Origin of the sequence: Clostridium yunnanense, assembly GCF_016595795.1 — a bacterium.
GTDB lineage: Bacteria > Bacillota > Clostridia > Clostridiales > Clostridiaceae > Clostridium_AR > Clostridium_AR yunnanense.
Genome location: NZ_JAENHN010000026.1, coordinates 57,672 through 113,299, shown reverse-complemented (window position 1 = coordinate 113,299; position 55,628 = coordinate 57,672). Strand labels below are relative to the sequence as shown.

55 protein-coding genes and 1 riboswitch (1 of these 56 only partly in view) are annotated in these 55,628 nt (G+C 31.4%); of the genes, 1 reads left to right on the top strand and 54 read right to left on the bottom strand.

Going from position 1 to position 55,628, the window contains the following annotated elements:
• Window positions 1-157: 157 nt before the first annotated feature.
• The 39 genes from JHL18_RS08560 to JHL18_RS08375 all read right to left on the bottom strand — a co-directional run bounded on the left by JHL18_RS08560 (window position 158) and on the right by JHL18_RS08375 (window position 40,985).
• Window positions 158-1,162 carry an ABC transporter substrate-binding protein gene (locus tag JHL18_RS08560; protein ID WP_200268161.1) on the bottom strand — a complete coding sequence of 335 codons (1,005 nt, stop codon included), beginning with the start codon at window positions 1,160-1,162 and terminating at the stop codon, window positions 158-160.
• Window positions 1,143-1,925: an ABC transporter permease gene (locus JHL18_RS08555; RefSeq protein WP_200268158.1), complete on the bottom strand. Its 783-nt coding sequence runs from the start codon at window positions 1,923-1,925 to the stop codon at window positions 1,143-1,145. Before JHL18_RS08555 ends, JHL18_RS08560 begins: the two co-directional genes overlap by 20 nt.
• Entirely contained in the window at window positions 1,925-2,689 is a 765-nt protein-coding gene (locus JHL18_RS08550) for an ABC transporter ATP-binding protein (RefSeq protein WP_200268156.1), read from the bottom strand. The genes JHL18_RS08555 and JHL18_RS08550 overlap by 1 nt, the downstream gene beginning before the upstream one ends.
• A gap of 332 nt (window positions 2,690-3,021) precedes the next feature.
• A riboswitch (TPP riboswitch) is annotated at window positions 3,022-3,121 on the bottom strand.
• Window positions 3,122-3,304: 183 nt separating this feature from the next.
• Window positions 3,305-3,565: a stage V sporulation protein S gene (locus tag JHL18_RS08545; protein ID WP_183277380.1), complete on the bottom strand. Its 261-nt coding sequence runs from the start codon at window positions 3,563-3,565 to the stop codon at window positions 3,305-3,307.
• A 194-nt stretch (window positions 3,566-3,759) separates the two neighbouring features.
• A complete protein-coding gene (gene rny, locus JHL18_RS08540) occupies window positions 3,760-5,304 on the bottom strand; it encodes a ribonuclease Y (protein ID WP_200268154.1) in 1,545 nt (514 codons plus the stop codon).
• 254 nt (window positions 5,305-5,558) lie between these two features.
• Window positions 5,559-6,641 carry a recombinase RecA gene (recA, locus tag JHL18_RS08535; protein WP_200268152.1) on the bottom strand — a complete coding sequence of 361 codons (1,083 nt, stop codon included), beginning with the start codon at window positions 6,639-6,641 and terminating at the stop codon, window positions 5,559-5,561.
• A gap of 240 nt (window positions 6,642-6,881) precedes the next feature.
• Complete coding sequence (locus JHL18_RS25720) at window positions 6,882-7,055, bottom strand: hypothetical protein (protein WP_207752994.1); 174 nt, start codon at window positions 7,053-7,055, stop codon at window positions 6,882-6,884.
• A 53-nt stretch (window positions 7,056-7,108) separates the two neighbouring features.
• Window positions 7,109-7,699 (bottom strand): CDP-diacylglycerol--glycerol-3-phosphate 3-phosphatidyltransferase, encoded by a 591-nt coding sequence (gene pgsA, locus JHL18_RS08530; RefSeq protein WP_200268150.1) that lies wholly within the window; start codon window positions 7,697-7,699, stop codon window positions 7,109-7,111.
• Window positions 7,686-9,026: a 30S ribosomal protein S12 methylthiotransferase RimO gene (gene rimO, locus JHL18_RS08525; RefSeq protein WP_200268148.1), complete on the bottom strand. Its 1,341-nt coding sequence runs from the start codon at window positions 9,024-9,026 to the stop codon at window positions 7,686-7,688. Before rimO ends, pgsA begins: the two co-directional genes overlap by 14 nt.
• An 80-nt stretch (window positions 9,027-9,106) precedes the next feature.
• Window positions 9,107-11,404, bottom strand: a complete 2,298-nt coding sequence (locus JHL18_RS08520; protein WP_200268146.1) for an FtsK/SpoIIIE family DNA translocase — start codon at window positions 11,402-11,404, stop codon at window positions 9,107-9,109.
• Between the two features lie 77 nt (window positions 11,405-11,481).
• Window positions 11,482-12,177 carry a ClpP family protease gene (locus JHL18_RS08515; protein WP_200268144.1) on the bottom strand — a complete coding sequence of 232 codons (696 nt, stop codon included), beginning with the start codon at window positions 12,175-12,177 and terminating at the stop codon, window positions 11,482-11,484.
• A 58-nt stretch (window positions 12,178-12,235) separates the two neighbouring features.
• Window positions 12,236-13,429, bottom strand: coding sequence for an aspartate kinase (dapG, locus tag JHL18_RS08510; protein ID WP_200268142.1), 1,194 nt, complete (start codon window positions 13,427-13,429; stop codon window positions 12,236-12,238).
• Between the two features lie 15 nt (window positions 13,430-13,444).
• Window positions 13,445-13,720: a YlmC/YmxH family sporulation protein gene (locus JHL18_RS08505; protein WP_200268140.1), complete on the bottom strand. Its 276-nt coding sequence runs from the start codon at window positions 13,718-13,720 to the stop codon at window positions 13,445-13,447.
• Between the two features lie 51 nt (window positions 13,721-13,771).
• A complete protein-coding gene (locus tag JHL18_RS08500; RefSeq protein ID WP_200268138.1) occupies window positions 13,772-15,067 on the bottom strand; it encodes a M16 family metallopeptidase in 1,296 nt (431 codons plus the stop codon).
• Window positions 15,068-15,120: 53 nt separating this feature from the next.
• Window positions 15,121-17,244 carry a polyribonucleotide nucleotidyltransferase gene (locus JHL18_RS08495; protein WP_200268136.1) on the bottom strand — a complete coding sequence of 708 codons (2,124 nt, stop codon included), beginning with the start codon at window positions 17,242-17,244 and terminating at the stop codon, window positions 15,121-15,123.
• A gap of 84 nt (window positions 17,245-17,328) precedes the next feature.
• Complete coding sequence (gene rpsO, locus JHL18_RS08490) at window positions 17,329-17,592, bottom strand: 30S ribosomal protein S15 (protein ID WP_183277391.1); 264 nt, start codon at window positions 17,590-17,592, stop codon at window positions 17,329-17,331.
• 120 nt (window positions 17,593-17,712) lie between these two features.
• Window positions 17,713-18,642, bottom strand: a complete 930-nt coding sequence (locus JHL18_RS08485; RefSeq protein WP_200268134.1) for a bifunctional riboflavin kinase/FAD synthetase — start codon at window positions 18,640-18,642, stop codon at window positions 17,713-17,715.
• Window positions 18,643-18,652: 10 nt separating this feature from the next.
• The gene (truB, locus tag JHL18_RS08480) at window positions 18,653-19,531 is read right to left on the bottom strand and encodes a tRNA pseudouridine(55) synthase TruB (RefSeq protein WP_200268109.1); all 879 of its coding nucleotides are present in this window, start codon (window positions 19,529-19,531) and stop codon (window positions 18,653-18,655) included.
• Window positions 19,532-19,533: 2 nt separating this feature from the next.
• Window positions 19,534-20,487, bottom strand: coding sequence for a DHH family phosphoesterase (locus tag JHL18_RS08475; protein WP_200268107.1), 954 nt, complete (start codon window positions 20,485-20,487; stop codon window positions 19,534-19,536).
• 1 nt (window position 20,488) lies between these two features.
• A complete protein-coding gene (rbfA, locus tag JHL18_RS08470) occupies window positions 20,489-20,839 on the bottom strand; it encodes a 30S ribosome-binding factor RbfA (RefSeq protein WP_200268105.1) in 351 nt (116 codons plus the stop codon).
• A gap of 14 nt (window positions 20,840-20,853) precedes the next feature.
• Window positions 20,854-22,947: a translation initiation factor IF-2 gene (gene infB, locus JHL18_RS08465; protein ID WP_200268102.1), complete on the bottom strand. Its 2,094-nt coding sequence runs from the start codon at window positions 22,945-22,947 to the stop codon at window positions 20,854-20,856.
• 32 nt (window positions 22,948-22,979) lie between these two features.
• Complete coding sequence (locus JHL18_RS08460) at window positions 22,980-23,285, bottom strand: ribosomal L7Ae/L30e/S12e/Gadd45 family protein (protein WP_200268100.1); 306 nt, start codon at window positions 23,283-23,285, stop codon at window positions 22,980-22,982.
• The gene (rnpM, locus tag JHL18_RS08455; protein WP_183277398.1) at window positions 23,278-23,544 is read right to left on the bottom strand and encodes an RNase P modulator RnpM; all 267 of its coding nucleotides are present in this window, start codon (window positions 23,542-23,544) and stop codon (window positions 23,278-23,280) included. Before rnpM ends, JHL18_RS08460 begins: the two co-directional genes overlap by 8 nt.
• Window positions 23,545-23,567: 23 nt before the next feature.
• Window positions 23,568-24,614, bottom strand: a complete 1,047-nt coding sequence (nusA, locus tag JHL18_RS08450) for a transcription termination factor NusA (RefSeq protein WP_200268098.1) — start codon at window positions 24,612-24,614, stop codon at window positions 23,568-23,570.
• 16 nt (window positions 24,615-24,630) lie between these two features.
• Window positions 24,631-25,092 (bottom strand): ribosome maturation factor RimP, encoded by a 462-nt coding sequence (gene rimP, locus JHL18_RS08445; RefSeq protein ID WP_200268096.1) that lies wholly within the window; start codon window positions 25,090-25,092, stop codon window positions 24,631-24,633.
• 459 nt (window positions 25,093-25,551) lie between these two features.
• A complete protein-coding gene (ispG, locus tag JHL18_RS08440) occupies window positions 25,552-26,601 on the bottom strand; it encodes a flavodoxin-dependent (E)-4-hydroxy-3-methylbut-2-enyl-diphosphate synthase (protein ID WP_200268094.1) in 1,050 nt (349 codons plus the stop codon).
• 11 nt (window positions 26,602-26,612) lie between these two features.
• On the bottom strand, window positions 26,613-27,623 hold the full coding sequence (rseP, locus tag JHL18_RS08435; protein ID WP_200268092.1) for an RIP metalloprotease RseP: 1,011 nt from the start codon (window positions 27,621-27,623) through the stop codon (window positions 26,613-26,615).
• A gap of 11 nt (window positions 27,624-27,634) precedes the next feature.
• On the bottom strand, window positions 27,635-28,789 hold the full coding sequence (gene dxr, locus JHL18_RS08430; RefSeq protein WP_200268090.1) for a 1-deoxy-D-xylulose-5-phosphate reductoisomerase: 1,155 nt from the start codon (window positions 28,787-28,789) through the stop codon (window positions 27,635-27,637).
• Window positions 28,786-29,757, bottom strand: a complete 972-nt coding sequence (locus tag JHL18_RS08425) for an AI-2E family transporter (RefSeq protein WP_200268089.1) — start codon at window positions 29,755-29,757, stop codon at window positions 28,786-28,788. Before JHL18_RS08425 ends, dxr begins: the two co-directional genes overlap by 4 nt.
• 381 nt (window positions 29,758-30,138) lie before the next feature.
• Complete coding sequence (locus tag JHL18_RS08420) at window positions 30,139-30,933, bottom strand: phosphatidate cytidylyltransferase (protein WP_200268087.1); 795 nt, start codon at window positions 30,931-30,933, stop codon at window positions 30,139-30,141.
• Between the two features lie 13 nt (window positions 30,934-30,946).
• On the bottom strand, window positions 30,947-31,711 hold the full coding sequence (locus JHL18_RS08415) for an isoprenyl transferase (protein ID WP_200268085.1): 765 nt from the start codon (window positions 31,709-31,711) through the stop codon (window positions 30,947-30,949).
• A gap of 121 nt (window positions 31,712-31,832) precedes the next feature.
• Window positions 31,833-32,390: a ribosome recycling factor gene (gene frr, locus JHL18_RS08410; RefSeq protein ID WP_200268083.1), complete on the bottom strand. Its 558-nt coding sequence runs from the start codon at window positions 32,388-32,390 to the stop codon at window positions 31,833-31,835.
• Between the two features lie 11 nt (window positions 32,391-32,401).
• The gene (gene pyrH / locus JHL18_RS08405) at window positions 32,402-33,112 is read right to left on the bottom strand and encodes a UMP kinase (protein WP_183277408.1); all 711 of its coding nucleotides are present in this window, start codon (window positions 33,110-33,112) and stop codon (window positions 32,402-32,404) included.
• A 73-nt stretch (window positions 33,113-33,185) separates the two neighbouring features.
• Window positions 33,186-34,100: a translation elongation factor Ts gene (gene tsf, locus JHL18_RS08400; RefSeq protein ID WP_200268081.1), complete on the bottom strand. Its 915-nt coding sequence runs from the start codon at window positions 34,098-34,100 to the stop codon at window positions 33,186-33,188.
• A 67-nt stretch (window positions 34,101-34,167) separates the two neighbouring features.
• On the bottom strand, window positions 34,168-34,869 hold the full coding sequence (rpsB, locus tag JHL18_RS08395) for a 30S ribosomal protein S2 (RefSeq protein ID WP_200268079.1): 702 nt from the start codon (window positions 34,867-34,869) through the stop codon (window positions 34,168-34,170).
• 391 nt (window positions 34,870-35,260) lie between these two features.
• Window positions 35,261-36,037 carry a GTP-sensing pleiotropic transcriptional regulator CodY gene (codY, locus tag JHL18_RS08390; RefSeq protein WP_200268077.1) on the bottom strand — a complete coding sequence of 259 codons (777 nt, stop codon included), beginning with the start codon at window positions 36,035-36,037 and terminating at the stop codon, window positions 35,261-35,263.
• A gap of 219 nt (window positions 36,038-36,256) precedes the next feature.
• Entirely contained in the window at window positions 36,257-38,341 is a 2,085-nt protein-coding gene (gene topA, locus JHL18_RS08385; protein ID WP_200268075.1) for a type I DNA topoisomerase, read from the bottom strand.
• Window positions 38,342-38,382: 41 nt separating this feature from the next.
• Entirely contained in the window at window positions 38,383-39,435 is a 1,053-nt protein-coding gene (gene dprA / locus JHL18_RS08380; protein ID WP_200268073.1) for a DNA-processing protein DprA, read from the bottom strand.
• A 14-nt stretch (window positions 39,436-39,449) separates the two neighbouring features.
• On the bottom strand, window positions 39,450-40,985 hold the full coding sequence (locus JHL18_RS08375) for a YifB family Mg chelatase-like AAA ATPase (protein ID WP_200268065.1): 1,536 nt from the start codon (window positions 40,983-40,985) through the stop codon (window positions 39,450-39,452).
• A 113-nt stretch (window positions 40,986-41,098) separates the two neighbouring features.
• On the opposite strand from JHL18_RS08375, the gene JHL18_RS08370 reads away from it, so the two are divergent.
• On the top strand, window positions 41,099-41,464 hold the full coding sequence (locus JHL18_RS08370) for a YraN family protein (protein ID WP_200268063.1): 366 nt from the start codon (window positions 41,099-41,101) through the stop codon (window positions 41,462-41,464).
• 55 nt (window positions 41,465-41,519) lie between these two features.
• On the opposite strand, the gene JHL18_RS08365 is transcribed toward JHL18_RS08370, so the two are convergent.
• From JHL18_RS08365 to plsX, 15 genes are all read right to left on the bottom strand, one after another.
• The gene (locus JHL18_RS08365; protein ID WP_200268169.1) at window positions 41,520-42,335 is read right to left on the bottom strand and encodes a ribonuclease HII; all 816 of its coding nucleotides are present in this window, start codon (window positions 42,333-42,335) and stop codon (window positions 41,520-41,522) included.
• 1 nt (window position 42,336) lies between these two features.
• Entirely contained in the window at window positions 42,337-43,203 is an 867-nt protein-coding gene (ylqF, locus tag JHL18_RS08360) for a ribosome biogenesis GTPase YlqF (protein ID WP_200268061.1), read from the bottom strand.
• Between the two features lie 393 nt (window positions 43,204-43,596).
• Window positions 43,597-43,941 carry a 50S ribosomal protein L19 gene (rplS, locus tag JHL18_RS08355; RefSeq protein WP_183277417.1) on the bottom strand — a complete coding sequence of 115 codons (345 nt, stop codon included), beginning with the start codon at window positions 43,939-43,941 and terminating at the stop codon, window positions 43,597-43,599.
• Between the two features lie 121 nt (window positions 43,942-44,062).
• Window positions 44,063-44,770: a tRNA (guanosine(37)-N1)-methyltransferase TrmD gene (gene trmD, locus JHL18_RS08350; RefSeq protein ID WP_200268059.1), complete on the bottom strand. Its 708-nt coding sequence runs from the start codon at window positions 44,768-44,770 to the stop codon at window positions 44,063-44,065.
• Window positions 44,760-45,257: a ribosome maturation factor RimM gene (rimM, locus tag JHL18_RS08345; RefSeq protein ID WP_200268056.1), complete on the bottom strand. Its 498-nt coding sequence runs from the start codon at window positions 45,255-45,257 to the stop codon at window positions 44,760-44,762. Before rimM ends, trmD begins: the two co-directional genes overlap by 11 nt.
• A 63-nt stretch (window positions 45,258-45,320) precedes the next feature.
• On the bottom strand, window positions 45,321-45,548 hold the full coding sequence (locus JHL18_RS08340; RefSeq protein ID WP_200268054.1) for a KH domain-containing protein: 228 nt from the start codon (window positions 45,546-45,548) through the stop codon (window positions 45,321-45,323).
• Window positions 45,549-45,599: 51 nt separating this feature from the next.
• The gene (gene rpsP, locus JHL18_RS08335; RefSeq protein WP_200268053.1) at window positions 45,600-45,848 is read right to left on the bottom strand and encodes a 30S ribosomal protein S16; all 249 of its coding nucleotides are present in this window, start codon (window positions 45,846-45,848) and stop codon (window positions 45,600-45,602) included.
• A 34-nt stretch (window positions 45,849-45,882) separates the two neighbouring features.
• Entirely contained in the window at window positions 45,883-47,238 is a 1,356-nt protein-coding gene (ffh, locus tag JHL18_RS08330) for a signal recognition particle protein (RefSeq protein ID WP_200268051.1), read from the bottom strand.
• A gap of 10 nt (window positions 47,239-47,248) precedes the next feature.
• Window positions 47,249-47,587 carry a putative DNA-binding protein gene (locus JHL18_RS08325; protein ID WP_183277423.1) on the bottom strand — a complete coding sequence of 113 codons (339 nt, stop codon included), beginning with the start codon at window positions 47,585-47,587 and terminating at the stop codon, window positions 47,249-47,251.
• 80 nt (window positions 47,588-47,667) lie between these two features.
• Window positions 47,668-48,579: a signal recognition particle-docking protein FtsY gene (gene ftsY, locus JHL18_RS08320; protein ID WP_200268049.1), complete on the bottom strand. Its 912-nt coding sequence runs from the start codon at window positions 48,577-48,579 to the stop codon at window positions 47,668-47,670.
• 9 nt (window positions 48,580-48,588) lie between these two features.
• The gene (gene smc, locus JHL18_RS08315) at window positions 48,589-52,146 is read right to left on the bottom strand and encodes a chromosome segregation protein SMC (RefSeq protein ID WP_200268047.1); all 3,558 of its coding nucleotides are present in this window, start codon (window positions 52,144-52,146) and stop codon (window positions 48,589-48,591) included.
• Window positions 52,147-52,410: 264 nt separating this feature from the next.
• Window positions 52,411-53,448 carry an elongator complex protein 3 gene (locus JHL18_RS08310; protein ID WP_200268045.1) on the bottom strand — a complete coding sequence of 346 codons (1,038 nt, stop codon included), beginning with the start codon at window positions 53,446-53,448 and terminating at the stop codon, window positions 52,411-52,413.
• The gene (rnc, locus tag JHL18_RS08305; protein WP_200268043.1) at window positions 53,441-54,139 is read right to left on the bottom strand and encodes a ribonuclease III; all 699 of its coding nucleotides are present in this window, start codon (window positions 54,137-54,139) and stop codon (window positions 53,441-53,443) included. The genes JHL18_RS08310 and rnc overlap by 8 nt, the downstream gene beginning before the upstream one ends.
• A gap of 143 nt (window positions 54,140-54,282) precedes the next feature.
• The gene (gene acpP, locus JHL18_RS08300; RefSeq protein WP_200268041.1) at window positions 54,283-54,513 is read right to left on the bottom strand and encodes an acyl carrier protein; all 231 of its coding nucleotides are present in this window, start codon (window positions 54,511-54,513) and stop codon (window positions 54,283-54,285) included.
• 111 nt (window positions 54,514-54,624) lie between these two features.
• On the bottom strand, window positions 54,625-55,628 hold the 3' portion of the coding sequence (plsX, locus tag JHL18_RS08295) for a phosphate acyltransferase PlsX (protein WP_200268039.1). It continues 4 nt past the right edge of the window; the window shows 1,004 of its 1,008 coding nt (coding positions 5-1,008); its start codon lies off the right edge, out of view; the stop codon is at window positions 54,625-54,627.

Sequence of the window (55,628 nt, the reverse complement as noted above, 5' to 3'; positions counted from 1 at the left end):
TTTATTTGCATGCATATTTTCCGATTACTTTCCTTATTTCGATTGCACTTCCAAAGCTAATTGCTAAAAAAGAAGCTATCACGTTGTGTAATAGCTTCTTTAATCACTCTTAACTTAATGACATTGGGCTATTGCCTAGGTACTTTACTGCATACTTTTATTGAATTAAACTTTTACTATCAACTTTTCCTTTAAGTAATTTCTTATCTTCTAACCATTTAACATTCTTATCCCAAACACTCACGTCTTGACTTAAGAATTTGCCACTTTCATTTTCCATAAGTGGAAGTAATGTGCTTAAACTCTTTTTCTCAATTTCTGAATCTAGTGGAAAATCTTTGTTTTGCGCTTTTAATATTAAATCTAAAGCTTTATCTGAATTGTTTTTTGTATAATCAAAACCTTTTTTAGCAGCTGCTAAGAATGCTTGTATTGTACTATTATTATTCTTAAGTCCATCTTCACTTGCAATAAATGCTAGTTCATAGCTGTTTGCTACTCCATAGTCTACTGGATTAAAAGTGATAAGTTCAATACCTTCTTTTTCTAAAAGTAACTTTTCGTGATTGATATATCCACCTATTATTGCATCAACTCTTTTTGTTTCCATTGCAGGCATTAAGTCGTAACCAACATCTACAAAATCTACCTTTGAAGCATCTGCGCCAGCAGCACTAACCATTGCCTTAACTGTTTCCTTATCAATATCAAAGGAAGCGTATCCAACCTTTTTACCTTCTAGATCTTTTAAAGTTTTAACTCCTGAATCCTTTCGTACCATAAGTTGATTTAATGGACTTCTAACTATTGCACCAACAGACTTAACTGGAATGTTTTCTCCCCTTGCTAAAATAACTTGTTTAGGGTAGCTTATAGCTAAATCAGCTTTATTTGCTGCCACTAATTTAATTCCATCATCTGTACCTGCAGGTGTAATTAATTTAACCTTTAATCCTGCTTCTTTAAAATAACCTTGTTCTTCTGCAGCATATAAGAATGTATGAACTGCATTAGGATACCAGTCTAAAAGTACACTAATTTCTTTTAAATCTTTAGAAGCACCTTTTTCTTCCTTGTTATCTGACTTTGTAGAGCATGCGCTTAATAAGAAACTGAACATTACTACAATAACTAATGAAATACTAAGCTTTTTTAATTTCATGATTATCCTCCTTCATTACTCTTCTGTATTTTAATAAAACTTTTTCTAGTGAAAACCCTGTTGAAAATAGTAGTAACCCTAGAAAAGATAGAACTAACACACCTGCGAACACTGAATCTGATTGTAGCATACCTGCTGTTCTCTTTACATATATACCAAGTCCCTTTTCTGCACCTAACCATTCTCCTATGGTAGCTCCTGCAACACTATAAGTTGCAGCTATCTTAAAGCTGCTTAAAAAGTTAGGAAGTACTGTGTTCATATGGAGTTTAAAGAATATTTGAAATCTGCTTCCACCTAGAGCTCTTAAGACATCCTCTAAATCCTTATCTACACCATTTAACCCATCTAAGGTGCTTATTACTATGGGGAAAAAGCAGAACAAAACTACTACAGCTACCTTTGACCATATGCTATATCCAAACCACATAACCATAATTGGAGATAAAGCTATTGTTGGGATTGTTTGAGAAAATATTATAACTGGATACAAGGTTTTCCCAACATTTCTCCAAAGATAAATTGAAAGGGCACAAGAAATACCTATAATTACAGATATCATAAGCCCAAGTATTGCTTCTCCTAAGGTTATAATAGAATGACCATATAATAGTTCTCTTTGGGTCCATAACGCCTTAAGAACCACAGATAGTCTAGGTATAATATATTTTGGTACTTTAAAATATGGGATTAAAAACTCCCATGCTAAAAGTAGAAGCATTAAGAATACTAAAGGGAATATATAGTCCTTGATCTTTTTCATCATGAAATCCCCCTATCGTTCTCTTCTAGCCCATCAAGAATATTTAGAATACTTCTTTTTAATCCTATAAACTCACTAGAAAGTGTAGTTTCATAACTTCTTGGCCTATCTATATTAACATCTATAGATTTTAAATTTTTATAAGGTATTTCAGTACAAATCAGTATCCTGTCTGATAATAGTAAAGCCTCATCTATATCGTGGGTTATCATAAATACCGTATTTTTTTCCTTCTGACAAAGCTCTAAAAGCCACGCCTGCATTTTTCTTCTAGTTAATGCATCTAAAGAAGAAAATGGTTCATCTAATAATAGTATTGAAGGTTTATTCACTATAGCTCTTAAAAAGGACGCTCTCTGCCTCATACCACCGGATAATTCATAAGGGGAGTACATTTCAGTGCCTTCAAGTCCAAAGCCTTTAAAATAGGTTGCAGCTATTTTCCTAGCTTCTTTTTTACTGTGTCCATTTAATTCAAGTCCAACTGCTGTATTGTCGAGTATATTCCTCCAAGGCATCAACGAATCCTTTTGTGGCATATAGCCTATTATATTCTTGTTTGCTTCCTTAACTACTTCAATACTACCTTTTTGTGGCTTAATCAACCCTAAAATCAGCCTAAAAAGAGTGCTTTTTCCTGTACCACTTGGCGCAATAATTGTAACAAATTCATTTTTATCTATGCTAATGGATAAATCATCAATTATTAACCTCTCTGAATCCTTATACTTAAACGATATATTATTAATTTCCAATGCTTTCATATAAATTATCCAACTTTCTTTTTTATAGCATTTATGAATGTACCACCTCGTAATAAAACTTAATAATTTTAAATTTTCTTACCAGAATTCGTAAGAGTTTTAAAATTATATTTTGGACCGAAGTGTTATATCTTTATATCAAAATATATATTACTATATAAATATTTTACAAATTAAAAAAATTTGTGCTAAACAGGCTTCCCAAACAGAGTATCATTTTAAAAACAAGTTTTTCGAAAACTGAAAAAACTCCTTTCAATCAGTATCTACATACCATCGAAAAGAGTTAATAATCTAATAATCGTAAATCCAATAATCTTAGATCTACCTGTCATATTGTCTTAAAACTTCCCTTCGCTGGCATTACCCAGTGCAGGTTCAAAGGGTCTGAAAAACTTCATCTCAGCCTTAATGGCCCCCCTAGCATTACAGATAAATTTTATAGTTTAAAATGATAATTGTCAATAGTTTCATGATATTTATATAAAGCTTTGGATGAATGCCCATTTAATTTTAGCACAACGATTTAACTGCGACCAAGGATTTAATCGTATACAAAAAGGAGCTCGTACACCTGACCTATTGTCCTTTGTGTAAAAGCTCCTCTTAATATTATTATCTTGGTTGTACTATTAATTTTATTGCTGTTCTTTCTTCACCATCAATCATTATATCTGTGAAAGCTGGTACACACACTATATCTTTTCCACTAGGAGCAACGAAGCCTCTAGCAATTGCTATAGCCTTAACAGCTTGATTTATTGCTCCTGCACCTACAGCTTGTATTTCTACGATATTTTTTTCTTTTATTATAGCAGCTAAAGCTCCTGCCACAGAGTTAGGATTAGATTTTGTTGATACTTTTAATACTTCCATTATTATATGACCTCCTAGAAATTATCGATATCGTTTACATAAAGTATAATAATTACCTACTTTATCTATATTCTATATAAACTCTGAAAAACCTCTTTTTTAAAAAAATATTTTTAAAAAATTTTACAAAGAATACAAAAGTTACAGAAAAGCATAAAAAAATACATTTTGCTTTCACAAAATGTATTTTATAATTACTTGGCATAGTCAACTGCACGGGTTTCTCTAATAACATTTATTTTAATTTGTCCTGGATATTCTAATTGTTCTTCTATGTTCTTTACAATATTCCTTGCCATTTCAATGGCCCCTGCATCATCAACTTGATCTGGTTTAACCATAATTCTAATCTCTCTTCCAGCTTGAATGGCATATGACTTTTCTACACCTTCGTATGAATTTGCAATTTCTTCGAGCTTTTCTAATCTCTTAATATAAGCTTCTAAGGTTTCTCTTCTTGCGCCTGGTCTTGCTGCCGAAATTGCATCAGCTGCTTGAACTAGTACTGCTTCAAGAGATAGCATTTCTACATCACCATGATGAGCTGCTATAGCATTAACTACTATTGGTGATTCATGATATCTTTTAGCTAAATCTCCACCTATTAAGGCATGAGGTCCTTCATACTCTTGATCTACAGCTTTACCAATATCATGTAACAAACCAGCTCTTCTTGCGAGTGTAACATCTAAACCTAGTTCAGATGCCATAAGTCCTGCTAAGTATGAAACCTCGATAGAATGTTTTAGAACATTTTGACCATAACTAGTTCTATACTTTAATCTACCTAGAAGTCTAATTAATTCAGGGTGTAGTCCGTGTACTCCGGTTTCGAAGGTAGCTTGTTCTCCTTCTTCCTTAATATCATTTTCTACATCCTTAGTTGCTCGTTCTACCATTTCTTCTATTCTAGCTGGGTGAATTCTACCATCTACAATTAATTTTTCTAGAGCGATACGCGCTACTTCTCTACGAATAGGATCAAAACTTGATAGTATTACTGCTTCTGGAGTATCATCAATAATTAAGTCAACTCCTGTTAGTGTTTCTAAAGTTCTAATGTTTCTACCTTCTCTACCTATAATTCTGCCCTTCATTTCGTCATTAGGTAAAGCCACAACGTGTACAGTAGATTCTGAAACATGATCAGCGGCACATCTTTGAATAGCAGTAGTGATTATTTCTCTTGCCTTCTTATCCGCTTCTTCTTTTGCTTTTGTTTCAACTTCTTTAATCATTATAGCAGCATCATGTTTTATTTCCTTACTTATTTCGTCTAGAAGAATTTGCCTTGCTTCTTCACTAGATAGAGTTGATATTCTTTCTAGCTCCTCGCGCTGCTTTGTGTATAAATTCTGTACACTATCCTCTAATTGTTGAACCTCTTGTATCTTTTTGTTGAGGCCCTCATCTTTTTTCTCTAAAGCATCACTTTTTTTGTCTAGAGATTCTTCTCTTTGTATTAATCTTCTCTCTAAACGTTGAATTTCATTTCTTCTTTCACGGGATTCTCTTTCAACATCACTTCTTAACTTATGAACTTCTTCCTTAGCTTCCAAAATTGATTCTTTTTTCAGTGCTTCTGCTTCTCTTTTTGCGTTATCCAAATTAGTTTCAGCTTCCTGTTCTAAGCTGGACATTCTACGTTTAAAAGTATTTTGAATTACTGAATACTCGATAATTCCTAGCACTATCAAAACTATTATACAAACTATAATTTCAATAATGTAACTTCCCATTATTAACACCTCCTTCGCACTATTTTAGCAATATATATTATAAGTAAATATGAAGGCGTAGTAAGGTGCATATTAAATTCTCACTGTAATTAAATGAATATGATAAACCAGTATTTGTTATTATTTTATATTAATTTTAAAATTATGTCAAGTTGATAGGTAAAAGCTTGTTAAAAACAATTTAACATCTTTATATATATTATTATTATCAATTGTTTGTAATTTATAACAAAAAAATAAATCGCAAATGCGATTTATTTTTGATCTCCATTTGATTTGTTTTGTTTTCCTTCTGCTTTAGTAGTAGCCGCCTCTGCTTTAGCAGATGTTTTTGCTACTGTAAGTGGCAAATCATATTTTGATCTTATTTTATTTTCTATTTCAAATGCTATTTCAGGATTTTCTTTAAGGAATTGTTTAGCATTTTCTCTTCCTTGTCCTAATCTCACATCACCATATGAGAACCAAGCACCACTTTTTTGTATGATCTCATCTTTTACACCAACGTCTACTAAGTTACCTGTTTTTGATATTCCTTCTGCATACATAATATCAAATTCAGCTTGTTTGAAAGGAGGTGCAACCTTATTTTTAACCACCTTGATTCTAGTTCTATTTCCAACAATACTTTCACCTTGTTTTATTGAGTCAATTCTTCTTATATCCATTCTAATTGAAGCATAGAACTTTAAAGCTCTACCACCTGTTGTAGTTTCTGGACTACCAAACATAACTCCAACTTTTTCTCTTAACTGATTAATGAATACAACTACGCACTTTGACTTGTTTATAGTACCAGCTAATTTTCTTAAAGCTTGAGACATAAGTCTAGCTTGTAGACCAACGTGAGAATCTCCCATTTCGCCTTCAATTTCAGCTCTAGGAACTAAAGCCGCAACAGAGTCGATAACTATAACATCTAACGCACCTGATCTGACTAAAGCTTCTGTAATTTCTAATGCTTGCTCACCAGTATCTGGTTGAGAAACAACAAGATTATCTATATCTACACCTAGAACTTTAGCATAGCTAGGATCTAAAGCGTGTTCAGCATCTATGTATGCAACTGCACCACCAACTCTTTGAGCTTCAGCTGCTATATTTAAAGCAACAGTAGTCTTACCAGAGCTTTCTGGTCCATATATTTCTATTATTCTTCCCCTAGGAACTCCACCAATTCCTAAAGCTATATCTAAGTCTAAACAACCTGTTGATATAACATCAAAATTTAGTGTACTATGTTCACCTAATTTCATTATTGAGCCTTTTCCAAATTGTTTTTCTATTTGGCCCATAGCAGATTCTATAGCTTTAAGCTTTTCCATATCAATACCCATTGATAAACACATCCTCTCTCTATCGAACATCTGTTCTATTTATATTATAAGATACTTTAATATATAAGTCAACACTAATGTACACTTAAAATTAAAGTAATACCTAGTAATTTTTTCTTTTAAAATTTCTGATGATATTTTATTTTAAATAACTCTACTATATGGATGTACCACTTCCTTATAAAATTAATATTTTCAAAATTTTCGCTAAGAACTCAGAGGAGTTTTGAAAATAAACATTTATAGGGTTCCAATTTCAATTATTAATTTATACATGCTAAAAATCATAGGCTCATGATTTTCGAACATGCATAACTTAAGTTTTCGTAATGGAACCCTATAGTTATGAAGTGGCACATTAATTAAAACAAGTATAAATTGACTAAAGTCAACATTAGTTAATTTAACTATCATACTCTCAATCATACAGTCTTTAAAATTATCGACTGTTTTTATGATTATTAAACCTATTTATCAGTATTTATTGCCCCTTTATTTTTTACAAAATAATCTACTCCCGATAAAATAGTTACTATTACAGCTATATATAACGCAATAGTCGGTACTATATCAAAGAAATTATTCATCCAACTATGTTTATATATTAGATTTGTTAAGTACTTGGAAGAGCCTATATTAACCTTTAATAATAATAAAATTATAGCAACAATTTGAATTACAGTTTTTATCTTTCCCCACCAACTAGCTGCAATAACTGTACCGTCAGAAGCTGCTATGGTTCTAAGACCAGATACAGCAAACTCTCTAGCAATAATTATAACTGCAGCCCAGCTTGGTATTACATGAAGCTCAACTAATGAAATAAGTGCAGATGTAACTAATAGTTTATCTGCTAGTGGATCCATAAGCTTTCCAAAACGAGTTATTTGATTTCTACTCCTTGCTATATATCCATCGAGTTTATCGGTTAATGAAGCTAATATAAAAATAAAAGTAGCTATAAAAGTACTATATGTTAAATCTCTAAATGCTATAAATACCAAAAAGAACGGTACCAAAAATATTCTAATCAAAGTTAGTTTATTAGCAAGATTCATTACAAACAACTCCCAACAAGTCATATTCAGCGGAATCAGTAATTTTAACTTTTATTATATCACCAATAGTTAATTTATCATTAGTATTATTAACGATTATAGTAGCATCTATTTCAGGAGACATCTCATAAGATCTTCCAATATAATTTTCTCCATCATATTCTTCAATTAGAACATCATAGACATTGCCAATCTTAGATTTATTAATAGCTTCTGAAACATCCATTTGAGTTAGCATTAATAACTCTTCTCTTTTTTCCTTTACTTCTTCGTCAACATGGTTTGGCATTGAAAATGCTGGTGTTCCTTCTTCTTTTGAATATTTAAACACACCAACTTTATCTAGTTTATAATCTTTCAAAAAGTTTTTAAGCTCGCTGAAATCTTCATCAGTCTCTCCAGGGAATCCTACAATCAATGAAGTTCTTAAAGTTATACCTTTAACTTTTTCTCTTAAAAGCTCTATTTTGTTAATGATAGCTTCTTTAGTTGTCTTTCTTCCCATGGCTTTTAAAATATTATCACTTATATGTTGTATAGGCAAATCTATATATTTACAAACCTTAGGATTTGAAGCAATTTCATCTATTAATTCATCATATATTTCTTCAGGATAGCAGTATAAAAGCCTAATCCACTCAATACCTTCTATCTTGCTTAACTCATTTAGTAATATATGAAGTCTGTTCTCTTCATATAAATCTATTCCATATCTTGTAGTATCTTGACCTATTAGTATAAGTTCTTTAACTCCAGCTGACGCTAATTTCTTTGCTTCTTCAAGTACACTTTCTAAAGCTCTGCTTCTATATTTACCTCTTATCTTTGGTATGATACAGTATGTGCAGAAATTATCGCATCCTTCTGATATTCTTATATAAGCTGTTGCTTTATCAGTTGTAATAACTCTTTCACCTTCATTTATATTTGTATTACTGTATTCAAGCTTTGTTATTTTTTCTTCTTCTTTTTCTATAAAAGCTCTTATAAACTCATCGATCTTATTATAATCATTAACTCCAAGCATTATATCAATTTCAGGCATTAGCTCTGTGAGTTCACTTCCATATCTTTGAGTTAAACATCCTGTGGCGATAAGCAACCTACAGTTATATTTGTTCTTATATTCTGCCATCTCTAATATTGTATCTATAGATTCTTGTTTAGCCTTTTCTATAAAGCCACAAGTATTAACAATAATTATATCTGCAGATTTAGGGTCGTTAGTTAATTCGTAACCAGACTTTAGCTTACCCAGCATAATTTCAGAATCAACCCTATTTTTGTCGCATCCTAGGCTTATCAAGCCCACCTTATATTTCGTCAACTTAATTCCTCCTGTGTTCAATACAATATATAATACAAATTAATTTTAAAACTGTTTCAACATTAAAACAAGTATTTTTTCTACATATTCTCAAGTTCTTCCTTTGATATAAGAACTTGTCTAGGCTTACTGCCATCTTTTGGTGAAATAATATTGTTTTCTTCTAACTGTTCCATTATTCTAGCTGCTCTATTAAATCCAACCCTCAGCTTCCTTTGAAGAAAAGAAGTAGACGCCTGACCAGTTTCAACTACTATTCTAATAGCTTCATCCAAAAGTTCATCTCCATCATCAGGATTTGATGTACTTGTTGAAGTAACCTCACTATTAATATGCTCTATTATTTCCGTTTCATAAGAAGTTTCTTCTGAGGAACCTTTTATAAAGTTAATTACTTGCTCAACTTCCTCTTCTGATATAAACGCTCCCTGAATTCTTACTGGTTTTGATGCTCCAACAGGATAGAATAACATATCCCCCTTACCTAGAAGCTTTTCTGCACCTGATGAATCTAATATAGTTCTTGAATCTATCTGGCTAGAAACCGCAAAGGATATTCTAGATGGTATGTTAGCTTTTATAACTCCAGTTATAACATCAACTGAAGGTCTTTGAGTTGCAATAACAAGATGCATACCAGCAGCTCTAGCCATCTGAGCTAATCTAGCTATATAATCTTCTACATCGTTAGGGCAAGCCATCATTAAGTCTGCAAGCTCATCTACTATTATAACAATCCAAGGTAATTTTTCAGTTATAATCCCTTTATCAAAAAGATTATTATATGATTCTATATTTCTAACTCCACTATCTGCAAACAGTTTATATCTTCTTGTCATTTCATTAACAGCCCAATTAAGAGCTGCCGCTGCCTTTTTAGGATCTGTTACTACCGGAATTAGAAGCTGAGGTATTCCGTTATATACATTAAGTTCAACTACCTTAGGGTCAACCATCAAAAGCTTAACCTCTGAAGGAGAATATTTATATAATATACTAATAATTAAAGTATTTATGCATACACTTTTCCCTGAACCAGTAGCACCAGCTATTAATAGATGAGGCATCTTACTTAAATCTGCAACAATAGCTTTTCCTGCAATATCTTTACCTAAGGCAAAAGCGAGATTAGTTTTAGTATTGATAAACTCATCAGAGTCTAATACTTCTCTAAGCATAACTGGAGTCAATTCTTTGTTCGGAACTTCTATTCCTACTGCTGCTTTACCTGGGATCGGTGCTTCTATTCTTACACCGTTAGCAGCTAGTCCTAAAGCAATATCATCTGATAAATTAACTATCTTGCTTACCTTCACCCCTGCACTTGGTTGAAGCTCAAATCTAGTAACAGATGGACCTTTAGTTACTTGTACAATTTTAGCATCAACACCAAAGCTATTAAGTGTCTCTTCAAGCTTAGTTGCATTTAAAAGTAGCTCCTTCTTATCTTCCTTTTTCAGCTTTAAAGCAGAATTTACATTTAGAAGTTCAGTGGAAGGAATTATATACTCTTTATCATCTGCTGAAAGCAATCTTTCTGTTAATTCCTTGTTTACTACTTCCTTAACTTCATTGTCTAATCCTTTTTTCTTATCAGAGGTAGTGGTAGTATTTGGTGTAGATATAGTATTATCTGTTATTTCTACTTTTGTTGGAGCACTCTCAGACATTACCTCTTCATGAACTGAAGCATTTTTCATAAAATCTAATATTTTGATTTTATTATTTATTCCATTGATAAATTCATTTTGGTCTGGATTCTTTTCCTCTATAACTAGAAAATCATCCTTTTTCTCTATCTGTTTAGGCTTCTCGTTATTCTTTACGCTCTTCTTCTGTAGAAAACCTAAATCCATATTTATAGAATCCAAAGAGAAATCAAATCCAATTATAAATACAATAATATATATAGCAATATTCACAATGAAAGTACCTATACTACCAATTAATTTATATATAGGTAAAGTTATAGTAAATCCAATAATTCCGCTATGAAAATAATTTTGAGAATATATAATTGCTTTTAATGAATTAAAAAAACTCGTCTTGTCATAGTAACTTTCTATAGACATTACTTGTATAAATATCAAAGTGTTTATTATTGCTACTGTTATAGCTATGAAACTTTTAGATAATTTTATAACTCCTTTTGAACTAATATATATTATTGATAAATATATCATATATATGGGCAATATATATGTCCCTACTCCTATTGATGATATAAAGAAACGTTTTGAAAAAAATGAAAGATATCCAGCTGCATTTGTATATATGCTTATAGCTAAAACTAGACTCACTGCTAGTAATATTATTCCTGTTATATCAGTATTTTTTTTCTTTTGATTTTTTTTGCTTGTAGATTTTTTCTTAGCCATTCTTTTCACCTCTCTTTACTACTTCTACAAATAGATTTAATTTCCTCCAAAAACCGTAAATAAACCATAGGAAGATCCTATGGTTTATTTACACTATCTATCATTGAATTCAGTTTAGCAAGTGCTTCTTTGATTCCACCTACTTCATCTATAAGTCCATATTCTACAGCTTCTTTTCCTACTAAAATAGTTCCCATATCATTTAATAGCTCATCAGTTTGAAGCATTAAGGTTTTTAGGGTTTCCTTGTTTATTTTAGAAGTTCTAATTATAAATTCATTTATACGTTCCTGCATTTTATTAAAATATTTAAAAGTCTGAGGAACCCCGAGTACTAATCCATTCATCCTTATTGGATGCAATATCATGGTAGCAGAAGGGGATATAAACGAATAATCAGATGCAGTAGCTAAAGGAACTCCGATAGAGTGTCCTCCGCCTATTACTAGCGATACTGTAGGCTTACTTAAACTTCTTAGCATCTCTGAAATGGCGAGTCCTGCTTCTACGTCACCACCAACAGTGTTTAAAATAGTTAATATACCTTCTACCTTTTCATTTTGTTCCATCTCTATCAATTGAGGTATTACATGCTCATACTTAGTAGTTTTAGTTTGTGGTGGCAAAACACCATGACCTTCAATCTGACCAATTATAGATAATATATGAATTCTTTGTTGTGTTTCTTGAGCAGAATTTAAATTTCCAAGTTCTTTTATTGCCTCGATTTTATCATCTTGTTTTGTTTCATCTTTTTTTAGTTCATCGTTCATAATCATTCCTCCTGTACTTTACTATTTTGCACAAGAGAACAATCTATTATTCAATGTATTACATAAAAGCTTTGTGAAGTACATTAATTGCTTTTTCTACATCGAAGGAATGTATTAAGCACCATATTGTAGTATGAGAATCAGCCGTTTGAAGAACCTCAATATTATTGTCATCTAAAGTTCTTATTATCTTAGCCATTACTCCAGGAATACCTTTCATTCTTGACCCAATTAAAGAAACCTTACTACAGTCTTTAACTAAACTGTATATAATATTTTCGCCTTTCAATACCGATTCTAATTTCAACAAATCTTCTGAGTCAATCGTAAATATTTTTTCTTTTGGAAATATATTAATTAAATCTAAGCTTATTTTATTTTCAGCTAAAGTATCTAATACTTTTCTATATTCAATTTTATCTTTATTTTCTAAATCAGTTACAGTTACTTGAATTCTACCTGACATATGAGTTATGCCAGTTAAGATACGTGGATCACTGTTATCACCCACATTGTCTATAACAGTACCTTTGCTTTTAGACATTGTATTTCTTATTACAAGAGGTATATTTCCTCTCATAGCAATCTCTACAGCTCTAGGATGAATAACCTTTGCACCTTGATCAGCAAACTGGAACACTTCATTATAACTTATTTTATCAATTAGATTTGCATCTTCTACTATTCTTGGATCAGCTGTCATTATCCCATCTACATCAGTAAATATTTCGATTTGCTCACTTTTTAAAGCTACACCTAATATTGATGCTGTAGTATCACTACCACCTCTTCCGAGAGTTGTAAAATTCCCTTCTCCATCAGTACCTTGAAATCCGCATACTACTGGTACTATTCCTTCGTTCAACAGGTGTATTATTCTCTTTGTATCTACATCTAATAAGCGCGCATTGGAAAAATCACTATTAGTTACAATACCAGCTTGTCCTCCAGTCAAAGGCATGGCCTTAATATTGTTCATATATAGTTCTTGGCAAAGAACTGTAGAACTAATTATTTCACCACAGCACATTAAAAGATCAGTTGCATGCTTGTTTGATTTTTTAAAATCACTATTTAAAAGTGAAAGAAGTGTATCTGTTGCATACGGTTCTCCCTTCCTTCCCATAGCAGAAACTACAACTACTGGCGAATAACCATTGTTTATTGCTTCTTTAACTTTTTCAATTACCTGTTCTCTTCTCTCAGATGTAGATACTGAAGTTCCACCAAACTTTTGTATGATGATTTTCAAAATATCACTCCTTTGTTAAAGCTTTGTTCTTTTAATCATTTCCTCTTCGACGTCAAGTATTATTGTTTTTGCACCTATTTTCTTTACATAATCCCAAGAAATCTCTAGAAATTCGTCTCCTCCAAATAGGCTAAACTTTGACATATTAACATTTATGATGAGAAATTTAAGTCTTCCCTCATCGTCTATAACTATATCATTGCTTGATAAAGAATTATACTTTTCGCCATCATTTACGTTTATGATTTCATAACGTTCCATTTCAGATAAATATTTTACATTGTCACTCATTGTAATACACCTCCTTAACATCAAAGTATGATACCAAGGAGGATTTTATGCTTATATATTTCCTTCACTGTTAGTGTATGCAACTACATCTTTTTGTGCTAGCGTGGACAAAGCATCTAAATTAATTTCTTTTCCAACAAAAGCACCATTAAGTATTCCAGGTTTAAAGCATTGTTCAAGCATGGTGTGAACAGTATCAAAATTAATTCTGTCTATTTTATTTATTATATCTTCAGGTTTATTTAATTTATTTAAAAATAATACAGATTTACCATTGCTAAACATTCTGCTACTAGTACTCTCTAGTCCTAAAACATAACCTGCTTTAATCTTTTCTTTGTTTATATTTAGTTGTTCTTTAGTGATTCCTTTAGAAATAAAAAGCTCTAATTCCTCATTTATAGCAAGCAGTGTTTCTTCTGCATATACGGGATTAAGTCCTACATAAATATTTAACATTCCAGTATTCTTATAAGAAAGAGGATATGAATAAACTGAATAGCATACACCCATTTCTTCACGAATCTTTTGGAATAGCAGTGAAGATGCACCTCCACCTAAAATATTATTTAGAACTATTAAATTATATCCGTTATCGTCTCCAATTGGAACTCCTTTAAGTCCTAAATTTATGTGAAGTTGTTCAATATCCTTATCAGAGCTTACGAAATTATTTTTAAGCTCTGGAGTAGAATAATCTGTTATTATCTCTCTTTCAGATTTCCAACCACCAAAATAATTTTCTACAAGTTTTATAAGCTCTTTATATTCAAATTTACCACAGATAGACAAAACTGAATTTTTAGGTGTATAGTGAGAGTTAACATAATTAGTTATAGTTTCTTTGTTGAAGGACCTTACAGTTTCAGGAGTTCCAAGAATCGGATATGCTAAAGAGTCCTCTTCAAAAGCTGCCTTTGCGTGTATATCTGACAATACATCCTCTGGAGTATCCTCGCCCATATTTATCTCTTCTACAACTACACCTTGTTCCTTTTGTATATCTTCTTCAGCAAAATTAGAATTAAACATCATATCAGACAATACTTCTAAGCATAATCTAGCATGAGTTGAAAGAGCTTTAAAGTAATAACAGGTAGACTCCTTGCTTGTATAAGCGTTTATTTGTCCACCCACATTTTCTATATCTTCAGCTATTTGTTTTGCATTTCTGTTTTTTGTACCTTTAAACATCATGTGTTCTATAAAGTGTGAGATACCATTATTATGTAAATCTTCATTTCTTGACCCATTTTCTACATGTAATCCTATGCTTATAGAGTCAACATGATCTATGTATTCTGTGACAACTCTTAAACCATTTGGTAATGTGTATAGGTTATACATAAAAATACCTCCTTAAAAAATAAAAAGGCAATTTTTAAGTTGCCCTTTCATCGTTATTCTTTTGATTTATCTTCTTTTGATTTGTCTTCCTGTGTTTCAGCAATCGCATCTTTTCTAGATAGGTTGATTCTACCTTGGTTATCTATATCGGTAACCTTAACAAGTATTTCATCTCCTACAGATACAATATCTTCAACTTTATTTACTCTAGCTACATCAAGTTTAGATATATGAACTAAACCTTCTTTGTTTGGTAATATTTCAACAAATGCACCAAATTGAGCGATTTTAACTACTTTACCTAAGTATATCTCTCCTGATTTTACTTCACGAGTAAGTCCATCTATTATCTTTAAGGCTTCATTAACTCCTGAATGATCTGAAGATGAAACAAATATCTTTCCGTCATCCTTAATGTCAATCTTAACACCAGTATCAGCTATAATCTTATTTATTATCTTTCCACCAGCACCGATTACATCTCTTATCTTATCAGGATCAATTTGTATTGTTGAAGTCTTAGGAGCATATAATGAAACTTCTTTTCTAGCATCTGGTATACATTCTTTAATCTTATCAAGTATGCCAAGTCTTGCTTTTCTTGCATCATATATAGCAGTTCTTATACAATACTCTGATAATCCAGCTATCTTTGTGTCAACTTGTATAGAAGTTATTCCTTTTTCAGTACCTGCTACCTTAAAGTCCATATCTCCAAAGAAGTCTTCTATTCCTTGTATATCAGTTAGAACTTCTTCTTCTGATAAATCTTCAGAAGTTATTAATCCCATTGCTATACCAGCAGCTGGTCTTTTAATTGGAACTCCTGCATCTAATAACGCTAAAGTTGATCCACAAACTGATGCTTGTGATGTAGAACCATTTGAGCTTAATACTTCAGATACAAGTCTTATAGTGTATGGAAATTCTTCTTCTGATGGTATAAGTGGTTCAAGAGCTCTTTCAGCTAATGCACCATGACCAATTTCTCTTCTACCTGGTCCTCTTAAAGGTCTAACTTCACCAACACTGTATGATGGGAAGTTGTAGTGATGCATATATCTCTTAGATACTTCTTCACCAATTCCATCTAGAATTTGAACATCTCCTATAGCACCTAAAGTTGCTACAGTCATAACTTGTGTAAGTCCTCTTGTAAATATACCTGTTCCATGAGTTCTTGGTAAAACTCCTACTTCACAGTTTATTGGTCTAACTTCGTCAAAAGCTCTTCCATCAGGACGTCTTCTTTCATGTAAAAGCATATCTCTTACGATTTCTTTTTGAATTCTGTATACAACGTCATTAACGTCAGACATGTTATCTGGATATATATCAGCAAAGTGTTGTACTACACTCTTCTTAACTTCATCCATTTCTTCATTTCTTTCATTCTTATCGATAATATACATAGCTTTTTTAATAATTTCAAAGGAATATTCGCGAACTGTTTTTTCTAGTTCTGCATCAACCTTGTATATTAAAGGTTCCTTTTTCTCTTTTCCAAAAGCTTTCATTGCTTCTTCTTGGAAAGCAACTATATCTTTACATGCTTCAAATCCAAAAGTAATAGCATTTATCATAGTTTCTTCTGGTATCTCGTGACCACCAGCTTCAATCATCATAACTCTATCTTTTGTAGCACATACTGTTAAAGCAAGTATCATTTCTTCTCTTTGTTTTGATGTTGGATTTAATATAAATTCATCACCGATTAAACCTACTTGTACTGCGGCTACTGGAGTGGTGAATGGGATACTTGATAGACAAAGAGCAGTGGATGCTGCATTTATCGCAAGAATTTCTGGAAGGTTATCATTTTCTACAGAAACTACTGTACAAACTACTTGTACGTCATTTCTATATCCTTTAGGGAAAAGTGGTCTAAGCGGTCTATCGACAGCTCTTCCATTTAGAATTGCTTTTTCTGAAGGTCTACCCTCTCTCTTGATAAATCCTCCAGGTATTTTTCCTACTGCATATAATCTTTCTTCATATTCAACACTTAGAGGAAAGAAATCAATCCCCTCTCTTGGTGATTCTGAAGCATTAGCGTTTGTTAATATTACTGTGTCACCATAGCTCATTAATATAGCAGTATCTGAAAGCATTCCTAACTTTCCAAATTCTACTTTCATTTTTCTACCAGCTACAGTGGTTTCATGAAAATGATTCATGTGTTATTACCTCCTTTCGGTTACTTATGTAAAACTTTACTTTAGTTGATAAAATAATAGAGCGGTATAACCGCTCTTTTCAGATTAACCTCTTATACCTAATTGTCCTATTATTGCTCTATATCTTTCGATATCTTGAGAAGATAGGTAGTTTAAAAGACCTCTTCTTTGTCCAACCATCATTAGAAGACCTCTTCTTGAATGGTGATCTTTCTTATGAACCTTTAAATGTTCAGTAAGATAGTTGATTCTTTCAGTAAGTAGTGCTATTTGCACTTCTGGTGAACCAGTATCTCCTTCATGTCTTGCGTACTTAACTATAATTTCTTGTTTTCTTGCCTTATCCATGTGTAAACACCTCCAAAATTATCCCCTAGTTCCATGAAAAAAGATGGCAAACCTTTTATCTTAGGATTAGGTTCTCAAAGGTATTATAGCAGAACTGAATTTTATTGTAAATGAATTTTTTTACAATCCACTTAGGTTTTTTCTTGATTCAGCAAAAGCTTTATCACTAATTAGTTGCTGCTGTAACTCCTTTAGGCTATTGAACTTTTCTTCATTTCTTATTCTTTCAAGAAAATAAACTTTTAATTCATCGCCATAAATATTTTTATTAAAATTTAATATATAGGTCTCTATAGTTATATTCTTCCCATTTACCGTAGGATTATAACCAATAGATGTAATACTTTTATATAACTTACTCTTATAAACTGTATTTGTATAATAAACTCCTATTTTAGGAAGAACTGAGCTTGCGTCAACCTCAGTATTAGCAGTAGGAAATCCTAGTGTTCTTCCTAGCTGTTTTCCTTTCACAACTATGCCTCTAAGAATATATGGTCTAGTAAGTAGTGCATTAGCACCATCCAAATCTCCATCAATTAGAAGGTTTCTTATCTTTGTACTGCTTATTATATTTTCTTCATTCATCAAAGCCCCCATAATATGCAGTTCAAATCCATACTTTTCACTTAGAGCTTTTAGAAGATTTATGTCACCTTTATTTTTATAGCCAAATCTATAATTAAATCCAACAATTATCCCTTTAGCATTATATTTTCTTAAAAGCATTTCTATAAATGCTTCAGGCTCAATCTTCATAAAGTCTTCATTAAAATTTACAAGACAAGCAATATCAACGCCTAGTTCTTCAAGAATCTCGAGTTTTGTTGTGTTATCAAGTAGCAGTTTAGGAGCTCTATCTTTATTAACTACAGTTAACGGATGGTTTTTAAAAGTAAAAACCATGCTAGAACAGCTATTTTTCTTAGCTAGTTCCAGAGTTTTGTTTATCAAACTCAAATGTCCTAAATGCAAGCCATCGAAACTACCTAGAGCTATAAAAGAACTTTTTTGTAAAGAGATTTTGCTATTTTCATCAATAATTATCATCTTTGTACCTCTAATCTAATAATAATTTTTCCAACTTAAAGCCATCCCTATTCATCTTGCCAAGTCCAATTAGAGATCCTTTATTATCATACACTTTATAAAGTTTTTGAAAATCAAGTTCATCTCTAATCATTGTTCTATCACTCACTCTTACACCATTAATTAATAACTTAGAAAATTTTTCATTTACGTTAATACTGTCATAAAACTTCAATGCATCTTCAATTGATATAATAAATTCACTTATATTCGATTCATTTAAATCTTCTAACTTAACGCTATTACTTAATGTGAAAAATCCATTTCTAGTTCTACACAAAGCAGTCATAGTTGCACCTACATTTAACTCGTTTCCTATATCGAAGCATAAGCTTCTAATATATGTTCCCTTAGAGCAGGTAACATCCATAGTGACAAAAGGAAGATTTATCTCTATATTATCTATAGAATATATGTTAATCTTTCTTGCCTCTCTTTCAATCTCTTTTCCCTGCCTAGCAAGTTCATATAGTCTTTTTCCATTAACCTTAAGTGCAGAATACATAGGAGGAACTTGATCTATTAAACCAATAAATTTAGATATTACTTTTAAAACATCTTCATTTTTTATATGGTCTGTCTCTGAAGTTTTAATAACAGTTCCTTCTAAGTCATATGTATCAGTTACTATTCCTAACTGAAAACTGACTTTGTATGATTTTTGATTTTCCATTATATAATCAATTATTTTAGTTGCTTTTCCCATACAAACAGGAAGAACCCCTGAAGCTTCAGGATCAAGGGTTCCTGTATGTCCAACTTTCTTTTCCTTAGTTAAAAATCTAACTTTTCTAACTACATCAAAAGAAGTCATACCTGTGCTTTTATTTATATTAATTACACCATTCATATCTATATCTCTTCTTTTATTTGATTTAAAACTAAATTTTTAGCTTCGTTTAAGGATATGTTTTTCATAGTAATTCCAGAAGCTCTCACATGACCGCCTCCACCAAAAACTGAAGCAACTTTATTAACATTTAAGTATTTTTTAGATCTTAGGCTTACTTTAACACCATCTTCAACTTCTCTAAATAATACTGCTCCCTCAACACCTCTGATTTGAAGTCCTTGAGAGATTATGTCTGAAGAATCATCTAAAACCATATTTAATCTATTAATTGTATCCCTAGTTATTTCCATAACAGCAAGCTTTCCTTCATATATAAGCTCTGCATTTCCTAATACATGCCCTATAAGTTTCAGCTTTTCGAAAGGTTTATTATCAAATATATTACTATGGATATCTGAATGATTTATATTAAATTTTAGAAGTTCAGATGCAATAGCATGAGTAGTTGGAGTAGCATTTGAATGTCTAAAAGACCCTGTATCTGTAACTAGGGCGGTGTAAAGACACTTTGCTATATCACTATCAATTTCAGCATTTAATAACTTTATAAGACTATATACTATTTCTGCTGTTGCAGAGGCAGTAACATCTATAAAATTTAAATCACCATAAAGATCATTTGATAAATGATGATCTATATTTATAATAGTACCTTTAAATCCTTCTAAATCTGCTGAAATTCTCTCTTTATTTCCACAATCAAGTATTATTACACAATCACAGTCTTCTTTAGGACTTACACATTCTCCATTAAGCTCATTTGAAAAAGGAAGGAAGCTTAAATTATATGATATCGTATCTTTCGATATCATATAAGCTTCCTTACCAATTTTTTTTAAGGCTTGATATAATGACAATACGCTACCAGCTGCATCACCATCAGGAGAAACATGAAATGTAATACCTATTTTATTCATCGGTAAAATCTTATTAGCAATTTCATGTAGTGTCATTCTATTTCTCCTTTATCTTCTCTAAAAGAGAATCTATATGCATTCCTTTTTCAATAGACTCATCTAACTGAAATAATACTTCAGGTGTATGTCTTAAATTAATTCTATGACCTAATTCTTTACGAACAAAGCTACTAGAACTCTTTAAAGCACTAAAAGTACTAGCCTTTTCCTCTTCACTTAAACTAAATATACTAATATAGATATTAGCATATCTTAAATCCTTTGTTACTACTGCATCAGTTACACTTATCATAGCAGTAAGTCTAGGATCTTTTATACTGTTTCTTATTATATCGCTTACTTCTTTTTTTACTTCTTCATTTATTCTTCCGCCTCTATAGTTAGGCATGAAAATCACCTCTTTTAAAGTTCTTTTCTTTCAATTGCTTGCATAGTAAAGGCTTCAACGATATCGCCTTCTTTGATATCATTAAACTTTTCGAAACTTAATCCACATTCGTATCCTGTATTAACTTCCTTAACATCATCTTTAAATCTCTTTAATGATGAAAGCTTACCTTCAAGTATAACTATGCCGTCTCTTATTATTCTAACTTCAGAATTTCTTACCATCTTACCGTCTAATACGTAAGATCCAGCAATAGTTCCAACATTAGAAATCTTATATGTCTGTCTTATCTCAGCTCTACCAAGTATAACTTCTTTATATTCAGGTTCAAGCATACCTATCATAGCTGATTTTATATCTTCGATAGCATCATAGATAATTCTGTATGTTTTAATATCAACATTTTCTTTTTCTGCTATACTTACTGCATTGTTATCTGGTCTTACGTTAAATCCTATAACAATAGCATTAGAAGCTGTTGCAAGAGTTATGTCTGTTTCAGTTATTGCTCCAACTGCACCATGGATTACTCTTACTCTAACGTCCTCAGTAGATAACTTTTCTAATGATGATCTTATAGCTTCAACCGAACCTTGAACGTCAGCTTTTACTATTATAGCAAGTTCCTTTACTTTTCCTTCTCTTATTTGGCTGTATAAATCTTCAAGAGAAACTCTATTTGAGTTATTAAAGCTTTCTTCACGATTCTTTTCTCTTCTGGATTCTGCCATTTGTCTAGCAGTCTTTTCATCTTTTACTACTATAAATCTGTCACCTGCTGAAGGAACATCAGATAGTCCAAGAACTTCTACTGGTATTGAAGGTCCTGCTAACTTAATCTTTTTACCCTTATCATCAAACATAGCTCTGATTCTTCCATAAGTTGAACCTACTACAATTGAATCTCCAGAATGAAGTGTTCCATTACCGATAAGTAATGATGCAACAGCTCCTCTACCTTTATCAAGCTTAGCTTCAACAACAGTTCCCTTAGCTCTTCTTGCTGGATTAGCTTGAAGTTCAAGCATTTCTGCTGTTAAAACTACCATTTCTAGAAGAGTGTCTATACCTTCACGAGTTTTCGCAGAAACAGGAACGCATATAACATCTCCGCCCCAATCTTCTGATACAAGACCGTACTCTGTAAGTTCTTGTTTAACTCTTTCTATATTAGCTCCTGGTCTATCCATCTTATTTATAGCTACAACCATTGGTACATTTGCAGCTTTACAGTGATTTATAGCTTCAACTGTTTGTGGCATTATACCATCATCTGCAGCTACAACAAGGATAACTATATCAGTAATTTGAGCACCACGAGCTCTCATTGCTGTAAATGCCTCATGTCCTGGAGTGTCTAAGAATGTTATCTTTTGATCGTTAACATTAACAGTATAAGCACCTATGTGCTGAGTTATACCTCCAGCTTCAGATTCAGTTACTTTTGCTTTTCTTATAGCATCAAGTAAAGAAGTCTTACCATGGTCAACGTGACCCATTACTGTTATAATTGGAGGTCTGTTTTCAAGGTTTTCACCATCTTCAGTTTCCTCTTCAAATATTTCTAAAGTAGCTTCTTCTGTTTTCTTTATAACTGAAACTCCATACTTTTCTGCAGCTTTTTCAGCTGTAGCAAAATCTATTTCTTGGTTTATAGCAGCCATAACACCAGTGAAGATTAAAGTCTTTATTACATCAGCACCAGGTTTATTTAACTTTTCAGCTAATTCCTTAACTGTTATTGTATCGCTGATTTCAATAGTACCGCCATCTAATTCAGCAACACCATCTTCATCGTTTGCATCTTCATCATCTGATTTCTTTTTCTTTCTCTTTTTAGCAACATTATTAACTTCTTCAGCAACCATTTCCTCATATTCATCTACGATAGTTTTAGAAACTTCCTCATCATCGTCATCCGAACCTGCTGGAATTATAGTGTGATCACTACCTGCTAGTAGTTCTTTAATAAGTTCTGCATCTTCGTCTTCTATAACACTCATATGATTCTTAACTTCTATGCTAAATTCATCCATAAGCAAAGCGATAAGATCCTTACTTGCTACATTTAATTCTTTTGCTAATTCATATACTCTAATTTTTGACATAGATTCACCCCCGACAAAATTCGTTGGATTTATCAAATATTCTCTTGAATTTGAATTAATTTCTTAGCCATATTTTGTTCAATAACAGCTAATACATTAATCTCACTTCTTCCTAAGCTAAGTCCTAAGTCTTCTTTAGAGAAAACATCAATTGTAGGAATATTTTTTTCTATGCAATATCGCATAAACATATCCTTACTTTTAGGTGAAAGCTCAGTTGAGAATATAAACAAATAAATCTTTTTCTTCTTTAATATTTCTTCACATTTATTGTAACCTTCAATTAAGTTCCCGGATTTTTTTACTAGTCCTAAAAACTGAAGAAACTTATTAACCATTTACAATTTCATCCTTTAAGTTATTATAAATATTCTCATCGATTGTTGTTTCAAGATTTTTATTAAGTCTTTTTGCTTTAAATGCTTTATCTAAGCATTCAACACTTTTACAGATATAAGCTCCTCTACCGGATTTTTTACCTGTCAAATCAACTGATACAACACCCTCTGGACTTTTAACAATCCTTATGAGTTCTTTTTTAGGTTTCATTTCCATGCAACCTGTGCACATTCTCATTGGAATTTTTTTTGGTTTCATTGTAGCACCTCCAAGCTTCAGAACTATTCAGTCTGAGACTTGCTTTTAATATCAATCTTCCAGCCAGTAAGTTTAGCAGCTAATCTTACATTTTGGCCTTCCTTACCTATAGCAAGTGACAATTGATTATCATCTACAACTACCTTAGCAGATTTATTATCTTCATCAATTGTAACATCTAAAACTTTAGCTGGGCTTAAAGCGTTAGCTATATATTCTTCAGGTAATTTACTCCATTTGATGATATCAATTTTTTCATTTTTTAACTCATTAACAATATTTTGAACTCTTGAACCTTTTGGTCCAACACAAGCTCCCATAGGATCAACAGATTCATCAGTTGTATTTACTGCAATCTTAGTTCTTGAACCTGCTTCTCTTGCAATACTCTTAATTTCTACTACACCTTCAAATATTTCAGGAACTTCTAACTCAAAAAGTCTTTTTACAAGTCCTGGATGAGTTCTTGAAACTAAAACTTGAGCACCCTTTGAAGTATTTTTTACTTCTACAATGTAAAGTTTTAACTTTTCATTAAAATTATATTCCTCACCAGCCATTTGTTCATTAGGTCCTAGAATTGCTTCTATTCTTCCTAAATCAACAAAAACATTGCCTTTATCTTTTCTAATTATTGTTCCAGTTATTATATCAAATTCTTTTTGAATGAATTCATTATAGATAATATTTCTTTCTGCTTCCTTAATTCTTTGGATTACTACTTGTTTTGCAAGCTGTGCTGCTACTCTACCAAAGTTTCTTGGAGTTACTTCTATTTCAACAACATCATCTATTTCATATCTAGGATCAATCTCTTTTGCTTCATCAATTGATATTTCTGAAACTTCGTCATAAACAAAATCCACAATTGATTTTTGAGCATAAACATGGATTTCGCCAGTTTCCCTGTTCATACTTACTCTTACATTTTGGGCTGCAGTAGTCGAATTTGCATAATTCTTCTTATATGCAGCTACAAGCGCATCTTCTAAGGTTGTAAATATAAGATCTTCACTTATACCCTTTTCTTTTACAATCTCTTTCAATGCACCTATAAATTCTTCATTCATTTTTTAACCCTCCTTACTAAATCTCCCCTTCGATGTTTACAGACTTTATTTTATCTTTAGAAACAGTAAACTTTTCACTGTTTTCTGCGATAACTAGTGCCTCATCTGTTACTTCTTCAAGTATACCTTTTATGTTTTTTTTGCCATCTACATTTTTAGTGAATTTTATAAATACCTCTGAGCCTACAAATCTTTTATAGTGCTCTTCGGTAAATAACTGTCTATTAAGTCCAGGTGAAGAAACTTCTAAATAATATGGATCTGTTATAGGATCCTTATCATCCAGTATATCACTTATTGTCCTACTTACTTTTTCACAATCAGCTAGAGATATACCTTCTGGCTTATCGATATATATCCTTAAGTAGTATTCGTTGTTTTCCTTTACAAACTCAACGTAATAAAGTTCATACCCAAGTTCATCTACAACAGGCTTGCAAAGGTTATTTAAATTTTCTAAAAGTGCATCTTTTTTCATATCTATCCTCCTTTAAACACCTAGCAATTTTTATTAGTATTCCCAGATAATAAATCTATATTGATTATTATGCAAAAACGCAACTTTCAACAAGTTGCGTTTACAAATAGAAAGAGCGGACTTTTATGCCCACTCTTATCTTGCTCTATTGTAAATAATCTACTAGTCTAATCATAACATAGTAATTATTGGATTACAAGTACTAATTTATATTAGCATAAATGAATATTCTAATTTATTACTTCATTCAGCCAAAACATTCATTATTATATAAGGATTTATGAGTTTTTTTCGTATCTCCCTTTCCTAAGGTATATGAGTAAAACTTGACAGTCAAATAAGTTTTATCTTTTTTTACTATGTAGCTATAAAAATTTCTAAAACTGCTAAAACACCTAAGTTTAACGTCTATAAAAGAATATATTTTTATTTAAAGTTAAAAAAGCGACTAAGTCGCTTTTAAAAATTCTCAATCTCTTTAATCAATTCATTAACTAGGTCTTTTTCATCAACCTTTCTAACTATTTCGCCTTTTTTGAATATTAGTCCTTCACCATTTCCTCCGGCTATTCCAATATCGGCTTCTCGAGCTTCACCAGGGCCATTAACAACACAGCCCATTATAGCTACTTTTATATCTTTCTTGCAAGATGCTAGCTTACTCTCTACTTGTTCTGCTATACTAATCAAGTCGATTTTTGTTCTTCCACATGTTGGACAAGATATGAACTGTATTCCCGATTTAACATATCCGAAAGTTTTAAGTATTTCACGTCCGACTTTAATTTCTTCAACAGGATCTCCTGTCAAAGATACTCTGATGGTATCACCGATTCCTTCAGAAAGCAAAGTACCAATACCTATACTTGATTTAATAGTGCCTCTCCATAATGTTCCGGCTTCTGTAACACCTAGATGAAGTGGATAATTAACCTTCTCTGACATAAGTCTATAGCTATCAATCATCTTCAAGACATCTGCTGATTTTATTGATATTACTATATCATTAAAATTCATCTCTTCAAGTATTTTTACGTGTCCTAGAGCACTTTCTACTAAAGCCTCAGGAGTTGGACTCCCATATTTTTTTAGTAATTCTTTTTCAAGGGATCCTGAATTAACTCCAATTCTTATAGGAATTTCTCTTGATTTTGCAGCTTCAGCCACGAGTCTAACTCTATCAGCATTTCCTATATTTCCAGGATTTATTCTTAGTGCCGAAACCCCATTTTTTATAGATTCTAATGCTAATCTATAATCAAAATGGATATCAGCTACTAATGGAATATTAATACCTTTAACTATATCTTTAATAGCTGCTGCTGCTTCCATATCAGGCACTGCACATCTAACTATATCGCAACCAGCCTCTTCAAGCCTTTTTATCTGTTCGATAGTACTTTTAACATCTCTCGTATCTGTGTTAGTCATAGATTGTACTGATACGGGCGAATCTCCACCTACAAATACACTTCCAACTCTAACTTTTTTTGTTTGCTTTCTGTCCATAAAACCATCTCCTACAAATTAACTGGGAACAATATATCCTTAACTGTTACTAAAAGCATTAACAGCATAAGTAGTGAAAATCCTACAAAGTTTAGTGCACCTACAACTTTATCAGGAACTTTCTTTCTTGTTATCAGTTCAAATAATAACATAATAATCCATCCTCCATCAAGTGCTGGAAATGGTAGTAGATTAAATACTGCAAGCTGAACACTTAAGTAAGCTGTAAACCATATTAAAGTTACTATACCACTTTTAGCTGCAGTCCCTGTCATTTTAACTATAGTTACCGGCCCACCAACATCAGTTTTTAGGTTAGCTTTGCCTGTGAAAATTGTCTTTAAAGCAGAAAATGTTTGCTTAACCCATGAAGCTGTTCCCTTGAAGCTATACTTAACACTTTGAATAATAGAAGGATTCTCAACAAAATCATTAGTTATACCTATCATTAAAATTCCATCACTATTTTTAGTTGGTACTATACTAAAGTTCTTAGTTTCACTTCCTCTTTTTAATTGAACATCTACAGCATTACCTTTTGACATGGCTATCTCATATGTTAAATCATCTTTAGTAAGCACTGTAGAATTATTGACTTTAGTGATTTTGTCACCTTGCATTAATCCTGCTTTAGCCGCCGGAGAATCCTTTACAACATCCTTTACAACAGGTATTGCATATCCATTGCTAAATGTAAAAATACTAAATAAAACTATTGCTAGCACATAATTCATAAATGCTCCAGCAAATATTATAGAAATTCTTTGAAGTGGAGACTTTGACATGAATCCTCTATTATCATTAGTGGTTTCTTCTTCACCATACATTTTTACATATCCACCTACAGGTAGAGCCTTAATCATATATTCTGTTTCTTTACCTTTAATACTAAAAAGTTTAGGACCCATTCCTATAGAAAATTCATCTACCTTTACCCCGTTGAGCTTTGCTAAAGTAAAATGTCCCAGTTCGTGAATTAATATTAATAAACTAAATGCAATAACCGCAAAAACTATATACACAGCAATTCCTCCTATTCATACTTTTTAAATACATATTCTCTTACTTCTTTATCTGTAGCATTTACATTTTCTAAAGTTACTTCTTTGTTGTGGTCGAACTTATTCATACATTCTTCAACAACATCTCCAATTTCTAAAAATTCAATTCTACTATCCAAAAACAAACTTACGCATGCTTCATTTGCAGCATTAAGTATGCAAGGCATAAGCTTTCCAAGCTTCCCAGCTTTAAATGCAAGATCTAGACATTTAAAGGTTTGCAAATCTGGAGTTTCAAATGTTAAAGTGCTCAAAGTCTTAAAGTCTAATGCACCTCCAATATTGCTTTTCCTAATCGGGTAATTTAATGCATATTGAATAGGAAGTTTCATGTCTGGAGTTCCAAGTTGTGCTATTATAGCTCCATCTTCATATTGAACCATAGAGTGAATAACTGACTGAGGATGAATTACCACCTCAATTTTGTCGTAGCTACAATTATAAAGCCAATGTGCTTCTATTACTTCTAATCCTTTATTCATAAGAGTAGCAGAGTCAATTGTTATCTTAGGTCCCATTGACCAGTTAGGATGTTTTAATGCATCTTGTACAGTAACACTCTTCAAATCATCTACTTTTTTTCCTCTGAAAGGTCCACCAGAGGCAGTAAGTAATATTTTATCAATTCTGTTCATATCATTCCCTTGAAGACTTTGAAAGATTGCACTATGTTCTGAATCTACTGGAAGTATATTAACATTGTTCTTTCTCGCTTCTGACATAACTAATTCACCGGCAACTACTAAAGTTTCTTTATTTGCCAATGCTATAGTTTTTCCTGCCCATATAGCGTTTAAAGTAGGTTCTAATCCTATCATGCCAACAACTGAAGTAACAACAATATCAACTTCTCTATGTGTTGCAACTTTATTCAGTCCTTCAATACCAAAGTTTACTTCTATATCATACCCTTTTTTAGTACAATAATCCAAAATTATGTTGTAAGCTTCAAAATCCGTCATAGCAACAGTCTTAGGCAAAAATTCATCTATTATATTCATGATACTCTGAGTACTTCTATTTGCACTTATTCCTATTAATTTAAAATCATCTTTATGGAACCTTAATACATCTAAGGTTTGAGTACCTATAGAACCAGTTGCCCCTAATATAGCTATATTTTTCATGTAAATTCCTCCTGAGTTGAACTGATTATTATGTTTTTAGCTAGAAGTATATATAGTGGGCCTGATATGATACCTATTATTCCAAATAGTTGAATTCCTATATATATTGAGATAAGTGCAAGTATAGGATGAATATCTAGTTTATCTCCAATAAATTTAGTTTCAAGAATTTCTCTATTTATCTGAATTAAAATGTATAATACCACCAATCCAAAAGCTATAAAATACTCCTTTAATACAATATTGTATATTATTAGTGGAATAAATACAATAATTGTTCCTACATAAGGAAGTATATCAAGCATTCCACATATAATAGCTAACAAAAACGGCTCTGGTACTTTAAAAAAGATAAAGCCAATTAATGTTTCCAAAGTACTAATTAACGCAAGCATTATTTCAATAGCGGCTAGCTTTTTTAACTTCAAAATAGACTGTCCTATATTATTTATTACTGAGGTTGGTAAAAACGAATAAAAAACTCTCTTCATTACAATCTCATCTACGAGCAAAAAGTAAACACAAATATTAGCAATAACATATGATACAATACTTTCAGATGTGTATGCAGCGCCTTTTCTTATAATCGAGCTATCAATCAGATTACTTCCATTATTAAATATATGTCCACTACCACTTACTGTAATTAAATTAATAAAATCACCATAAAAAGCTCGTAGCTTGTCTATATTTAAAATAACATATTTTTGAAAAAGCAGAATTATATTGTTGCTCAAATAAAATATGATAATAAATAAAAGTAAATTTAATACAATTATACTAAAAGCTGCTGATAATTTAAATGATTTTGTAACTTTTGAAAAAAACTTTTGTGAAGGTTTTGCAAGTAAGTATAAAACCACAATATATAAGAATGGATTAAAATAATTTTTAACTAGATATGACACTAGTAAAACTATAATCAATAAAATTAATAATTGAATTAACTTCGCGTATTCTTTTAACATTTTCATTCCTTTCTAAAGATATACAACTACGAATGGTAATATATTTTAAGACTCTAATGGTTCTGGTGAGATCTTTTAAAAATATAAATTCTATTACGAAGCGATATCTTTATATAAATGCTAATTAGCAATTTAAATAAAGATCTAATTTATCCTTCATTTAAAATATGCGCATTTATATTTATATAATTACTTTAGTTAATTATATTAATAAGAATACAAGTATATTAATAAAAAATAAGTGAAATAAAAAAACTCATAGTGCATTTCTGCATTATGAGTTCAAATACATATAAATGAAGCACTTCGTAGTCAAATTTACATTTGCAAATTGAAGTATTTCATCTTTATTAAAATCTAGTTAACTTTACATAATATAAATTATATAGATAATACTAGGTGAAGATACATGTATATTATAGTTGAAGCAAATAATATACTATCAAATCTATCAAGTATTCCACCATGACCTGGTATAAGATTGCTGTAATCTTTTATGCCTACATATCTCTTTATAGAGGATGCTATTAAATCTCCAAATTGACAGAACACCCCACATAATAGTCCTATTATTATATAATGATAAAAAGGTATATTATGTATAAAAGAGTTTATGAAATATCCATAAACTGATAAGGCTAAAGTGCTACCAAATAATCCACCTATAGAACCAGCAATAGTTTTCTTAGGACTCACTTTAGGGCAAAGCTTTCTTTTCCCTAAATATTTTCCTGTATAGTAAGCTACGGTATCACAAAGCCACGATGCTAAGAATATCAACCATACTAGAAACTTACCATTAGGCATAGCGTTTATCAGATAAATAAAACTGAAAAAAACGCCTACATATAGAAATCCTAGAATAGTTAACGAAACATCTATAAATGTATATTTTGTATTAATAACTGGTATACAAAATAAAATAATTAGTGCTATTATCAGCAGGTACACTAACTTCTCTATATCTGCGTTTATAAAGTAATAGCAAATTAAGAGAATATATCCAACTGGCCATATCGGGTTAAAGTCTTTAACTTTCATCGTTTTATAAAATTCGTACATACCAATCATCGATATTAAAATTGTGAAGTACTTCAAGTATACTCCACCAAGAAATATAAAAATTAGTATTGGGGCAATTATTAATGCACCTAGATATCTATTGTTTGATTTCATAACATCACCTCAGTTATTTTATGCCGCCAAATCTTCTATCTCTATTCTGATAATCGTAAATAGCTTTATGAAGATCTGACTCTGAAAAATCAGGCCAATTTATATTGGAATACCAAAACTCCGAATAAGCACATTGCCAAAGCAAAAAGTTACTTAATCTTTGTTCTCCACTTGGTCTAATAATTAAATCTGGATCTGGCATACCTTTGGTATACATATGAGATGAAATTACTTCTTCATCAATGTCTTCAATTTTTAGCTTTCCATCTTTTATATCCTGTGCTATTTTTTTTATTCCATCTATTATTTCAGATCTTCCACCATAATTCAAGGCAAGATTCATAACTATACCTGTATTATCTTTGGTTTTTTCGTATGCACTTATAAGTTCCTTACTACATCTTTGAGGTAGCTTGGAAATATCACCTATATGATTGATAACTACGTTGCTTTTATTAAGTTCGTCAAACTCTTTCTTTAAGTATTCAACTAATAAATCCATTAAAGCACTGACTTCATCCTTCGGTCTTTTCCAATTTTCTGTAGAGAAAGCATACAGCGTTATATACTTAACGCCCAATTTGTCACATTCTTTAATAATTCTACGGATAGTTTCTACACCAGCCTTATGACCTAGAGTTCTTGGAAGATTTCTTTGCTTCGCCCATCTCCCATTTCCATCCATAATTATAGCTATATGTTTCGGAATATTATCATAATTTAAATCTATACTTTCATCATTACTTATAGCGCTTCTCTTTTTTAAGAAGTCAAACATATTTTTACACTCCTATAAGAAGATTTATGACATTATTAATAGTATCAATATTTTCTTCATACAAATATATTTTATACAAATTTTATTTAAAGAGAAAAAAAACCTGCTAAAGAAGCAGGTTTTAAACTGTCATAATCTCTTTTTCCTTATCTGCCACCATTTTATCTATTTCTTTCACATAACTATCTGTTATTTTTTGTATATCTTCTTCAGCTTTTTTAATTTGATCTTCAGAAATTTCTCCATCTTTCTTTAAAGATTTAACTTTATCATTAGAGTCTCTTCTGATTGACCTTAGAGCAACTTTAGCGTCTTCTCCAGATTTTTTAACATTTTTCACTAGGTTTTTTCTAGTTTCTTCAGTAAGTTCTGGAACTAGTAGTCTGATTATTGTACCATCATTAGTTGGATTAATGCCTAAATCTGACTTTAATATAGCTTTTTCTATTTCCTTTAAAAGTGATTTTTCCCAAGGAGTAATCACAAGTAGTCTTGGTTCTGGAGCAGAAATATTAGCAACTTGATTTAAAGGACACATACTTCCATAATAGTCAACTTGTATTCTATCAAGCATAGTTGGATTAGCTCTTCCAGCTTTCATTGTAGTTAAATCAGAGTGTAAAACTGTTAAAGTTTTTTTCATTTTTTCTTCAGATGCTTTTATAATATCCTTAATCATCATAAACCTCCTTATTTATTACAAACTAAAGTACCAATTGTTTCTCCACATGCGGCCTTTTTTATATTTCCTGGCTCGTCAAGTCCAAACACAAGTATTGGAATACTATTATCCATGCATAGTGAAGTCGCTGTAGAATCCATAACTTGAAGACCTTGTTCTAACACTTGAATGTATGATAAAGTATCATATTTTTTAGCGTCATTGTACTTATGTGGGTCTTTATCATAAACTCCATCAACTTTTTTAGCTAAAAGTATAACATCTGCTTCTATTTCAGCTGCTCTTAAAGCTGCAGTTGTATCAGTAGAGAAATACGGGTTACCAGTTCCTGCTGCAAATATTACAACTCTGCCTTTTTCAAGGTGTCTCATAGCTCTTCTTCTTATAAAAGGTTCTGCTACTTCTTTCATTTCGATTGCAGTCTGAACTCTAGTAAGTACACCTAAACCTTCTAGTGAATCTTGAAGCGCAAGTGCATTTATGCAAGTTGCTAACATTCCCATATAGTCAGCAGTAGTTCTGTCCATTCCTTCTCCACTTCTGCCTCTCCATATATTTCCGCCACCAACTACAGCGCCTACCTCAATGCCCATATCTACAAGCTCTTTTATTTCACTAGCTATTCTTGTTGCTACGTTAAAATCGATTCCAAACCCATTATCACCAGCTAGAGCTTCACCGGAAAGTTTTAGTATTACTCTTCTATATTTAGCTTCCATTACACAACCTCCACCATGTAGTATATATTTATTTTTTAAAAAAAGAGAACACGGTGTGTTCTCTTTTGTTTTACTATTTTCCTTGAACTTGCTTTGCAACTTCTTCTGCAAAGTTTTCTTCTTTCTTATCTATACCTTCTCCTCTTTCATATCGAACGAAAGTATTGATGTTGATTGGAGAACCAACTTCTTTAGATTTCTCTTGTAAGTATTTAGTTATAGTCTTATCACCATCTTTTACCCATGGTTGTTCAACTAAGCATACTTCTTTATAGTATTTTTGAATTCTTCCTTCAACCATTTTATCAACGATCTTTTCAGGCTTTCCTTCATTAAGAGCTTGAGCTCTGTATATTTCTTTTTCTTTTTCTAAAGATTCAGTATCAACTTGAGTTTTATCTAAGAATAAAGGATTTGCGGCAGCAACTTGCATACAAAGTTCTTTAGCAACTTCTTCTAAAACTGGACTAGCAGTTTCACATCCTAGTTCAACTATAACACCAATTCTACCACCACCATGGATGTAGCTTTGAGTTATTCCGTTTTCAACTGAGAACTTTTGGAATCTTCTTACTGTCATGTTTTCGCCTAATTTAGCGATTAGAGCAGTTAAGAATTCTTGAACTGTTTGCTCTTCGTTGTATTTTTGAGCTACAAACTCTTCAACTGTAGCAACAGTAGTAGTTGAAACCATTTCAGCTAACTTACCAGCAAAAGCTACAAATTCTTCATTAGCAGCAACGAAGTCAGTTTCACAGTTAACTTCAACGATACCAGCGCTCTTCTTGTCATCTGATATGTAAGTCTTAACTATACCTTCAGCAGCAACTCTGCCAGCTTTTTTAGCAGCAGCAGCTAATCCTTTTTCTCTTAATACTTCTACAGCTTTGTCCATGTCGCCGTTTGTTTCTGTAAGAGCCTTCTTACAGTCCATCATTCCAGCGCCAGTTCTTTCTCTTAATTCTTTAACAGCTTGAGCAGTTATCATGCTAATTCCTCCCTAAAATGTTAATTTTAAAGGTAAATGAAGACTTGCTTCACCTACCCATATATAATTATTCAGCTAATTGTTCGCCTTGTCTTCCTTCAATAATAGCATCAGCCATTTTTGCAGTTATAAGTTTTACAGCTCTTATAGCATCATCATTTCCAGGTATAACATAATCAACTTCATCTGGATCACAGTTAGTATCAACTATTGCTACTACTGGTATACCAAGAATCTTAGCTTCTGATATAGCGTTCTTTTCTTTTCTTGGATCAACAACGAATAATGCACCTATGTTAGTAGCATCTAAGTTTCTGATTCCTCCAAGATTTTTTTCTAACTTTTCCATTTCGTTCTTAAGATTAGTAACTTCTTTCTTAGGTAGAACATCGAATATACCATCTTGTTCCATTTTTTCGATTTCAGCTAATCTGTTGATTCTAGTCTTAATAGTGTTAAAGTTAGTTAGCATACCACCAAGCCATCTATTATTAACAAAGTGCATGTTTGATCTAGCGCCTTCTTCTTGAATAGCTTCTTGTGCTTGCTTCTTAGTACCAACGAAAAGTATATCTTTACCTTCTGTTGCTACTTCTTTAATGAAGTCATAAGCTTCTTCAACTTTCTTTACTGTCTTTTGAAGATCTATTATATATATTCCGTTTCTTTCTGTGAATATATAAGGAGCCATCTTAGGGTTCCATCTTCTTGTTTGATGTCCAAAATGAACACCAGCTTCTAATAATTGTTTCATTGAAATAACTGACATAAAAGTACCTCCTAAATTTTGGTTGTTTCCTCCACTATCATCATATTTTTAGAGATTCCCTAAAAGGGCACCACTCCAACAATTCGATAATGTGTGTATTTTCTTACCTTAGACAGTATATCATAAGGTTTACTGTCAAGCAATATAAATTTGTAAAATTATTGATTAATGTAAAAAAAATTGCTGAAGCGACTTTCTTTATTAATTTTTTTGCGTACCCACTTTTCCAAATGTATATGAGGAAAACTTGGCAGGTGACACATTCTTACTTTTGTTATTTAACTTATATCATGTTTTAAGTCTACTAACTCATACTTAACCAAAAATCTAATGAATTGTAATTTTTAAAGAATAAAAAATAAGAGGGAAATATCCCCCTTATAATTATTGACTATTTTATTTTCTTTAATTCATCAAGTAATTTTTCATTAAGGATTCTAATGTGAGTTCCCTTCATTCCTAATGAACGCGACTCAATAACTCCAGCACTCTCAAACTTTCTTAAAGCATTTACTATAACAGATCTTGTTATTCCAACCTTGTCCGCAATTTTTGATGCAACTAGTAAGCCTTCATTTCCATCTAATTCATCAAAAATATGTTCAACGGCTTCAAGCTCTGAATAGGAAAGTGTTCCAATAGCTAATTGAACTACTGCTTTCTTTCTTGCTTCATCCTCGATTTCATCTTGTTTAGATCTAAGAATTTCTAACCCTACTATTGTTGCACTATATTCTACTAATACTAAATCTTCATCAGTAAATGGTTCCTTAAATCTTGCAAGCAGAAGTGTTCCTAATCTTTCTCTGTTTCCAATTATAGGAACGATTGTAGAAAGCTTGTCCGACATCATGCATTCACCTTCACCCTCAAAAACGCATTGTCCTTTGTTAGGAAGGTTTGCTAATGTATCTCCTATGTTTAATAGCTTATTATTATATTCTTCTGGAAATCTCTTATCATCCAATATCTTTCTTTTCATTATGTCACATTCAAAGCTATCTGAAAAAGTATATCCTAGTATTTTTCCTTTTCTACTTGATATGTACACGTTACAGGCTAATACTTCACTTAATAATTTACAAATATCTTCGAAAGCTAAAGGTTCAGTACCTGATTTTTGCAAAATTTTATTTAACATTCTTGTTTTGTTTAGTAGAGTTGACATTAAATTCCTCCTCAATAATACCGATGTTTATAATACAGGGTTTTAATTTAATACACACATAGCACGTACCAATTTAAAATTGTAAAAAAATTAAAACCCTGAAAATATTTTTCGAATTTTTTGAATAGTTCAAATTTTAAAAAATTTCACATCCAAGTCTATCTTAGCATACAAAAAAACTTATTTCAACAGTCTTTTCCGCTATTTCGACATATAATTCTACTTTTCATCATTTTGAACAGGAACTTTATTGCCACATTCTTTATTTGTGCACTCTAAATACTTGCCTTTACTTTTACTATATCTTACAACCATATTCGAATTGCAATGGTTACATTTTTCTTTTGCAGGTTCATACCAACTAACAAAAGAACATTCTGGATAGTTAGAGCAGCCATAGAACTTATTACCTTTTTTACTCTTCTTAACAACTACCTTGCCATTACAAAGTGGACAATTAGCGTCAATTTCTTCAACTATTGGTTTAGTATTTTGACACTCAGGATATCCGGGACAAGCTAAGAAGTTACCAAAGCGTCCTTGCTTTATGACCATCATCTTACCACATTTATCGCATTTAACATCACTTACTTTATCTTCTATCACTACTTTTGAAACTTCTTTTTCTGCCTTGTCTAATGCTTCCTTTAATGGCCCAAAGAATTCATCAACAATTTCTTCCCATTCTACTTTTCCTTCTTCGATACAATCAAGCTTATTTTCCATATCAGCTGTAAAGTCAGCATCAACAATTTGTTTAAAGTAATCACTCATAATAGTGTTTACAATAATACCCAGCTCAGTTGGGAAAAGATTCTTCTTTTCTCTTTGTACATATTTTCTACTTAAAATAGTAGATATTGTTGGCACATAGGTACTTGGTCTTCCGATTCCATTTTCCTCTAGTACCTTAACAAAAGAAGCTTCAGTATATCTTGGTGGTGGTTGAGTAAAATGTTGTTTACCTATTATACTATCATAGTTTAAAACTTCATTTTCCTCTATTTCTGGAAGTAATACACTTTCATCATCTTCATCAGTTGTATACTCATATACCTTCATGAAGCCATCAAATTTAATGGTTGATCCAGTAGCTCTTAACTTGTAGTCACCATTATTTATATCTATAGTATTAGTGTTCAAAACACATGATGCCATTTGGCTTGCTATAAACCTTTCCCAAATAAGCTTATACAACTTATATTGCTCTGCTGATAGATTATCTTTTGCAACTTCAGGTGTTATCTCAACTACTGATGGTCTTATTGCTTCATGAGCATCTTGTATATTTTTTTTACCTCTATATACTCTTGGACTTTCAGGTATATAGCTATTGCCGTAAATGTCACCAATAAATTGTAAAGCACTATCTTGAGCTTCCTTAGATATTCTTACAGAATCAGTTCTCATATACGTTATAAGTCCCACTGTTCCATACCCTTTAACTTCAACACCTTCATAAAGTTGTTGAGCTATCGACATAGTTCTCTTAGTTTGAAAGTTAAGTTTTCTACTAGCGTCCTGTTGAAGAGTACTTGTTGTAAAAGGTGGCAGGGGATTTTTATTCTTTGTTCCCTTTTTAACTTTTGCAACTATAAAATCGTTTTTCTTTAGCTGCTCTATTGTTTTATTTGCTTCTTCTTCAGTAGCTATTTCAAATTTCTTTCCTTTAAGTGTTGCTATCTTAACATTGAACTTCTTATTTTTCTTTTCTAATTTTATATCAACAGTCCAATATTCTTTAGATTCAAATTTGTTTATCTCATCTTCTCTATCACATATCAATTTTAAGGCTGCTGATTGTACTCTACCAGCACTTAGTCCCCACTTAACATTTCTCCAGAGAATAGGACTTATTTCATAACCAACCAGTCTATCTAAAACTCTTCTTGCTTGCTGAGCATCTACTAGGTTTTGATTAATAGTCCTTGGATGCTTTATAGAATTTTTAACAGCATTTTTAGTAATTTCGTGAAATTCAACTCTACATGTATCCATATCAGGTATCTTTAATATATTAGCTAGATGCCAAGATATAGCTTCCCCTTCTCTATCGGGGTCAGTTGCCAAGAATATCTTATCACTTTTCTTTGCAAGTTTTTTTAGCTTATCTAATAAATCCCCTTTACCTCTTATGGTTATATACTTGGGATTATAATTATTATCAACGTCAACCCCTAACTGACTTTTAGGAAGATCTCTTATGTGTCCCATAGAAGCTTCTACAACATAATTCTTACCTAAATATTTACTAATTGTTTTTGCCTTTGCAGGCGATTCTACTATTACAAGATTTTGACCCATTTTTTACTCCTCAAAAACTTTGGAGTGTTCACCCCCTAGTTTTAAATATTTTTAACATAATAATTTCCTAAAATACACATAATTTCATTATTAAATTGCATTTCAAATAATAACTCATAAATCATTGAGGTGTCAATATCTGTGTTTCTTATAATTTCATCAATATGAGTAGGTTTATCATTTAATAACCTTATTATTTGGGCTTTTAAGGTATCACTAAAATTTTTATTTTTTTTCATATTGATATCAAGACTGTCTAATAAAGTTATTGTATCTAATATAGGGGCAGCACCGTCTCTTATTAGTTTATTTGTACCTTTACTTTGAGGTGAATAAATTGTTCCTGGTACTGCTAAAACATCTTTACCTTGTTCTAATGCATAATTTGCTGTAATTAGTGAACCACTCTTCTCATTTGCCTCTACTACTATGACAGCTTTGGATAGACCGCTAATTATTCTATTGCGTCTAGGAAAATTATAAGGTAAAGGTTTAGTTCCTGGAATAAACTCCGATATAAGACAACCGTTTACTGCTATATTTTCATATAAAATTTTATTATAAGCTGGATATATTACATCAATACCACAACCTAATACTCCACAGGTGACTCCTTTGTTTTCTAAAACACTCTTATGAGCTTCTGAATCTACTCCATAGGCTCCACCACTAATTATACAGGTATCATATCTGCTTAATTCCCTGCAAATAAACTTTGTAACTTCTCTCCCGTAGGACGTACATTTTCTTGAGCCTACTACTGCTATATTAATCTTTTTATTTAAAATGTCAATATCCCCTTTATAAAATAAACAATAAGGAGCATCCTTTATATTTCTTAAAGAACCAGGATATCTGTCTTCTGTATATGTTACAAGTCCGATATTATTTTTAATTATGTATCTAGTAAGTTTAGTTATATCTTCTTCTGAAATATTATAATTAATCTTTTTATTTACTAGTTTTTCAGTTTTATAACGATTTAATTTTATATTTCTATAAATAGTTTCTTCATCTATATATTCATCCAGTAGACTTAATTTTATACTATCACTTATAGGTAACATGGAAAACCAAATTTTATAAAAATCCAAAATAAATTTCTCCTTTATATTATCTGTCCATCAAAAAACTTTCTATAACTTAAAGCTTCGATTATCGATGATTTTTTTACATTCTTATCATCATTTAAATCAGCTATAGTTCTTGAGACTTTTAAAATTTTATCCAGACCTCTTGTGCTTATTCTGTATTTGTCATAAATCTTCTCTATTAAATCTAAGCATTCGTTGTTTAACTTTATATATTTTTTTATTTGCCTATGATTTAATTGTGAATTGAAATTCACTCCTATATCTTTGTATCTTATCTGTTGCAGATTTCTTGCCTTCATAACTCTTTCTTTTATATCTTTAGAACTCTCTCTTCTCGAATTACTCATTAGTTCATTAAAAGGAATTTGAACCACTGATACATATAAGTCTATTCTATCTGCTATTGCTTTTGATAATTTTTTTTGATACTTAATTTTTTCTGAATCAGTACAAATACAACTTGAAAATCCACTCTTATCAAGGCCTTTTGCGCAAGGACACTGATTGGTTGCGCCGATAAAAATAAAATCAGCAGGGTATGTTATTTTACCAGAAAGTCTTGATATTTGTATCAATTTTTCTTCTAAAGGTTCTCTTAGACATTCAAGAACTCTTCTATCAAATTCTAATAGCTCATCTAAGAATAATACCCCTTTGTGCGCAAGGCTAATCTCCCCTACTGCCAATTCTCTCCCGCCACCAATAAGGGTATTTTTAGGTGTTGTATGATGAGGATTTCTAAATGGTCTTACATCAACAAAACCATTTTTATTTTTCAAGTTCCCAGAAACGCTATATATTTTTGTGACCTCTAAGCATTCCTCATAGCTCAAATCTGGTAGTATAGAAGATAATCTCTTAGCCAGCATTGTTTTTCCAGAACCAGCTGGTCCATACAGCATAATATTATGATTAGATGCTGCAGAAATTTCTAAAGCTCTTTTTGCAGATTCGTTACCATATACATCACTAAAATCATATTCCATTACATGAGAATTATTAAACTTAATCACTTCACTATGCTTTATTGGTAATTGATCTTCGTAAACTAGAAATTCTGTAACTTGCTTTAAACTCTTAAAGGGATATATATTTCCATTCTTTATTAACGATGTCTCTTCTATATTTCCTTGAGGTATAATATAATTATCTATTCTTCTATTCTTACCTTCTAATATAATAGGTAAACACCCATTCACAGCGTTTATTTCACCATTTAACGATAATTCACCTACTAGCATGTATTTATTATGATCACTTATTGTAATCTGATTGCTTTCTAGAAGAATGCCAATAGCTATTGGCAGATCTAAAAGAGTACCTATCTTTTTTATGTCAGCAGGGGCTAGATTAACCACTACTCTTCCAAGAGGAAATTCATATCCACTATTTATTACTGCAGAACGAACTCTTTCTTTAGACTCTTTTATAGACATATCTGGCAGCCCAACTATAGAAAATGAGGGTAATCCTTTATTAATATCCACTTCTACATATACAACTTCACCATCAATACCGTTAAACGATGCACTTATTATTTTTGTTGCCATCTCAATCACCTCTTTAATGATTATTGACCATTTTTAATTTTAATAACAAAAAAGTTATTTTTTTGTTTCAACAGGCAATAATATTAAAAATATATTAATGAGGAGATAATAAAATGAAAAAGCTGAACAAATCCATAGGAAACGCGGGAGAGAATATAGCTTATAATCTTCTTTTAAGTGAAGACTACAATATTATTAAGAAAAATTTCAATTGCAGAACTGGAGAAATAGATATAATTGGATGGGATAAAGAAATACTTTGTTTTATCGAAGTAAAAACAAGATACGACTTAGGATTTGGGAGTCCAATGGAAGCCGTATCTTTCAGTAAAGTACTAAGCATAAAAAAAGTTGCCAAATACTTTATTCACAAATATCAATTATATAATGTAAATGCTCGATTTGATATCATAGAGGTATATCTAAACCATAGAAATGCAGATATTAAGACTAATCTAATAAAAGATGCATTTAGATAAACAGAATTTCTGTTACAAAATGCATCATATTAATAGATCACTTATGCTATTAGAATTATTTTTTAGATAGTATGTTATTGAGAAATGACATCCTATGAATTTCACATGTTCCTATTGCGTGAATTGCGTCTACATGCTTTTGTGTTCCGTAACCTACATTATCCTTAAAACTATATCCAGGATATATAAGATCATATTCTTTCATCAGTCTATCTCTATAAACTTTAGCTATTATAGAAGCACATGCAATAGAGGCGCTTTTTGCGTCTCCTTTTATTACAAATTTATTAGGTTTGTTCAAATTTCTAACTGGATATCCGTCAGAAAGAACTAATTGAGGCTCTATAGGCAAGGTTTTACAAGCATCTAAAAAAATCTTGTTATTACAATGAGCTATTCCGAGTGTGTCTATTTGCCTATTATCACACACAGTTATACTATAGGCTAGTGCCTTTTCTCTTATGATTACATCTAATTCTTCACGTCTTTGCTCACTTAATGCCTTAGAATCCTTTATGCCTAAAATTATATCTCCTAAGTTGTTTAGGTCTAAAATTACAGCTGCGCCTACTATAGGGCCAGCAAGAGGTCCTCTGCCAACTTCATCAACCCCTGCAATGTATCTAAAATTACTAAATTGCTTATCAAACATGTACATAGCTCTAACTCTATCGTACTCTGCTTCTTCTTTTTTAATTGAGGTATCAATTTTTTTAGCTAATGCAAGTACGTTCTTTCTTTTATCACCAGAAAGAATATCAATAACCTCTGACAGCTCTTCTCTATTACTCAGATTAATGGGTAATGATGCTACTAATCCTTTAACATCATTAAAACTAATATTATGTAAGTTTTCTTTCAAATAAATAATACTATCCTTCAATTTCTTCGCCTTTCCAAGGATTCTCTAAAGATACATTACCTATCTTTCCGCCTCTAAATTCATCTAATATAATAGAAGCTATTCTGTTGTAATCAATCTCTCCACCAGATACAATTGCACCTCTTTTTCTAGCAATCATATTTAAAGTATCAATTGGTTCTTCAGCAACTGCTTCTAATTTATATCTAACTTTTAGTAATTCAGGATTAGTATTCTGTAATCTTTCTACTAATTTTAGTGAAAGTTCTTCTGTATCCATAATTTCATCTTTAATAGCTCCAGTAAAAGCTAAATTCAATGCCACTTCCTCGTCTTCAAACTTTGGCCAAAGCACTCCAGGAGTATCAAGAAGCTCAATACCGATAGCTGTTTTAATCCACTGTTTATTTTTAGTAACTCCAGGTCTATCTCCAGTTTTTGCTATATTATTTCTTGCCATCTTATTAATAAAAGTAGACTTTCCAACGTTAGGAATACCTACAACCATAACTCTTGTTATAATCTTAGCTAATCCTTTAGCTTTTAATCTTTCATGTTTTTCTTTTAGTAGTTCCATTAATGCAGGTTTAATATTTTTTATACCGTCACCCTTCAGACAATTAACCTCAATAGCTCTTATTGATTCACTCTTTAAAGCATTAATCCATGCTTTAGTAGTCTTGTTATCAGTAAGGTCACTTTTATTAAGTAGAATTAATCTAGGTTTATCTTTACATAATTCATCTATGTCAGGATTTGCACTGGATTTAGGAATTCTAGCATCTCTAATTTCAATAACAGCGTCTACTAACTTCAAATTTTCTTTAATCTCTCTTTTGGTTTTCACCATATGGCCAGGAAACCAATTTATCGCCATAAAATCATTCCTTTCTTATTCAAAACATATCATATATACATGAATCACTTCAGACTTAAATTTATATTTTCAAATTCTCCTCTCAGAACCCAGAAGAGCTTTGAAAATAGATTTCAGATTGAAGTGTTTCATCTTTAGGTAATGCTTAAAAGCATTATCTATACATTCATATATTCATATACTAATAACTTCATATAAGTGCGTAGATATATCAATATACGAATGTACATTATATATATCTTACAAGTTTAAATATAACAATTAGTTTAATATATATAGTATAACTATCTCTTTATGAACTATGATATCATTAACTTTAAATTAAATTTTATAATAAACTTATTTTTATAATAAAAAACGGAGCTAAATTAGCCCCTGTCTTTTAATTAAATATTAGATTAATTCTTTAACCTTAGCCGCCTTACCTACTCTATTTCTTAGGTAGAATAACTTAGCTCTTCTTACTTTACCTCTTCTTGTAACTTCAATCTTCTCTATGATTGGAGCATTTAGTGGGAAAGTTCTTTCAACGCCAACGCCATAAGCTATTCTTCTAGCAGTGAAAGTTTCTCTTAATCCACCATTTTGTCTCTTAATTACAACACCTTCGAAAACTTGGATTCTTTCTCTTGTACCTTCTTTAACTTTTACGTGAACCTTAACAGTGTCACCTACGTTAAATTGAGGTAAATCAGTTCTGATTTGTTCTTGTTCTATTGCTCTTAATATTTCGTTCATGTGCATTCCCTCCTTAGTAATAATGTGACGTTCTTACCATATGTAAATACGACAGAGGACCGCCCGTACTAGCACAATGGTAATTTTAACACATGTAATTTATTTAATCAACATTTTTTTCTTATTCTTTAAGTAGCTTAATATCTTCTTTAGTGAGTTTTATACTTTTAAATAAATCAGGACGTCTTTCCTTAGTAATCCTAAGCGACATTTTCCTTCTCCATTTTCTTATGTTTTCGTGATGTCCGGATACAAGAACACTTGGAACCGACTCATCTTCAAAAACTTCCGGTCTAGTATACTGAGGATGTTCTAAAAGACCACTATAAAATGACTCCTCAACAAAACTTTCCTCACTACTTAAAACTCCTGGAATCAATCTGCAAATACTATCTATTATAGGTATAGCAGCCATCTCTCCTCCGGTAAGTACAAAGTCACCTAAGGATAATTCTAAATCAAAATATTTATAAGCTCTCTCATCTATTCCTTCATAATGTCCGCAAACAAAAATAACTTCATCTAACTTAGATATTTCTTTCGCAACTTCCTGATTGAAGGTCTTACCTCTAGGTCCTAAAAAAATTACTTTCCCATTATTATTCTTCTTTACAGCTTTAATGCATTCTACTACAGGTTGAGCGCTCATAACCATACCGGCGCCACCACCATATGGATAATCATCTACTTTTTTATGTTTACTGGCTGAAAAATCTCTAATATTAGTAGTGGTAATATCTAAAACACCACTATTTCTTGCTCTACCTATTATACTATGTTCAAACACACTAAACATTTCTGGGAAAAGGGTAAGAATATTAATCTTCATCTTGCCATTCTCCTGAAGGTTTTATTATAATCTTCTTTTCTCCAATATTTATATCGAGAACTATTTCTTTTAATACAGGAATCAATATCTCTTTATTGCCTTTTACCCAATAAACATCATTACTTCCTGTTTGTATTACATCGTATACATCACCATAGCTAAATCCATCTGTATCAGAAACCTTACACCCGATTAAATCAGATATAAAATATGTATCTTCTGGAAGTTCAACGGCATTTTTTCTAGTAACTCTAATATACTTTTGCTTTAATTTTTCAGCATCATTCATGGTATCAATACCTTTTATTTTAACTATAACTCTATCTTTTTGATATTTAACCCATTCAATTTCAGCCTTTTTATCATCGATAAAAACTTCTTTTAGATCATCAAATCTATTTACATCATCAGTTAGAGGATAAACTTTAACTTCTCCTTTAATTCCATGAGTATTAACTATTTGACCTACGTTAAAAAATTCATTCATAAAATCACCTCGTAAACCATTTTAAGAGTATGTGGAAAAAGAGCTAGGAAGCCCTAACTCTTATTAGATAATTTCAACAACAACTCTTTTATTGTCTTTTACTGCTGCAGCTTTAACAACTGTTCTTATAGCTTTAGCAATTCTACCTTGTTTTCCTATAACCTTACCCATATCTTCAGGAGCAACCTTAAGCTCTATTATTATAGATTGCTCTCCAGCTACTTCATTAACCTGAACTGAGTCAGGGTTATCAACAAGTGATTTAGCAATAACTTCTACTAGTGTCTTCATAAACAATCTGCTTTAGGGGAATCCTAAGCAGAATTCACCTCCTAAAAGCTTTTACTTGCTTATTCCAGCTTTAACAAAAAGTCTTTTAACTATTTCAGTAGGTTGAGCACCGTTGTTTAACCACTTTGCAGCCTTTTCAGCGTCAATTTTAACTTCAGCCTCAGGTTGAACGATTGGGTTATAGTATCCTATTTCTTCGATGAATCTTCCGTCTCTTGGACTTCTTGAATCAGCTACTACTACTCTGTAGAAAGGAGCTTTTTTAGATCCCATTCTTCTTAGTCTTATCTTTACTGCCATTAATTTCACCTCCTTTTAAGGATATTGATATATTTTAACTAAAGAAAGGCATTTTACCAAACAAACCTTTTTTAGTATTTTTTTGCATTGATTTAAATTGCTTCATTTGTTTCTTCATCATTTCAAAGCCTTTTAAAAGCTTATTTATTTCTTGAATTGTTGTACCAGAACCTACAGCTATTCTCTTCTTTCTTGAAGAAGAACTTGAAATCAGATTAGGACTTTTTCTTTCTTTTGCAGTCATTGACTGAATGATTGCTTTAACTCTTCCCATTTGATTTTCGCTGTCTGAAAGGTCTAGCCCCTCAAGTTGCTGAGTATTTACTCCTGGCATCATCTCCAGTAGCTTATTGATAGGTCCAAGCTTTTTCATCTGCTCCACTGCACTTAGATAATCATCGAAGTTAAATTCTTGACTTAACATTCTTTCACTAAGTTGTTGAGCTTCCTTCTCATCAATTGCTTGCTGAGCTTTTTCTATAAGTGACAAAACATCACCCATACCAAGAATTCTTGAAGCCATTCTATCTGGATGGAACACTTCAATATCATTCATTTTTTCACCAATACCAGCAAACTTTATAGGTTTTTCAGTAATGCTTCTGATTGAAAGAGCAGCACCACCTCTAGTATCACCATCAAGCTTTGTAAGTATTGTTCCAGTAACATCTAATGATGCATTAAAAGTTTCAGCAACATTTACAGCATCTTGACCAGTCATCGAATCAACAACAAGTAAGATTTCATTAGGGTTCACTGATGTCTTTATATCTTTAAGTTCCTGCATAAGTTCTTCATCAATATGAAGTCTACCAGCAGTATCAATAATAACTAAATTATATCCATGTTCTTTAGCATGAGCTACTCCTGCTTTAGCTATATCAACAGCCGGCACTTTATCCCCCATAGAGAACACAGGAATATCTATTTGCTTACCAACAACCTCTAATTGTTTAATAGCAGCTGGTCTATAAATATCACAAGCAACTAATAAAGGTTTCTTGTTTTTCTTTCTCATGTGAAGAGCAAGCTTTCCACACATAGTTGTTTTACCTGCACCTTGAAGACCTGCCATCATAAAAACTGTTGGTCCGTTGTCTGCATAGTTCAGCTTACTTTCAGTATTTCCCATTAAAGATGTTAGCTCATCATTAACTATTTTTATAACTTGTTGTCCTGGTGTAAGGCTTTCTAACACTTCAGATCCTACGCATTTTTCACTTACAGTTGCAATAAACTTTTTAACAACTTTAAAGTTTACGTCAGCCTCAAGTAATGCGAGCTTAACCTCTCTCATGGCTTCTTTTATATCTTTCTCAGTTAGTTTACCTTTTCCTTTGAGCTTTTTAAGCGTATCTTGTAATTTAGACGCTAAACCTTCAAAAGCCATGTTACCCCTCCTACGAATTAATAATTTCATCTAGCATTTCATCTATATCTTCTACTAATTCTTTTGACAACATATATTCGTTAGTAAGTTTTTTTATTAGGTCATTTTTCTTAGATTTTCTTATCTTGCTTTTTTCCACAAGCTGTAGCTTTTCTTCGTAATTAATAAGTTGTTTATCACATCTCTTAATTAAATCATGAATAGCTTGACGACTTGTATTATTTATCTCAGCAATCTCTGCTAATGAAAAATCATCATTATAATACATGAACATTATATCTTTCTGTTTCTCAGTTAATAAGTCTATGTAGTAATCTAATAACAGAGAAATCTCAAACCTGTCTTCCATATAATCACCTTACTCACAAAGAATATATTATCAAAAGAAAATACACCTGTCAAGTATTTTTACTTAACAGTTATATTTTTTTAAAAAAGCGCATCTGCGAACCCTTGTGGATCGAATTCCTGAAGGTCTTCTACACCTTCACCAACACCAATATATCTTACTGGTATATTCAAAGAATTCTTTATTGATATAACTACACCACCCTTTGCAGTACCATCTAACTTCGTTAAGATTATGCCGTCAATAGGACAAGCTTCCATAAACTGTTTTGCTTGAATAACTGCATTTTGGCCTGTAGTTGCATCTAAAACTAAAAGAGTTTCTTTTGAAGCCTCTTCAAATTCTCTATCAATTATCCTATTAATTTTTGATAGCTCGTTCATCAGATTTTTCTTATTATGAAGTCTTCCAGCAGTATCACAGATAAGAATATCCATATTCCTAGCTTTAGTTGCTTGAATTCCGTCGTAAACAACAGCAGCAGGATCTGAACCCTCTTGATGTCTTACTATATCAACCCCAGCTCTATTACTCCAAATTTCTAATTGATCACTAGCAGCAGCTCTAAATGTATCCGCAGCAGCCAATATTACTTTTTTTCCTTCGTTTTTATATTTAGATGCTAGTTTTCCTATAGATGTTGTTTTTCCTACACCATTTACCCCAATAACTAGCATTACCTTCTGTTTTCCATTAGTTTCTTTCTCTTCTACGCCTTCGTTAAGCATATCTGCAATTACATTTTTTAAACATGGCTTAACTTCTGTAGGGTCTTTAATTTTTTCAGCTTTAATTCTAGATTTTAGTCTATCTATAATCTCTACTGTTGTATCCATACCAATATCTGATGTTATTAGTATCTCTTCAAGTTCATCATAAAGATCCTCATCAATTGTTACTGCTAAGTTTAAGACTTCAGTAATCCTATCTGTAAAGTTATCCCTAGTCTTACTAAGTCCCGATTTTAATTTTTCAAATAATCCACCAAACATAAATGCCTCCTAATTTGTTAAGTCTACTGATACAACCTTTGATACTCCTCTTTCTTCCATTGTTACTCCATACATTATATCACTAGCTTCCATTGTTCCTTTTCTGTGAGTAATAACTATAAATTGTATATTATCAGAAAACTTTTGAAGGAATTCTGAATATCTATAAACATTTGCATCATCAAGAGCAGCTTCTATCTCATCTAATATACAAAATGGTGTTGGCTTCATCTTTAATATTCCAAATAATAATGCAATTGCAGATAAAACTTTTTCTCCACCTGACATAAGATTTATATTTTGAAGTTTTTTACCCGGAGGTTGAACATTGATATCAATATTAGCAGTTAATTCATCACCATCTGATAATATCAGTTCAGCACTTCCACCTTTAAATAATTCCTTAAATGTAATATTAAAATTCTCATTTAATATTGCAAAGTTCTCCTTGAAAACTTCCTTCATTTTTGCAGTCATTTCATCAATTACTGCAAGAAGTTCAGCTCTTCCTTTTTCTAAGTCCTCTCTTTCAGTTGACATAAATTTATACTTTTCTGAAAGATCCTTATAATCTTCTATAGCACTAACATTAACTGTTCCAAGTCTGTTTATTGATGTTTTCAGTTTGTTTATTTGATTACTGTATAACGCTTCATCAAAATCCTTATGTGCCAAATCTATGGCCTCAGCATAGGTTAAACTCATTTCATCATTAAGTTTCAATAAAAGATTTTCTTTTTCAACTTCATTTTTAGCCTTTACCAATTCTGATTTATGAATTTCATCTTCTTTTATGTTAATCTCAGAAGAAAGGCTTTCAACTTTGTTCTCATGATTTCTTATAGTTTCTTTAATTTTTATTTTTTCAATATCATACTCTTTAAATTTGTTTTCTAGTCTTTCAATATTCTTATTATAAACTAGAATATTATTTCTGTTTTCATCAATAGTTTGGATACACTTGCTTTTACTTTCTAAACTCTCTTTGTTTGATTCTTCTAAAAAATTCATTCTGCTTTGGAGTTCAGTTGTTTGATTTGATAATCTTTCGACTTCTTTTTTTATACTAAGTATTGATTCATCAACTTTAGCCTTTATAACCTTTTTGCTAGTAAGCAAATCTTTCTGATTATTAGTTTTTTCATTTAACTCTTCTATTTCTTTTGATAGCTCATCGAATTGTACCCTATAAGATCTTAACTTTTCTTCTAATAATATAGATTTATTATTGCTTTCTTGAAGTTCTTTTTTATAATTATTTAACTTTGATTCACTTGTAAGTTTTTCATTTTGTGAGATCTTTATATTGTTTCTAAGTCTTAATGTGTCTTTTTCGATATTTTCTATTTCACTATCTAGTTTGGCTATCTCGATACTCTTAAAATGACTTTCATCTTTGAAATTCAAATTTGTTTCATCTAACTTCTTAATCTCATTTCTACCGTCAGAAATTAATACAACAAGTTCCTCAATAGAATTTTCAACTTTAACTAATTCTGAACTAATATCTTCTATTTCTCTTTTTCTACTAATAATACTTGTATGTTTATTATAGACACTACCACCAGTTAAAGATCCACCAGGATTAATTACTTCTCCTTGCAAAGTTACAATCTTATGCGAGTAACCACTTATTTTTGCTATATTTAAAGCACTATTCATATCTCTACTTATAATTGTTCTACCTAATACGTAATTAATAGCCTTTTCATATTTCTTGTCGAAATGTAATAACTCAGCTGCAATTCCAATATAGCCGTTTACTTCCTTAATTCTCTTATCTAACTGCAATATGTTACCTCTAATTATTGTCAGTGGTAAAAAAGTAGCTCTTCCAAGTTTTTTTTCTTTTAAATATTCTATAAGCTTTTGAGCACTCTTTTCATCTTCAGTAACAACATTGGATATAGAACTCCCTAAAGCTATTTCCATTGCAGTTTCATACTCTTTTTCAACCGATATCAGTTCACCTATAACAGAACAATTCTTTACATCACTACCTACGTAACCTTTATCAATATGCTCCATTAATATTTTGACAGCTCTATTATAACCTTCATATTGCTTTTCAAGATTTGAAAGCATAGTCTTATTAGCTTCAAGTTTACTCTTCTCTTGGTTTAGCGTTTTAAGTTTCGCATCATTCTTAGTATTTCTACTTGATAGGATACCTATGTTTTTATTATTTTCTTTTACAGCTAGTTCTAATCTCTCTATTTCATCTTTTAGTAATATTACTTTTTCTTCAAGCATAAGCTTGGTTGATATATTTATTTTCAAAGAACTTTCTAGATTTGAGCTGTTATTATGTAAATTGCTAATGGAATCTTCTAAAGTTTTTATTTGACTCATAAGCATCGTCTTATTATTTTTAAGTTCGGATGACAATTGTATGTTTTCAAATTCATCTTCTCTTAAAAACTTTATCTTATCCTCTTTAATTCTCAGTGAGTTAGATAAATCAATAAGAACATTCTCTAAACTTTTACTCTCAGTGTCGATAAAAACTTGTTCCTTAATTTTACTATTTAAATAATTAACATGTTCATTTCTTTCATTTTCAACAGAAACTATCTTCTCTGATAAATCCTTTATTTCCTTATTACTATTCTCAATATTAAATTCAATATTTTTTACTCTTTCATTAAGAATATCAATCTGCTTTTGAAGTTCACTTGAATTTTCTTTGTTTTTATAATATAGCTCTCTATCTTCTCTTGTTAGATTTTCAAGCTTTTCAAGTTCGTCACTCAAAGAAATAGCTTTATTCTTAGTTTCAGAAAGTTCTTCTTTAAGTTTAATATTCTCATTTATTAGATTTGATACTTTTTCACCTTGATTTTTGATATTTGTATCAATTTTTTCTATATGATTTACTATCAGAGAAATCTCTTTTTCACGAAGTTCATTTGAAAGTTCTAAGAAAATCTTAGCCTTTTCACTTTCCACCCTTAACGGTTCAATTCTTTCTTCATAAGTAGATAAAATATCGTTTATTCTAATTAAATTTTGCTCAGTATTATCAAGTTTTCTTTCAGCTTCATGCTTTCTACTTTTAAATTTAACAATTCCAGCTGCTTCCTCTAAAAGAGCTCGCCTTTCTTCTGGACGTCCACTTAGTATAGCTTCTATTTTACCTTGTCCAATAAGTGAATAACCTTCTTTTCCTATACCAGTATCCATAAACAAAGTTGTGATATCTTTTAATCGGCATTGAGAATTATTTATTAAATATTCAGCTTCACCTGATCTATATATTCTTCTAGTAACTGTTACATCATTGTATTCAATAGGAAGTTCTCCATCTGCATTGTCTAAAGTAAGTGAAACTTGTGCCAAGCCAACTGGCTTTCTAAACTGAGTACCGGCAAAAATGACATCTTCCATTTTACCACCTCTTAAGGTCTTAATACTCTGTTCACCTAGAACCCATCTAACAGCATCGGAAATATTGCTTTTTCCACTACCATTTGGTCCAACCACAGCTGTGACACCTCTTTTAAACTTTAATTCTGTCTTATCTGCAAATGACTTAAATCCCCTAATTTCAAGAGACTTTAGAAACATATGTCCACTCCTTATCTTCCTACAAATTGATAAAATAATCCTATTAGAAATGATGTAATAATTATTGCCATTACTATATTAGTTATTATTTTTCTTGTTTTTTTCTTCACACTGCTCACTCCTTATTCTATTTAAGTTTATAGTAAATAAAGTAAAATATCAATGGTAACGAAAAGAAAACCCTAGAGTTTGCTCTAAGGTAATTCTCTATATATCAAAGTAATATAAATTCATTTATAACCATATCTTCGCTACCTATTTTATCTATATTGAAACTATTTTGGTTTCGTTATTTGAATCAACTAGGATTTCTCCTATCTTTACTGAATCGTCAATACATACATTTATCTTTACGTTACCTAACTTACTCTTTAATTCATTAAAAAACTCTTTTTTGTTAGCATAAAGTCTAGAAATATATCTATTATTTATTCTAATGGTTACATCATTTTTATTTCCTTTAAGTAAGTTGTAAATATGCTCATTTAAGATACTGCTTTCTACGAGTTCTCTAAATGACGGATGAAATGGCCCATCAATTATGTCTCCACCTGTATTAATGTTCTCTGTAGGTTGTAACCCAACTCTAATAACATTGATATGATTTTCTATATAAAGCTTATATATCTTTTTTGCTATTGTTACAGCTTCGCTTAAAGTGTAAGGTCTATACTCTTCTCTTCTAAGCATTTCTTCCATAGGAGTATCTTTAATAACTAAGGCAGGATATATTCTACAAATATCTGGTTTCATTTCAATAGATTTCTTGGCAGTATCTAAATCTTTTTCAAAAGTATCACCAGGAAGTCCAAGCATAATTTGATGCCCTAACGTAAAACCATATTCTTTTATAAGCAACGATGCCTTCTCAACATCTTCCTTTGAATGTCCTCTTGCAGATTTTCTTAGAACTTCCTTATCAAGAGATTGAACCCCAAGCTCTATTATATCAACATCATATTCTTTTAAGTGATTTAAAATATCATTATCTATATAATCTGGCCTTGTTGATAATCTTATATAATTTATTTTTTTAGACTTCTTGTATTTGTACGCAACTTCTAAAAGTTCTTTTTGCTTCTGAATAGGTATTGCAGTAAAAGTACCACCAAAAAATGAAATTTCAACTGTTGAATTATCGATATCTATAGTTCTTAAATACTCTTCTACTGTATTCTCTACATACTGACTATCTACAATTCCTTCTTCACCAGATATCTTGTTTTGATTACAAAATACACAGTTATGCGGGCATCCTAGATGAGGTACGAAGATTGGAATTATATAATAACTTTTACTCATAGCTGCCCTCCAAAAAATTCAGAGCCTTTTTAGCAGACTGTTGCTCAGCTTCTTTTTTACTAAAGCCTTCTCCTTCACCAATAATCCTATCACCGATCACGACTTTAGTATAAAATTTTCTTCTATGCGGAGGTCCTTCGTATTTAACTAGTTCGTAATTTATATTAACCTCACCATTCTCTTGCAATTTTTCTTGAAGTTTTGTTTTAAAATCAAGAACGATTTTATCATTAATTGCATCTGCGATCACATGTTTGAAGTTTGTTATTATAAAATCCCTAGCATACTCTAATCCTTTATCCAAATATATAGCAGCCAATAAAGCCTCTAAACAGTCCGCCTGAATAGATATTCTTTCTCTTCCTCCTGTTAGTTCTTCACCTTTACTCATTCTTATAAGATCACCAAGTTCAAGAATCCTTGCAACCTCATAAAGAGAATTTTCGCATACTATTAAAGCTCTCATTTTTGTAAGTTCACCTTCGGATTTATCCTTACAATAATTGAACAAGTATTCAGATATGCAAATTTGAAGCACTGAGTCACCTAAAAACTCAAGTCTTTCGTTATATTCAACACCTTTATACTGATTTGCATATGAGCTATGAGTTAATGCAGTTTCAAGCAAATGTTTATTTTCAAAATAAATATTTAGTTTGCTTTCAATCTTTTCAATATTAAACTCGTACATTTAAAAAATTTCAACTCCTTAAGGTTTATTCTTCAGTATGTTAATCCTTTACGGCCTAATTTAAATTTATTACTTATGACATATTAACACATTCAAGAATAAACTTAATTTAAAATATAAAATCCCGCTTTAGGCGGGATATATTATTCTTCACTATGTTCTTTAAGATACTCTACTACATCGCCTACTGTAACAAAGCCTTCTGCTACATCATCAGGGATTTCCATTTCAAGTTCATCTTCTAAAGCCATAATAAGCTCAACTATATCTAGTGAATCTGCACCTAAATCTTCTATAAATGATGCCTCAAGTGTAATATCACCCTCATTCACACTAAGCTTATCAGCAATTATTCCTTTTATTCTTTCAAACATTTAATGCACCTCCAAAATTAATCTACTTAGATAATATTATATATAATCGACATCGTCAATATATCTCTAAGCATATTTATAATAAAATATTATTTTATATTAAAAATAATATTAGTTTTTATCATTAGTATTAACTTCAAGTTCAGCTTTAAGCTTTGCAAGAGTATCATTAACATAAAACATCCTTGCTTGCTTTATAGCGTTCTTAAAAGCCCTTGCATCTGAGCTTCCATGAGCTTTAATGCATATTCCATCAACACCTAAAAATGGAGCTCCTCCATATTCCTTGTAATCAAATTTATTTTTCAATGATTTTATTACAGGGAGAATAAATAACGCACCAATTTTAGTAATTATTGATGATGTAATTTCGGATTTTATAGTTCCAAGAAGATTTGAAGCAACCCCCTCATACATTTTAAGAACTGTATTCCCTACAAATCCGTCACACACAACAACATTTACATCTCCATTTGAGATATCTCTAGGCTCTATATTCCCTACAAAATTAAGATTAGAATCCTTTAAAAGAGAATAAGTCTCCTTAGTAAGTTCGTTACCTTTCTCTTCTTCTGCACCAATATTAACTAATGCAACTGTAGGATTAGATACCTTAATTACGTTCTCATAATATACTTTACCCATAATTGCAAACTGTTTTAAATATTGTGGTTTACAGTCAACATTTGCTCCAGCATCAACAACCACAAAAGGCCCATTCATTCCTGGCATAATAGGTGATAACGCAGGTCTTTCAATACCTTTAATTCTACCTATAACTAAAGTACAACCTGCAAGGAACGCTCCAGTACTTCCAGCTGAAATTACTGCATCACACTCTTTATCTTTTACAAGTTTTAAAGCTTTATTCAAACTAGAATCTTTTTTCTTTCTTAAAGCCATAACTGGATGTTCATTAGTACCAATTACTTCAGTAGCATTTATGATTTTTACTTTTAAATTGTCATATTGGTATTTACTTAACTCACTTTTTAGTTTTTCTTCAGGACCAGTAATTACAATTTCGATATCTTTAAACTCTTTTAAAGCCTCTATACACCCTTCTACTATCGCAGAAGGAGAATTGTCTCCACCCATACCATCAATAGCTATTC

Coding starts and splice junctions, on each gene's coding strand:
- JHL18_RS08515 (WP_200268144.1), bottom strand. CDS start 12,177: ATGAACGATGAACTAAAAAAAGATGAAACAAAACAAGATGATAAAATC.
- dxr (WP_200268090.1), bottom strand. CDS start 28,789: ATGAAAAATATAGCTATATTAGGGGCAACTGGTTCTATAGGTACTCAA.
- tsf (WP_200268081.1), bottom strand. CDS start 34,100: ATGATAACTGCTCAAGCTGTTAAAGAATTAAGAGAAAGAACTGGCGCT.
- rimP (WP_200268096.1), bottom strand. CDS start 25,092: ATGAAAAAAGATGCACTTTTAGAAAATTTAAATAACCTTTGCAAGCCT.
- JHL18_RS08375 (WP_200268065.1), bottom strand. CDS start 40,985: ATGGCAACAAAAATAATAAGTGCATCGTTTAACGGTATTGATGGTGAA.
- ylqF (WP_200268061.1), bottom strand. CDS start 43,203: ATGGCGATAAATTGGTTTCCTGGCCATATGGTGAAAACCAAAAGAGAG.
- JHL18_RS08505 (WP_200268140.1), bottom strand. CDS start 13,720: ATGAGTGACAATGTAAAATATTTATCTGAAATGGAACGTTATGAAATC.
- JHL18_RS25720 (WP_207752994.1), bottom strand. CDS start 7,055: ATGATAGTTAAATTAACTAATGTTGACTTTAGTCAATTTATACTTGTT.
- JHL18_RS08310 (WP_200268045.1), bottom strand. CDS start 53,448: ATGAGTAAAAGTTATTATATAATTCCAATCTTCGTACCTCATCTAGGA.
- rpsB (WP_200268079.1), bottom strand. CDS start 34,869: ATGTCAGTTATTTCAATGAAACAATTATTAGAAGCTGGTGTTCATTTT.
- JHL18_RS08545 (WP_183277380.1), bottom strand. CDS start 3,565: ATGGAAGTATTAAAAGTATCAACAAAATCTAATCCTAACTCTGTGGCA.
- rpsP (WP_200268053.1), bottom strand. CDS start 45,848: ATGGCAGTAAAGATAAGACTAAGAAGAATGGGATCTAAAAAAGCTCCT.
- JHL18_RS08550 (WP_200268156.1), bottom strand. CDS start 2,689: ATGAAAGCATTGGAAATTAATAATATATCGTTTAAGTATAAGGATTCA.
- rimM (WP_200268056.1), bottom strand. CDS start 45,257: ATGAATGAATTTTTTAACGTAGGTCAAATAGTTAATACTCATGGAATT.
- JHL18_RS08425 (WP_200268089.1), bottom strand. CDS start 29,757: ATGTTAAAAGAATACGCGAAGTTAATTCAATTATTAATTTTATTGATT.
- rny (WP_200268154.1), bottom strand. CDS start 5,304: ATGGGAAGTTACATTATTGAAATTATAGTTTGTATAATAGTTTTGATA.
- topA (WP_200268075.1), bottom strand. CDS start 38,341: ATGGGTCAAAATCTTGTAATAGTAGAATCGCCTGCAAAGGCAAAAACA.
- frr (WP_200268083.1), bottom strand. CDS start 32,390: ATGATTAAGGATATTATAAAAGCATCTGAAGAAAAAATGAAAAAAACT.
- JHL18_RS08475 (WP_200268107.1), bottom strand. CDS start 20,487: ATGACACTACATGAAATTGCTAATAAGATTTTACCGATGAATAAAATA.
- JHL18_RS08555 (WP_200268158.1), bottom strand. CDS start 1,925: ATGAAAAAGATCAAGGACTATATATTCCCTTTAGTATTCTTAATGCTT.
- smc (WP_200268047.1), bottom strand. CDS start 52,146: ATGTTTCTAAAGTCTCTTGAAATTAGGGGATTTAAGTCATTTGCAGAT.
- JHL18_RS08420 (WP_200268087.1), bottom strand. CDS start 30,933: ATGAAATCAAACAATAGATATCTAGGTGCATTAATAATTGCCCCAATA.
- pgsA (WP_200268150.1), bottom strand. CDS start 7,699: ATGAATCTTGCTAATAAACTAACTTTGATTAGAATATTTTTGGTACCG.
- JHL18_RS08415 (WP_200268085.1), bottom strand. CDS start 31,711: ATGTTTGACTTCTTAAAAAAGAGAAGCGCTATAAGTAATGATGAAAGT.
- JHL18_RS08560 (WP_200268161.1), bottom strand. CDS start 1,162: ATGAAATTAAAAAAGCTTAGTATTTCATTAGTTATTGTAGTAATGTTC.
- codY (WP_200268077.1), bottom strand. CDS start 36,037: ATGTCAACTCTACTAAACAAAACAAGAATGTTAAATAAAATTTTGCAA.
- rnc (WP_200268043.1), bottom strand. CDS start 54,139: ATGTACGAGTTTAATATTGAAAAGATTGAAAGCAAACTAAATATTTAT.
- recA (WP_200268152.1), bottom strand. CDS start 6,641: ATGGGTATTGATATGGAAAAGCTTAAAGCTATAGAATCTGCTATGGGC.
- trmD (WP_200268059.1), bottom strand. CDS start 44,770: ATGAAGATTAATATTCTTACCCTTTTCCCAGAAATGTTTAGTGTGTTT.
- ftsY (WP_200268049.1), bottom strand. CDS start 48,579: ATGTTTGGTGGATTATTTGAAAAATTAAAATCGGGACTTAGTAAGACT.
- rbfA (WP_200268105.1), bottom strand. CDS start 20,839: ATGCCTAACTATAGAGGCGGAAGAATAAATGAAGAAGTAAAAAAAGAA.
- truB (WP_200268109.1), bottom strand. CDS start 19,531: ATGAATGGTGTAATTAATATAAATAAAAGCACAGGTATGACTTCTTTT.
- ffh (WP_200268051.1), bottom strand. CDS start 47,238: ATGGCTTTTGAAGGTTTAGCGTCTAAATTACAAGATACGCTTAAAAAG.
- acpP (WP_200268041.1), bottom strand. CDS start 54,513: ATGTTTGAAAGAATAAAAGGAATAATTGCTGATAAGCTTAGTGTGAAT.
- rnpM (WP_183277398.1), bottom strand. CDS start 23,544: ATGAAACCAAAAAAAATTCCAATGAGAATGTGCACAGGTTGCATGGAA.
- JHL18_RS08325 (WP_183277423.1), bottom strand. CDS start 47,587: ATGGAAGACAGGTTTGAGATTTCTCTGTTATTAGATTACTACATAGAC.
- JHL18_RS08340 (WP_200268054.1), bottom strand. CDS start 45,548: ATGAAGACACTAGTAGAAGTTATTGCTAAATCACTTGTTGATAACCCT.
- infB (WP_200268102.1), bottom strand. CDS start 22,947: ATGTCAAAAATTAGAGTATATGAATTAGCAAAAGAATTAAATGTAGCA.
- JHL18_RS08500 (WP_200268138.1), bottom strand. CDS start 15,067: ATGTATAACCTATACACATTACCAAATGGTTTAAGAGTTGTCACAGAA.
- JHL18_RS08520 (WP_200268146.1), bottom strand. CDS start 11,404: ATGGCTAAGAAAAAATCTACAAGCAAAAAAAATCAAAAGAAAAAAAAT.
- JHL18_RS08460 (WP_200268100.1), bottom strand. CDS start 23,285: ATGGTTAATAAGTTTCTTCAGTTTTTAGGACTAGTAAAAAAATCCGGG.
- ispG (WP_200268094.1), bottom strand. CDS start 26,601: ATGGACAGAAAGCAAACAAAAAAAGTTAGAGTTGGAAGTGTATTTGTA.
- JHL18_RS08485 (WP_200268134.1), bottom strand. CDS start 18,642: ATGATAATTATTGATGAAAATAGCAAAATCTCTTTACAAAAAAGTTCT.
- nusA (WP_200268098.1), bottom strand. CDS start 24,614: ATGAATGAAGAATTTATAGGTGCATTGAAAGAGATTGTAAAAGAAAAG.
- rplS (WP_183277417.1), bottom strand. CDS start 43,941: ATGAACGAAATATTAAGAGCAATAGAACAAGAACAAATCAGAACTGAT.
- pyrH (WP_183277408.1), bottom strand. CDS start 33,112: ATGGAAGCTAAATATAGAAGAGTAATACTAAAACTTTCCGGTGAAGCT.
- rpsO (WP_183277391.1), bottom strand. CDS start 17,592: ATGGATAAGGCAAGAAAACAAGAAATTATAGTTAAGTACGCAAGACAT.
- JHL18_RS08495 (WP_200268136.1), bottom strand. CDS start 17,244: ATGAATCATTTTCATGAAACCACTGTAGCTGGTAGAAAAATGAAAGTA.
- JHL18_RS08370 (WP_200268063.1), top strand. CDS start 41,099: ATGAAAAAGCTGAACAAATCCATAGGAAACGCGGGAGAGAATATAGCT.